This window comes from Parabacteroides sp. AF48-14, from assembly GCF_003477465.1.
Classification (GTDB): domain Bacteria; phylum Bacteroidota; class Bacteroidia; order Bacteroidales; family Tannerellaceae; genus Parabacteroides; species Parabacteroides acidifaciens.
Map to the genome: position 1 here is coordinate 1 of NZ_QUDI01000012.1, position 57,671 is coordinate 57,671.

The 57,671-nt window shown below is 50.4% G+C and carries 37 protein-coding genes and 8 pseudogenes; 12 read left to right on the forward strand and 33 right to left on the reverse strand.

The window, feature by feature from the left end:
* Positions 1–2,857 precede the first annotated feature (2,857 nt).
* The 8 genes and pseudogenes from DW083_RS23555 to DW083_RS07380 form a co-directional block, all read right to left on the reverse strand.
* Positions 2,858–3,856, reverse strand: a complete 999-nt coding sequence (locus DW083_RS23555) for a GLUG motif-containing protein (protein WP_122331944.1) — start codon at positions 3,854–3,856, stop codon at positions 2,858–2,860.
* Entirely contained in the window at positions 3,841–4,296 is a 456-nt protein-coding gene (locus DW083_RS21990) for a hypothetical protein (protein WP_147382109.1), read from the reverse strand. The genes DW083_RS23555 and DW083_RS21990 overlap by 16 nt, the downstream gene beginning before the upstream one ends.
* A gap of 402 nt (positions 4,297–4,698) precedes the next feature.
* Positions 4,699–5,469: a DUF4469 domain-containing protein gene (locus tag DW083_RS07355; RefSeq protein ID WP_122331946.1), complete on the reverse strand. Its 771-nt coding sequence runs from the start codon at positions 5,467–5,469 to the stop codon at positions 4,699–4,701.
* Positions 5,470–5,972: 503 nt separating this feature from the next.
* Positions 5,973–6,745, reverse strand: a pseudogene (locus DW083_RS07360) (prephenate dehydrogenase).
* A 107-nt stretch (positions 6,746–6,852) separates the two neighbouring features.
* Entirely contained in the window at positions 6,853–7,920 is a 1,068-nt protein-coding gene (locus DW083_RS07365; protein WP_199659153.1) for a bifunctional 3-deoxy-7-phosphoheptulonate synthase/chorismate mutase type II, read from the reverse strand.
* 43 nt (positions 7,921–7,963) lie between these two features.
* The gene (locus DW083_RS07370; protein ID WP_122331947.1) at positions 7,964–9,145 is read right to left on the reverse strand and encodes a pyridoxal phosphate-dependent aminotransferase; all 1,182 of its coding nucleotides are present in this window, start codon (positions 9,143–9,145) and stop codon (positions 7,964–7,966) included.
* Entirely contained in the window at positions 9,120–9,965 is an 846-nt protein-coding gene (locus tag DW083_RS07375) for a prephenate dehydratase (RefSeq protein WP_122331948.1), read from the reverse strand. Before DW083_RS07375 ends, DW083_RS07370 begins: the two co-directional genes overlap by 26 nt.
* 372 nt (positions 9,966–10,337) lie before the next feature.
* Positions 10,338–11,264 (reverse strand): hydrogen peroxide-inducible genes activator, encoded by a 927-nt coding sequence (locus DW083_RS07380; protein WP_122331949.1) that lies wholly within the window; start codon positions 11,262–11,264, stop codon positions 10,338–10,340.
* 142 nt (positions 11,265–11,406) lie between these two features.
* On the opposite strand from DW083_RS07380, the gene DW083_RS07385 reads away from it, so the two are divergent.
* From DW083_RS07385 to DW083_RS07400, 4 genes are all read left to right on the forward strand, one after another.
* Positions 11,407–13,857, forward strand: coding sequence for a glycoside hydrolase family 127 protein (locus DW083_RS07385; protein ID WP_122331950.1), 2,451 nt, complete (start codon positions 11,407–11,409; stop codon positions 13,855–13,857).
* Positions 13,858–14,560: 703 nt separating this feature from the next.
* Positions 14,561–16,537 (forward strand): glycoside hydrolase family 127 protein, encoded by a 1,977-nt coding sequence (locus DW083_RS07390; RefSeq protein ID WP_122331951.1) that lies wholly within the window; start codon positions 14,561–14,563, stop codon positions 16,535–16,537.
* A gap of 127 nt (positions 16,538–16,664) precedes the next feature.
* Positions 16,665–17,156, forward strand: a complete 492-nt coding sequence (locus tag DW083_RS07395) for a Dps family protein (protein ID WP_122331952.1) — start codon at positions 16,665–16,667, stop codon at positions 17,154–17,156.
* Between the two features lie 168 nt (positions 17,157–17,324).
* On the forward strand, positions 17,325–18,947 hold the full coding sequence (locus DW083_RS07400) for a DUF6493 family protein (protein ID WP_233551893.1): 1,623 nt from the start codon (positions 17,325–17,327) through the stop codon (positions 18,945–18,947).
* Between the two features lie 14 nt (positions 18,948–18,961).
* On the opposite strand, the gene creD is transcribed toward DW083_RS07400, so the two are convergent.
* The 3 genes from creD to DW083_RS07415 form a co-directional block, all read right to left on the reverse strand.
* Positions 18,962–20,329: a cell envelope integrity protein CreD gene (creD, locus tag DW083_RS07405; protein ID WP_122331954.1), complete on the reverse strand. Its 1,368-nt coding sequence runs from the start codon at positions 20,327–20,329 to the stop codon at positions 18,962–18,964.
* Between the two features lie 61 nt (positions 20,330–20,390).
* Entirely contained in the window at positions 20,391–20,681 is a 291-nt protein-coding gene (locus DW083_RS07410) for a transcriptional regulator (protein WP_115501248.1), read from the reverse strand.
* Positions 20,678–21,295, reverse strand: a complete 618-nt coding sequence (locus tag DW083_RS07415) for a hypothetical protein (protein WP_233551896.1) — start codon at positions 21,293–21,295, stop codon at positions 20,678–20,680. Before DW083_RS07415 ends, DW083_RS07410 begins: the two co-directional genes overlap by 4 nt.
* A 137-nt stretch (positions 21,296–21,432) precedes the next feature.
* Here DW083_RS07415 and DW083_RS07420 point away from each other — a divergent pair, with 137 nt between their 5' ends.
* The 4 genes and pseudogenes from DW083_RS07420 (at position 21,433) to DW083_RS07435 (ending at position 24,956) form a co-directional block, all read left to right on the forward strand.
* On the forward strand, positions 21,433–22,461 hold the full coding sequence (locus DW083_RS07420) for an agmatine deiminase family protein (RefSeq protein ID WP_122331955.1): 1,029 nt from the start codon (positions 21,433–21,435) through the stop codon (positions 22,459–22,461).
* Between the two features lie 36 nt (positions 22,462–22,497).
* Positions 22,498–23,384: pseudogene (locus DW083_RS07425) on the forward strand (carbon-nitrogen hydrolase).
* A complete protein-coding gene (locus tag DW083_RS07430; protein ID WP_122331956.1) occupies positions 23,381–24,382 on the forward strand; it encodes an aminodeoxychorismate synthase component I in 1,002 nt (333 codons plus the stop codon). Before DW083_RS07425 ends, DW083_RS07430 begins: the two are co-directional and overlap by 4 nt.
* A complete protein-coding gene (locus tag DW083_RS07435) occupies positions 24,366–24,956 on the forward strand; it encodes an aminotransferase class IV family protein (protein ID WP_122331957.1) in 591 nt (196 codons plus the stop codon). The genes DW083_RS07430 and DW083_RS07435 overlap by 17 nt, the downstream gene beginning before the upstream one ends.
* Here the strand turns inward: DW083_RS07435 and DW083_RS07440 are convergent.
* From DW083_RS07440 to recQ, 3 genes and pseudogenes are all read right to left on the reverse strand, one after another.
* Positions 24,878–25,612, reverse strand: coding sequence for a murein L,D-transpeptidase catalytic domain family protein (locus DW083_RS07440; RefSeq protein WP_122331958.1), 735 nt, complete (start codon positions 25,610–25,612; stop codon positions 24,878–24,880). The genes DW083_RS07435 and DW083_RS07440 overlap by 79 nt on opposite strands.
* A gap of 34 nt (positions 25,613–25,646) precedes the next feature.
* The gene (locus DW083_RS07445) at positions 25,647–26,672 is read right to left on the reverse strand and encodes a L,D-transpeptidase (RefSeq protein WP_122332001.1); all 1,026 of its coding nucleotides are present in this window, start codon (positions 26,670–26,672) and stop codon (positions 25,647–25,649) included.
* A gap of 67 nt (positions 26,673–26,739) precedes the next feature.
* A pseudogene (gene recQ, locus DW083_RS07450) lies at positions 26,740–28,562 on the reverse strand (DNA helicase RecQ).
* Positions 28,563–28,692: 130 nt separating this feature from the next.
* Here recQ and DW083_RS07455 point away from each other — a divergent pair.
* Positions 28,693–29,952, forward strand: coding sequence for a DEAD/DEAH box helicase (locus DW083_RS07455; protein WP_122332002.1), 1,260 nt, complete (start codon positions 28,693–28,695; stop codon positions 29,950–29,952).
* Positions 29,953–30,025: 73 nt separating this feature from the next.
* Positions 30,026–31,435, forward strand: a complete 1,410-nt coding sequence (locus DW083_RS07460) for a Gfo/Idh/MocA family protein (RefSeq protein ID WP_122331959.1) — start codon at positions 30,026–30,028, stop codon at positions 31,433–31,435.
* Positions 31,436–31,928: 493 nt separating this feature from the next.
* On the opposite strand, the gene DW083_RS07465 is transcribed toward DW083_RS07460, so the two are convergent.
* From DW083_RS07465 to DW083_RS07515, 12 genes and pseudogenes are all read right to left on the reverse strand, one after another.
* Positions 31,929–33,860 (reverse strand): NAD(+) synthase, encoded by a 1,932-nt coding sequence (locus DW083_RS07465; protein WP_122331960.1) that lies wholly within the window; start codon positions 33,858–33,860, stop codon positions 31,929–31,931.
* A gap of 12 nt (positions 33,861–33,872) precedes the next feature.
* On the reverse strand, positions 33,873–34,160 hold the full coding sequence (locus tag DW083_RS07470; RefSeq protein WP_233551898.1) for a type II toxin-antitoxin system RelE/ParE family toxin: 288 nt from the start codon (positions 34,158–34,160) through the stop codon (positions 33,873–33,875).
* Between the two features lie 20 nt (positions 34,161–34,180).
* Positions 34,181–34,441: a hypothetical protein gene (locus DW083_RS07475; RefSeq protein WP_122331961.1), complete on the reverse strand. Its 261-nt coding sequence runs from the start codon at positions 34,439–34,441 to the stop codon at positions 34,181–34,183.
* Between the two features lie 176 nt (positions 34,442–34,617).
* Complete coding sequence (locus DW083_RS07480) at positions 34,618–36,804, reverse strand: glutamine synthetase III (RefSeq protein ID WP_122331962.1); 2,187 nt, start codon at positions 36,802–36,804, stop codon at positions 34,618–34,620.
* Positions 36,805–36,963: 159 nt separating this feature from the next.
* Positions 36,964–37,998, reverse strand: a complete 1,035-nt coding sequence (gene asnA / locus DW083_RS07485; RefSeq protein ID WP_122331963.1) for an aspartate--ammonia ligase — start codon at positions 37,996–37,998, stop codon at positions 36,964–36,966.
* A gap of 108 nt (positions 37,999–38,106) precedes the next feature.
* Positions 38,107–39,374: pseudogene (locus DW083_RS07490) on the reverse strand (ammonium transporter).
* A gap of 113 nt (positions 39,375–39,487) precedes the next feature.
* On the reverse strand, positions 39,488–39,844 hold the full coding sequence (locus DW083_RS07495) for a P-II family nitrogen regulator (protein WP_122331964.1): 357 nt from the start codon (positions 39,842–39,844) through the stop codon (positions 39,488–39,490).
* Between the two features lie 155 nt (positions 39,845–39,999).
* Positions 40,000–40,305, reverse strand: coding sequence for a hypothetical protein (locus DW083_RS22620; protein ID WP_233551899.1), 306 nt, complete (start codon positions 40,303–40,305; stop codon positions 40,000–40,002).
* 134 nt (positions 40,306–40,439) lie between these two features.
* Positions 40,440–40,715 (reverse strand): TorF family putative porin, encoded by a 276-nt coding sequence (locus tag DW083_RS22625; protein WP_233551901.1) that lies wholly within the window; start codon positions 40,713–40,715, stop codon positions 40,440–40,442.
* Between the two features lie 106 nt (positions 40,716–40,821).
* Positions 40,822–42,051: an LL-diaminopimelate aminotransferase gene (locus DW083_RS07505; RefSeq protein ID WP_115499804.1), complete on the reverse strand. Its 1,230-nt coding sequence runs from the start codon at positions 42,049–42,051 to the stop codon at positions 40,822–40,824.
* Between the two features lie 20 nt (positions 42,052–42,071).
* Positions 42,072–42,898 (reverse strand): annotated as a pseudogene (gene dapF / locus DW083_RS07510) (diaminopimelate epimerase).
* 483 nt (positions 42,899–43,381) lie between these two features.
* Positions 43,382–45,022, reverse strand: coding sequence for a family 78 glycoside hydrolase catalytic domain (locus tag DW083_RS07515; RefSeq protein WP_122331965.1), 1,641 nt, complete (start codon positions 45,020–45,022; stop codon positions 43,382–43,384).
* Positions 45,023–45,129: 107 nt separating this feature from the next.
* On the opposite strand from DW083_RS07515, the pseudogene DW083_RS07520 reads away from it, so the two are divergent.
* A pseudogene (locus DW083_RS07520) lies at positions 45,130–45,467 on the forward strand (cupin domain-containing protein).
* Here DW083_RS07520 and DW083_RS07525 read toward each other — a convergent pair.
* The 5 genes from DW083_RS07525 to gltB all read right to left on the reverse strand — a co-directional run bounded on the left by DW083_RS07525 (position 45,439) and on the right by gltB (position 53,986).
* Complete coding sequence (locus tag DW083_RS07525; protein WP_122331966.1) at positions 45,439–45,837, reverse strand: DUF86 domain-containing protein; 399 nt, start codon at positions 45,835–45,837, stop codon at positions 45,439–45,441. The pseudogene DW083_RS07520 and the gene DW083_RS07525 sit on opposite strands and share 29 nt — an antisense overlap.
* Complete coding sequence (locus DW083_RS07530) at positions 45,830–46,123, reverse strand: nucleotidyltransferase family protein (protein ID WP_122331967.1); 294 nt, start codon at positions 46,121–46,123, stop codon at positions 45,830–45,832. The genes DW083_RS07525 and DW083_RS07530 overlap by 8 nt, the downstream gene beginning before the upstream one ends.
* A gap of 83 nt (positions 46,124–46,206) precedes the next feature.
* Positions 46,207–47,871, reverse strand: coding sequence for an asparagine synthase B (gene asnB, locus DW083_RS07535; protein WP_122331968.1), 1,665 nt, complete (start codon positions 47,869–47,871; stop codon positions 46,207–46,209).
* A 33-nt stretch (positions 47,872–47,904) separates the two neighbouring features.
* On the reverse strand, positions 47,905–49,332 hold the full coding sequence (locus tag DW083_RS07540) for a glutamate synthase subunit beta (protein ID WP_122331969.1): 1,428 nt from the start codon (positions 49,330–49,332) through the stop codon (positions 47,905–47,907).
* A gap of 64 nt (positions 49,333–49,396) precedes the next feature.
* Positions 49,397–53,986: a glutamate synthase large subunit gene (gene gltB, locus DW083_RS07545; RefSeq protein WP_199659154.1), complete on the reverse strand. Its 4,590-nt coding sequence runs from the start codon at positions 53,984–53,986 to the stop codon at positions 49,397–49,399.
* A 282-nt stretch (positions 53,987–54,268) separates the two neighbouring features.
* On the opposite strand from gltB, the pseudogene DW083_RS07550 reads away from it, so the two are divergent.
* Positions 54,269–54,526: pseudogene (locus DW083_RS07550) on the forward strand (hypothetical protein); the annotation flags it as partial.
* Here the strand turns inward: DW083_RS07550 and DW083_RS07555 are convergent.
* Positions 54,504–56,048, reverse strand: a complete 1,545-nt coding sequence (locus DW083_RS07555) for a HAMP domain-containing sensor histidine kinase (RefSeq protein ID WP_122331971.1) — start codon at positions 56,046–56,048, stop codon at positions 54,504–54,506. The pseudogene DW083_RS07550 and the gene DW083_RS07555 sit on opposite strands and share 23 nt — an antisense overlap.
* A 142-nt stretch (positions 56,049–56,190) precedes the next feature.
* Positions 56,191–57,209, reverse strand: a pseudogene (locus tag DW083_RS07560) (alpha/beta hydrolase).
* Positions 57,210–57,671: the final 462 nt, after the last annotated feature.

Consider the following 57,671-nt stretch of genomic DNA (forward strand, 5'->3'; position numbering starts at 1 on the left):
CGATCTGTTCCTGTTATATAGTGCATAGTTCTTATTTTTTCTGTCCCTTAAAGATAAGAATTCTATTACTCTTTTACAATTTCTTCTTGGGCTTTTTCACACAGTCTCTGAAACGAACGGCAAAAGAGAGCCTGCGGCAAAGGGCAAAGGGCGAGGCACGCCCTCATTCACCTCGCCACCTTGAACCGGCGGTCACCAACAACCACGATGCAAGGCCCACCCGGCGCCTCCATCACCGTCTCGCCGGCAGGGAGGCGGAGGGAGCGGAGGAGGCTGCCGTCGAAGGCGTAGATGCGCAGGTCGGCGGCTACGGGCGTGCTGATGTGCAGCTGGCCGGAGGCGGTCCACAGGCGGACGGCGTCGGGCGTGACGGCGGCATTGGCGGTCGGGTCGTCGTTGCGGCGGATGCCGGTGACGGTGATGACGACGTCTTCCTGGATGTCGCGCACCACATATCGGCCGTCGCCGGCACGCGGCTCTATCGTCTCGCCCCGGCTGGTGGTGACGACCGGAACGGACTGGTCGTAGTCGGCATCGAGGGCGATCGAGAACGTGAAGTTCGTGCCCTCTTCCACTGTCGTCTCGCCGGTCGCACGGCTAAAGGTCGCGCCTTCCACGGCGGGCAGGGTGACGGTGTAGTAGTTCGGGATGACCACGGGAGGGGGCGGAGGCGTGGACTTCTCGGTGACGGTGAAGAAGCTGGTTAATGTGGTCGTGACAGTGGGGGCCGTGGATTTAAGCGAGGCGTTGCTTAATGTCACCGTTACCATACACCGGTATTTGCCGGCACCGAGGGTATAGCTTGGCTTGGTGTAGTCTAGACCGTCATTCAGCGCAATCCAACCGTCATTCTTCCATTCATACCAAGTGTAAGCCAGAGTTGGGGAGAGAGGGGTCCCTTCCGACGCAAGACTGGCCGTCGCCGTCAGTACTGTCGTACTTCCCACCGGAACTTCGGCATTACCGAATATTTTAGGGGTGATAATGACGTCTCCACCGGTTAATGGTACTGTGGCGGAAGTAATCAGTCCGGTGCGATCTTTGAATGTTCCTCTGTTTATGACGCCCTTCGAGCAGGTAAGCGTACCGGTGTTGCTTGCTCCCGAAAAGCTCAAAGATCCTCCCTCTGCAACAGCAATGGAGTCGAGCGTATTGTCATGATTCAAGGACAAAGTAATCCAACCTTCTACTACCAAGCTATCCGCTTTGATGTTGCTTACCGCTATATTAAAGGAGTTCCCGTTCGTTTTTCCTACTTTGAGTAGCGATACCCGGGGATTTACCAGAATGTTATTATACTCATGTTCCCCGCTGCTGTCTGTATATTTCTTGGTTTCTGTAATGGTTATTATGTCCCCGCTTGGGGCGGGCGCCTTGCTTCCCACGTTATAAAAGTTTGTAGTTCTTCCGGCGGTAGTCGAGAAGACATCTACTATATCCCTACCATCATTCGACGACAACGAAGTCCCGATCAACGGTTCTCCTTTGCCTTCCTGGTAAAGTTTGTATTCGGCATCCGCCGTCACGTAGGCCGCAAAATAGTTAGCCTCGTCGAGATACTTGCCGAACATCTCACGGGTAAACCGGATTTCTTCGCTTCCTTGTTTGGCTACCAGTTCCGTTTTTGGTTTGTTGGTAAAGTCCCATCCAATAGCGGGATCACTTAACCCTAATCCGGTAATATGTCCTGCACACCGCAGTATGCCGCCTTTGTTAATCGAGAAATTAGTATTGCTATTATTAATATCTCCGTATGCATAAACCTTGCCATCCTTGCCAATGGTGAATGTCCCTTCGTTCTCAATCTTGATAGCGTCCTTTCCTGCCCCATACGCTTTCAGCACATCGTTAGCCGTGACCGAACCGCCCGCTAAGACTTTCAGTGCGTAATTATATGTTTCGTTTTCCGTATTATCCACCGTCACCGGCCCGTCCAGCTTTAGCCCACCGCTGACTTCGACGTAGGAGGCTTTGAGGGTGTCGCCCTTCAGCGTCCAGTTTGCGGAGGCGGGGACTTGCAGGCTGTCGACGAAGCTGCCGGAGCGGGCTTTCAGGCAGAGGGGCTTCGTGAGGCCGTCGGCAGAGGTCAGGAGGATGTGGGCGCCGTTAGCGGCCTTATTCTCTATGCTGTAATAAACACTGTCTTTACTGCCTGTGTAATTGAGCGTGACGATCTTCCGGTCGTTGTCGGTTCTGTAGGTATAGCCGCTGTCGGCGGCAGTTGCGGAGATGGACATGGTGGCGAGGTCGATGATATAGGGGTTGTCGGCTGTGCCTTTGTCGCCGGCGCTTGTCATATAGATATATGAGGTGGATATTCTCGTTTCCCGATCTATGAAGTTGAAGGTCCTGACAAAGTTTGCGCTTGGACCTCCCAGCTGTCCTTTCTGAAAGTCCTTGCCGACCCTTACGGTTATGTTGTCGCCGCCGGGGTTGGTGGCGAATTTTATATACGAGTTCTCGCTGCCGCACGGTATTGTGACGTATCCTCCGTCCCAATTGACGGTGATGTTTGACTTCGGGGCAGAGTCCCACTTCCAACTTATAATGCCATACAACTCACCGCTACTCCTACTGGTTTCTCCATAGAACAGGAAGCGGTTCTTCGGGTCGATGTGGCCTGCTGCTTGGGATTCCAGGTGAAGTGCATATTGTCCATTACCACCGCCTTTCACTGTCACCGTTCCTTCGGAGCGCAGGGTGACGTTGGTCGTCTTCCCTTCGGTCTGGCTTGTTGTAATACGGATAGCATACTTGTAGTCAGTGGTAGGCCCTGTCAGCACTGTCCCGTTAGCAAAGCTAAGCACTGCCGCCGTGTCTGTCTTAATGGCAAGCTCTACGTTCGTGCCCGTGCCTTTTACGCGGCCACTGAAGGCGTTTCTTTGTCCGTCTGTCCCATGCTTGTGTTTCCACCCTTCGGTGTTGGAGAAGATGAGGGAGTCGGCGGCGAAGGTCGGGATGTCGTTTTGGATGGAAGGGGTCTGGCCGCTGTTGGCCGTAAGGGTCGAAAGGTCCAACGGGCTGTCGAAGACGGCGGTCTTTGCGGTCGTGCCTTGCAAGTTGCTGGTGAAGCCTTTGAGGATGGGGAGGTTGCCGGTGCTGGATTCCAAACTGCGTCGCCGCCTGTCGGGAAGAGTTCGCTGAGGTCGGTGTCGGTATCGGCGTTGATGCCGTCGAAGTGCTTGCCGATTGAGCTACCACCGACGCCTGTCACCTTGCCGTTCACTCGTATTTTGGTGGAGGCATAGCAGGTGGTGGTGTCGCAAATGGCATCAGAAATATATACATTTCCGCAAACACGGCCTAAGGAGCCTCTGTTTGCAGTGGTTATGTTATCCTTGTTTGCGGCGAGGGCGTGGGAGAAGGTACCTCCGGCAGCTATACCAACCACACCGCCCATGTAGGGATAACCTTGTCCGGTTGCTTCTATCTTTCCTGTGGCATATACGTGACTGATGTTGCCTTGACTTTTACTATACCCGACAAGGCCGCCGGCATAAACAAGTTCGTTGCTGGCAACAGTTCCTTTTACGTTGAGAGTCGCATAGCAGTTTGTGATGCTTCCTTCGTGTTCCATTTTGCCTATAAGGCCACCGAGATATCCAATGCTTGCCTCCGCGTCTATGATGGCGCTATTATTTCCTATGGCAAAACAATTTTGTATGGCGCCTTCATTATAACCGGCTAAGGCTCCGGCATAAACATACTTACCTTTTACCTTTATCCCTGCCGTAGCGACTTGGATTCCCAGGTTGCGGACGTTGCCGGACAGGTAACCGAACAGGCCGGCATATATAGACAAATTAGAGAGTGTCACATCCTCTATCTTTATCTCTATCTTCAGCCCCTGTACCACCTTGTGGTTGCCGTCGAAGGTTCCGTTGAAGGGTAATCATCATTTCCTATCGGCGTCCAGTAGTACCCGGAGAGGTCAATGGTGTCGTTGTTGAGTGAGGTGGACAGTTCGACGGTGCAGTTCGCAAAGCCTTTCTGGTGGGGGTAGAGTTTCTTGTAGCCTGGGTCGTTTGCCTGGTAGACGGAGTCGTTGTTCGTGATGTTTGCGATCCAGGCGAGGCCGAGGGCGGTCTTGACGGTGTAGAGGGTGTCGGTGCGGGTGGCGTCATTGGTGTTGGGGAGGGTTACCTGGACGTCTGTGGGCGTCCCGTCGGTACCGACGGAGACATTGGCAAGTTGGTCTTGCCAATAAGTGTTATTAACCTCGCCTTCCGCCTTGGCGGTTGGGGCAAGGAGGAGGAGGGAGAGGAGGAGGATGAGGGGGAGAGGGGTTGTTTTCATGATGTTGTTTGATTGATTTGTGTTTACACTCCCTCTCCCGCCCAGGGGCGGTACTCCCTCCTATTCATAGAGGGAGAGCTTGGGAATGTGACAGTTAATAATTAAAAGTTTATAGATTTGTGTTTACACTCCCTCCCCCGCCGAGGCGGGTACTCCCTCTGTTTATAGAGGGAGAGTTTAGGAATGTAACAGTTAATAATTAGTTACTATTAATATGTATATGCAAGAATAGCGTGTTTAACATTCTCAAGCTCTCCCTCTGTTTATAGAGGGAGTACCCGCGATAGCGGGGGAGGGAGTTCTTACACTACATGTTCACAGTATCTAACCTTACCGCGTCACCATCGGTTACCTTACCACGTCACAAGCAGTGACCTTACCACGTCACCGATGGTGAGAGGATCAGAGTTCGCCGGGACGCTCATAGCCGGGGACATCGCCTACCTTAATGATTTCAGGATAGTCGTACGAGCGGGGGTCTTTGAGCAACCTGCTGGGATTACTGCCGCCCTGTGTCGTCACCCTAACATACCACTTCCCCTCCGTCACCGCCGCCGGAAGAACAAACTGTAGCTTAGTCGGCGAGTTGGGCGACAAGCTCTTGGGGGCTACAAAGACAGTTGTGGCAGGTTCTTTTTCGCTCGTAAAGAGAATGCCGACGCTCGCATCGTCCCCCTTCACGGCGAGGCGCATACCGCTGATAAGGGCCATGCCGCCGGGGTTGAGGTGGTTGGGCTTGTTCTCCGTCGGGTCTGTGACCGACTGGATGACGGGGCCTGTGGCGCCTGACTGTTCGAAGGCGTGAATGACACAGCTCTCGATGGCACGGCGCGCACCGTCGCCCTGGGTGAGGTTGACGGACACTTTGAGACGGTCGGCGGGGATGTTATGCCCCAGGTCGTTGGCCAGGACGCTGCCCTGGATGCCGATGGAGCTGCGGAAGAAGGGGGTCACGATGTTGTTGCCTTCGGCGGCTGCCCGGGAGCATTCGTCGAGGAAGGTCTTGATGAACGCGGTGCCGTCGACGTTCTTCGTCGCGATCTCGCGGGCGGCTATGCGGGCGACGATGTCGTCCACGCCGAGGGTTGCCGTGACTTGCGCGGTGAGATAGTAGTCGTTCTCGATTTCTCTTGTCAGCTCATTCAGATGAGCGATTGCATTGATAGTGCTCATGATACATTTTGATTTATCGTTAATATTAGAAACTCCGGGACCGTACGTACAGACACAAAAAAGCGTGAGATGCCGTTTACGCTTATCTTACCAATCAGGTCTTCGCATTACCTTTACTGAAGATAAGCAACAGCACTCACGCCATTATCCTATACGTACGGCCATGGGCAGGCAGCCGCCAATATAAACAATGCACGTGAGCGTTTGTTGCTACCATCTCTCCAGTGTAAATCAAATGTGCGAAGTTCGATTGGTAAGAGATGATATCTTAAAACGCTTTCCGAAATCAATATGTACCGGGAGCTGCGGAAGAAGCGCCGGCGCTCCGGGCTTGCAAGTCTTCCGCTGTGCTCGCGGGGCAAAGATAACGAAAGGTCTCAGGTTTACCAACAATCGGGTAGGTATTTGTTTCACCCGACGGGGGCAAAAGTATCACTAACTACCCGAACTGCCATAAAAACCCGTGGGACAATTCGTGGGACAAATGCAGGAAAAGGGGGAATTTACTCTATATTCTGCCGGATCTTGGTCAGGTATTCCTTCATTCCGGCCGAATCTTTGTCTTTGATGATATCTTGCAGGATGTTCAGTTCCTCCTGGATGCGGGCGATCTGTTTCGGCGTGCGGGGGTTGAAGAGGATTTCCGTCAACAGGTAATCGTCTTCCGAGAGCAGGCCGCGCGCGATCTTCATGTGTCGCTTGAAGGTCGTACCCGGGGCGTCCTGATGCTTCATCGTGGCGGCAAAGACCATCGTGGAGGCGAACGGGATGCCGAGCGAGTAGGCGACGACCTTATCGTGCTCCTCGAACGTGTATTCGCAGATGTGCAGGCGCAGGCTGGCGTAAACATCTTTGAAGAAGATTTTTCCCAAGTGGTCGCCTCGGAGATGATGATTGTGTTCTCTTTCTCCAACTGTCCGAGGTTGGCAAACGTCGGGCCGAACATCGGGTGGGTGGAGACGTACGGGAAGCCGCAGGTTTCGTAGAACTCTTTCAGGTAGGTCTTGACGGATGCGATGTCCGAGATGATGCAATAGGGTTGGAGGTAGGGCATGATGCTCTTGAACGCCTCGATCGTATAGCTCAATGTGACGCAGTTAATCACCAGTTCGGGGTTGAAATCGGCCACTTCCTCCGGTTTCTGGAGGCGCAGGGCGTTATAGATGAAACGCATCCGTTTCGGATCGCTCTCCAATACAGCCACCTCGTGTTCAAAGCTCAGCAAGTCGGTGAAGAAAGAACCCATCTTTCCGGCACCTAATATCAGTATCTTCATTATTAATAATTATTTAATGTGCTAATATGCCAATGTGCCAATGGAAATATAAGAATCGCTACATTTAGCAAAGCGCCACATTGGCATATTGGCAAATTGGCACATTATTATTCATTCATTATAATCATCTGCTGGCGGACAGACTCTTCGTGTATCTCTTTCAGCATCTCTTTGACAAAGTCCGGGTTCAGGTCCATCTGTTCGCCCATGTTGGAGCGCTTTTCGAGGATTTCGCTGTAGCGGGGAGATTGCAGGATGGGCATGTTGTGCTCCTTCTTATACACCCCGATTTCGCGGGAGATGCGCATACGTTTGGCAAGCAGTTCGAGCAGCTGTTCGTCGATGCCGTCGATCTGGCGGCGCAGTTCGGCGAGGTTCTCGGTTGTCTGGTTGGAGTCGCGGATGACGAGGAGGTTCAGCACGTAGTCCAGCACATCCGGTGTGATCTGCTGTGAAGCGTCGCTCCATGCACAGTCCGGGTTGCAGTGCGATTCGATGATGAGGCCGTCGAAGCTCAGGTCCATAGCCTGCTGGCAGAGCGGGGCGACCAGCTCGCGCTTTCCGCCGATATGGCTCGGGTCGCAGAAGATCGGCAGTTCCGGCATGCGGCGGCGCAGCTCGATAGGGATATGCCAGAGCGGGAGGTTGCGGTACATCTTCTTGTCGTACGAGCTGAAACCGCGGTGGATGGCTCCCAAGCGGCGGATGCCTGCTCCGTAGAGGCGTTGGAACGCGCCGATCCACAGTTCGAGGTCGGGGTTGACCGGGTTCTTGATCAGGACAGGGACATCCACACCTTTCAGGGCGTCGGCTATTTCCTGTACGGCGAACGGGTTGACAGTCGTACGGGCGCCGATCCACAGGACGTCGATGCCGGCTTTCAGGGCTTCGAAGACGTGGTCTTTCGTGGCCACTTCGGTCGAGACGTACATGCCGGTCTCCTTCTTTACGCGTTTCAGCCATTGCAGGCCTTCTGCACCGATTCCTTCGAATCCGCCCGGTTTGGTACGGGGTTTCCAGATGCCTGCGCGGAACAGCTTGATGCCTTTGTCGGCAATGCCTTTGGCAGTTTCCATTACTTGTTCTTCTGTTTCCGCACTACACGGACCGGCTATTACGACAGGACGTTGCGGGTCTATACCGGGTAACATGATCGATTCTAATTGCATTTCCATATGAATAATGATTTAATTTGTCAATATGCCAATGTGCCAATACTTATAAGTTCTTTATTCTCTCGAGCGCCTCTTTCAGCGTCTCGTTTTTGCAGCAGAGCGAGATGCGGATGTAGCGTTCGCCCTGGCTGCCGAAGATGAATCCCGGGGTGAGGAATACATTCGCCTCGTAGAGTACTTTGTCGGCTATCGCTTCGCTGCCCTTTGCATCGGCGGGTATTTTTCCCCAGAGGAACATGCCGACTTGCTTCTCGTCGTATTCGCATCCTAATGTGTGCATGATCTGTCCGGCGAGGTCGCGGCGGCTGCGGTAGACCTTGTTCATGTTGTCGTACCATTCTTTCGGGGCGGCGAGGGCTTCGACGGCTGCGTGCTGCATGGGCTTGAACTGTCCGGAGTCGATGTTGCTCTTCACCTTCAGTATCCACTGCACGAACTGGGCGTTGGAGGCGAGCATCGCCATACGCCAGCCCGGCATGTTGTGCGCCTTGCTCATGGAGTTCATCTCGATACAGATGTCTTTGGCTCCCGGGACGGCGAGGATGCTCAACGGATGCTCGTTCAGGATGAAGCTGTACGGGTTGTCGTTGCAGATGATGATGCCGTGTTTCTTTCCGAAGGCGACCAGCTTTTCATACAGTTCCATGCTGGCGTTGGCGCCTGTCGGCATGTTCGGGTAGTTGGTCCACATCAGCTTGACGTTCGACAGGTCCAGCTTCTCTAATTCCTCAAAGTCCGGCTGCCAGCCTAACTCTTCTTTCAGCTCGTAGGGGATGAGGTTCGCTTCCACTAACTTGCTCACCGAACTGTAGGTCGGATAGCCCGGATTGGGGACCAGTACGCCGTCGCCGGGGTTCAGGAAGGCCAGCGAGATATGAAGGATTCCTTCTTTGGAGCCGATCAGGGGCTGTATCTCTGTCTTCGCATCGAGGCTGACGTTGTACCATTTATGATACCAGTCGGCGAACGCTTTGCGCAGTTCCGGAATGCCGACGTACGGCTGGTAGCCGTGTTCGTTCGGCTGATGGGCATGTTCACACAAGGTCTCGATGGTCCGTTCCGAAGGAGGGAGGTCGGGACTGCCTACGCCGAGGTTGATGACGTTCTTGCCTGCGGCATTCATTTCGGCTACTTCTTTCAGTTTCCTGGAAAAGTAGTATTCCTGTACGCTACCTACACGGTTAGCGGGTGTAATGTCGTTACACACTTTGTTTTCCTTCTGCATATTCGCCTAATATTTTTAAGTCTTTTGTCAACGGTCTGATAGCATCCAATGCCTGTTTGTAGCGCAGGTAATCCGTAAAGGTCAGATTGATATAAAACAGATATTCCCATTCGCGGCCAATGATCGGCAAGGATTGTATTTTCGATAGATTCATGTCGTAGAAAGAGAGGACGGAAAGAACTTTGGAGAGGCTGCCGGCAGTGTGGGGGAGGGCGAAAACGACGGATGCTTTGTTTCTGTCTTCACCTTTAAGCATCTCGTCCGCCGTCCATCGGTCGGCTATTGCTAAGAAGCGGGTGAAGTTTCGTTTGTTGGTCTCGATCCCTTCGGCAAGGACTTCCATGTTGTAGATCTGGGCGGCCAGTTTCCCGCATATGGCGGCGTGCCCTTTCAGTTGGTTTTCCGAAATCCACCGGGCGCTCATGGCGGTATCTTCCTTCTCGACCACTTTCGCATTGGGCAACGTGTCGAGGAAGTCGGTACATTGCATCAGAGCGATCGGGTGCGAGTTGACCTCTTTGATGTCGTGGATGTTGGTTCCCGGAAGTGCAACCAGTGAATGTGAGATACGCAGTTTGTATTCGCCGATAATCTGCAAGCCGCTTTCGCGAATCAGTTCATGGTTCTGCAGCAGGCTGCCTGCAATCGTATTTTCGATCGCCATCATTCCCAGAACGGAAGGATCTTTCTTAATGGTCGAAATAACTTCTCTGAATGTATTGCAACCGATAATGTCTATTTCTTCACCTTCAAAGTAATTACGGGCGGCTATATCGTGATACGAACCGGCTATTCCCTGGATTGCTACTTTCTTTTTCATCTTCTTTCTGTTTTATAATTTCATCTGTTGAATCTTTGCTATTGTATGGAACAAAAAAAAAGTCCCACCGAAACCGGCAGGACTTTATATTGTTCCATTGATACATATATTTTCTCATCAACGCTCTACATACAAACTCCTGCCTTCACTCTGCTAAAGTAAAAGTAATAAAAGTAATATGTAAAGCTAAATCGATTCATTTTGTCTCTTTGTTTTTAAATACGCAGCAAAAGTAACGCTTTTTTGGAAACTACAAGCGAAAAGTGATATTTTTTTTCGCTGCATCCGAAATATTTATTCTGTCAGGGTTGCCTTCTTAGCTGGATAGACACTTATTGCGTAATTAACGTTACGCAAATAACGTAATGAGTGTCAAACAACTCTTAGCCCTGCTTGCAGGGTACGCATCTCTTTCGGAATGCATTTCTTGATGCTTTCGATCAGGATGCCGGCAATTGTGTGACGGATAAAGTCCTTGCGCGTTACCCAGACGATTTCGCGGGCCGGACGGGGGATTGCGAACGGGCGCAGCAGTTCCTTTTGTTGGTCGCTTAATTGATAGGTCGCTAATTCCGGGATGAATGTAATGCCGTTGCCGCTTTCGACCATGCGCATAAAGGTTTCCAGGCTTCCCAGGCGGTAAGCTGCCTGGCGGAGTTTTACCTTTTCCATCTGGCAGAAGCGCATCAGCTGGTCGCGGAAGCAGTGTCCTTCATCCAGCAGCCAGAGGCGTTCGTCGCTGATGTCGGCGGAGCGGACCATGTCTTTCTTAAAAACGCTCTCATTACGGGCGACATAAGCATAGAACTGCTCATAATATAAAATATCTCCCTGAAGTTGCATCTCTGTAGGCATGTTGGCAATAATAGCCGCATCTATCTCCCCGTTGAGCAAGGCCCTCATGGTCGGAGCCGTCTGCATCTCCAGAATACGGATATCCAGGTCGGGATGTTTCTCCGATATCTGCTGGAAGAAACGGGGAAGCAGGTAAGGGGCGATAGTCGGCAGCACGGCAAGGCGGAATGTGCCTTTTAGGGACTGCTCTTCTTCGTTTACAATATCTTTGATCAATGATGTCTGATAAAGGACGACACGTGCCTGGTCGATTACTTTGCGGCCGGCTGGGGTAGGACAGACCGGCTGGATGTTGCGGTCGAACAGCTTGACTCCCAGCTCGTCTTCCAGTTTCTGTATCATCATGCTTAATGTCGGTTGGGTTACGCGGCAGTGCTCGGCTGCCTTGGCAAAATGACGGTAAGTATCTACGGCCAGAATGTATTCGAGTTGTTGTATATTCATACGCTTTATTTGTTGTTATTGTTTTTGTCGATATAATTTCTACGAAGGTAGAAAAAAATAATGGAATGTGATGTTTTTATAAATGTTGAAAATGTACTTTCTTTGTATGTCAACTAATATATACACCTTAATAATAATATATATGCAGAAAAAGTTTGTGTTAGCCATCGGTGCCGCAGTTGCTTTGAGTGCTTGCCATTCCACTTCATATCATTCAGACAAGGATATCGTCGAAGTCCCTTTTACCGAAGTACACGTGACGGACCATTTCTGGGCGCCCCGCATCGAGGTGAACCGGACTGTTTCCATCCCCTCCGCTTTCAGGCAATGTGAAATAAACGGACGTTTCGATAACTTCGCGTTAGCGGGCGGTCTGATCAAAGGGGAGCATAAAGGCGATTTCCCGTTCGACGATACCGATCCTTATAAGATTATAGAAGGAGCTTCCTATTCGCTTGCCGTTAAATATGACCCGAAACTGGATGCTTATCTGGACAGTGTTATTACGCTGATCGGGGCAGCCCAGGAGCCGGACGGCTACCTGACAACGTGTGTGACGAACAAATGCGAGCGGCTGAACCGTTGGTGGGGATCGAAGCGCTGGGAAAAGCAGAACAGCCACGAACTCTATAACAGCGGTCACCTGTATGAGGCGGCCGTCGCACATTACCAGGCTACCGGTAAGCGCAGTCTGCTCGATATCGCCTTGAAGAATGCCGATTTGGTTTGCAAGGATTTTGGTCCGGGCGAGGGGCAGAAACATGTGCCTTCCGGCCATCCGATTATAGAGATGGGGCTTGCCAAATTGTATAAGGTGACCGGTGAGCAGAAATATCTGGATATGGCGAAATATTTTGTGGAAGAAACCGGGCGCGGTACAGACGGACACCGGTTGAATGCTTACAGTCAGGACCATAAACCGATCCTGCAACAGGAAGAGATTGTCGGACATGCCGTCCGTGCCGGCTATCTGTATTCAGGAGTGGCGGATGTGGCGGCACTGACAAAAGATACGGCCTATTTCAATGCTATTTGCCGGATATGGGATAATATGGCGACGAAAAAACTCTACATAACGGGAGGAATCGGCTCGCGTGCCCAAGGGGAAGGGTTCGGGCCTGAATATGAACTGCATAACCATAGCGCCTATTGCGAGACGTGTGCCTCCATAGCGAATGTATATTGGAACCAGCGCATGTTCCTGGCAACAGGGGATGCCAAGTATATAGATGTATTGGAACGCGCCTTATATAACGGTGTGATATCAGGCGTTTCCTTGAGTGGCGATAAGTTTTTCTATGACAATCCGCTCGAATCGATGGGGCAGCACGAACGGGCGCTCTGGTTCGGGTGTGCCTGCTGTCCGGGTAATGTCACCCGCTTTATGGCTTCTATTCCCAAATATATGTATGCCACTCAGGGCAACAACCTCTATGTGAATTTGTATGCGGGCAGCCGAAGCCGGATAGCTTTGGCAGGTGATACTGTAGCCCTGGTCCAGGATACGGAATATCCCTGGGACGGTACGGTCAAGCTGACCGTCTCGCCGCAAAAGCCTCTCCCTTTTAACCTGAAACTCCGCATTCCGGCCTGGACTGGCGATGAACCGGTTCCCGGCAGCGATCTCTATACGTTTGTAAAAAGAGATAGAAAACCTTGTGCCGTCTTCGTAAATGGAACGCCGCTGAAAGAGAAAGCACATCATGGATATGTGGTGATCGAGCGGCAGTGGAAGCCGGGTGATGTCGTCGAACTCCGTATGCCGATGGAGGTTCGCCGGGTGAAGGCACATGAAAAGGTCCGTGCCGACGAAGGCCTGCTGTCCGTAGAACGCGGACCGATGGTGTATTGCCTGGAAGGGGTCGATATGCCCGACCACCATGTGTTCAATAAGTATCTTCCTGAAAATGCCGCTTTCACATTCCAATATGAGAAAGACAAATTGAACGGCATAGTGGAACTGAGTACAACCGCTAAGGAAATGGAGCGTGATGAAGCGAACGGCACTGTTTCGGAAAAGGATGTTCCTGTAAAAATGATTCCTTATTCAACCTGGAATAATCGTGGGAATGCTGAAATGGCTGTCTGGATTCCAGCTTCGGCCGGATATGCCAGACCGACACCGGAACCTAACATCGCTTCACGTGCGAAATCATATACCGTTGTCAGTGCCCCGATCCAGAAAGACGGTATAGCCCATGAACGCCGTGAATGGTGTTACGGCGTCAATGACCAGTGGAACCCGAAAAGTTCGGACGATATGTCGAAACCTTACTGGTATTTCTGGTTGAAAGAAGGTACGGAAGAATCGATCGAATATGTCTTCGATAAACCCGAGAGTGTCCGGAATGTGCAGGTCTACTGGCTTGACTTCGACCATTATGACGGCAACTTCCGTGTCCCGGCAAGCTGGAAAGTGCAGTATCGGAAGGGGAATAGCTGGAAAGATGTAGAAGCCCAGGGAGAATACGGCTGTAAAAAGGATTGCTATAATTCCGTAGACTTTACCCCGGTTGAGACTACCGGCCTGAAACTGGTTATCCAACTTCAGAAAGGCGAGTCGGGTGGAGTGATTGAATGGAAAGTAAATTAAGAAATGCGATCCCTCCAAACTTTCAATTTTCAACTCTTAACTTTCAACTATCCAGGGGACTTATTGTATAAAACGCATTTTTCAGTTCCAAAAGACATTCAAAACAAAACAAATGTTAATCCGCTTTTTTGACCTCAAAAAGGGGCTTTTTCCTCTTTTTTGAACGTTTTCCGCAATTATGACCGTCCTCTTTGCCATTACGACCGTGCTAATGTGTAGTGCACTCGGCACCTCGCGAAGATTAGGACGTCATAATGGCGATTATGACCGTCCTAATTGAAAAGAGGACCGTTTTCATGGCAAAAAAGCCCCTGAATTTCCTTGCGATATTTGGGACGCCGTCCGTTTTATTTTCAAATAATCGATTCTCCGGGAGTTAAGCTTTATCACATTGTCGGCGTTTCCGTCTTTCGGCAATCAAATTGCACGTTTTTCGGAACGGACTGCGCACCTCGTTTTTCCTATTGTCAGGAAGGGGAGTTTAAACCGTGAAAAGAGTCAATCCAAAATCGATCAGAATTTCGGACGAAATAGAAAAACGGTAAAAAAGGGGGTTATTGTAATTCATTAGGTTTGCAGGAGATTCAAAACTTACCAATTTTGAAACAATGCTGTTCAATAACATACAGGTGTTGAATTGCTTTTTTTGATTAAGTGTGTAATTTTACACTTTAAAGATCGCGTAACTTAATTCTTATATATAATGAAGCAAATCTTATTAGTTGCACTTGCCGGCATAAGTTTGGCAGGCAGTGCACAAACGCATGACGGCGGCTACCCGATAACGCCTGTTCCCTTCACATCCGTAAAAGTAACCGATAGTTTCTGGGGACAAAGACTGAAGGCCAGCCGTGAGGTGACTATCCCGCTTGCATTCAGTAAATGCGAAGAAACGGGGCGTTATGAAAACTTCGTGAAAGCGGCCCATCCTAACAGCGATTATAAGGTCGAAGGGTTCTCGTTCGATGATACGGATGTCTATAAGACGATCGAAGGGGCGAGCTATTCCATGCAGACCTATCCGGATAAGAAACTGGATAAATATATCGACAGCGTACTGACCATTGTGGCTGCCGCGCAGGAACCGGACGGCTATTTATATACGGCCCGCACCATGAACCCGCAGCATCCGCATGAATGGGCAGGCAGCCGGCGATGGGAAAAAGTGGAAGAGCTGAGCCATGAGTTTTACAATTTGGGCCATATGGTGGAAGGGGCTGTAGCACATTACCAGGCAACCGGGAAAAGGAATTTTCTGGATATAGCGATTAAATATGCCGATTGTGTGGAGAAGGCGATAGGCGACAAACCCGGACAGCTCGTTTTGGTGCCCGGTCATCAGATTGCCGAGATGGCGCTTTGTAAACTTTATTTAGCAACAGGACAGCGGAAATATCTCGACCTTGCCAAATTCTTTCTTGACAAGCGTGGCCATACGGCCCGTAAAGATGCTTACAGCCAGGCGCATAAGCCGGTGTTGGAACAGGATGAAGCCGTCGGTCATGCCGTGCGTGCAGCCTATATGTATTCCGGTATGGCAGATGTGGCTGCCCTGACAGGCGATACGGGATATGTCCATGCTATCGACCGCATCTGGGAAAATGTAGCGGCGAAGAAACTTTATCTCACAGGCGGTATCGGGGCAACCAATGAAGGGGAGGCTTTCGGGAAAAACTACGAATTGCCGAACCTGACCGCCTATTGCGAGACTTGTGCCGCAATCGGGAATGTATATTGGAACTACCGCCTGTTCCTGCTTCACGGAGAATCCAAATATTATGATGTTCTCGAGCGTACCTTATATAATGGTTTGATTTCGGGTGTCTCCTTAGATGGTGGTGGTTTCTTCTATCCGAATCCGTTGGAGTCGACCGGCCAGCATCAGCGCCAGCCCTGGTTCGGCTGTGCCTGCTGCCCGTCTAATATCTGCCGTTTTATTCCCTCTTTGCCGGGATATGTATATGCGGTGCATGACAAAGATGTATATGTCAACCTTTTTATGAGCAACACGTCCGACCTGAAGGTGAACGGAAAGAGCCTGCAATTGGCCCAGAGCACCGAATACCCCTGGAACGGCGATATCCGCCTGAATGTAACCCCTAAAGGGAAGCAAGACTTTACGTTGAAAATCCGCATCCCGGGTTGGGTGAGAGGCGAAGTGGTGCCGAGTGACCTGTACACGTTCTCCGACGGTAAGCAGTTGGGCTATTCCATTAAAGTAAATGGCGAAGCGGTAGAGAGCGGATTGGAAAAGGGATATTTCTCTGTTTCACGCCAGTGGAAAAAGGGGGATGTGGTAGAGGTGCATTTTGATATGGAGCCGCATACGGTCAAGGCCAATGCAAAGGTGGAAGCCGACCGGGGGCGTGTAGCCGTAGAGCGTGGGCCGGTCGTCTACTGTGCCGAATGGCCGGACAATGATTTCAGTATCCTGGGTGTATTGGTGAACCGTAAGCCCGAGTTTACGCTTGAACGCAAGCCGGATCTGCTGCATGGAATTAATGAGATCAAGACTTCGGCACAGGCGTTGGACTATGATGCAAGTGGCCGCCTGACTGTTAAAGACGTGACGTTGACATTGATTCCCTATTATGCCTGGGCGCATCGCGGGAAAGGCGAGATGGCGGTCTGGTTGCCCCAAGAAGTGAACGCCGTCCGTACTTCCGTACCGGGAGAGTAAGTTGAGACGGTTTGTATAGATTCTATCTATATGGTATAGAAATTATCTGTTTGACAGCAACTTATGTCTGATGTATCTTTGCAGTACAAGAAAAACAAAAAGTATAACAATTAAAAAGTAAAGCATTATGAAGACATTAGATTATATCCATTTGGACGCAGTTGCAGCAGGTAAAGTAGTGGAAGCATTACAACAGTTATTAGCCGATTATCAGGTATTTTATACAAACCTTCGCGGTTTCCACTGGAACATCAAGGGACACGGTTTCTTTGTTCTCCACAGTAAATTCGAAGAGATGTATAACGATGCTGCCGAAAAGGTCGACGAACTGGCAGAACGCATCCTGATGTTGGGTGGCGTGCCTGTCAACAAGTTCAGCGAATACCTGAAAGTCGCCAAAGTGAAGGAAGTATCGGGCGTATCCTGTGCCGACGAAGCACTGGAAAATATCCTGAACACCTACGGCCAATTCATCGCCGAAGAACGCAAGTTGCTCTCCTTAGCATCCGAATCGGGCGACGAGGCAACAGTAGCGCTGATGAGCGATTACCTGAAAGAACAGGAAAAGCTGGTCTGGATGTTGGTAGCATATTCTTCTTGCGATTGCAAGAAATCATAAGTGTGTAAGTAGTTAATAAATTATTCGTTGCGTTTGGAAAAGGCACCTCGTGAGAGGCGCCTTTTTTTGCGATAAATACGGTCTGTAGAACAATAGTTCGTTTTTTATGTTTATATTTGATATAATATTGACTGTTATATATTTGTACACAGATAAACATATTGTTCTATGGGTATACAGAAAAAACAATTAAACTCTACGATGCCTCTTATACGTGAAGAGATGCGGATACCGGAGGTAGCCAATTTGAAGGGCTTGATTTCTTTGATAAGTCAACCGATAGAGGAGAACGAGAGTTTTCATCTCGATTTGGTGATAGCCTCTTTGGTCCGGATACATCCGTCTGTGAAACCGAAGGATGCCACCCGTATGATACCTGCTTTCGAGCAGGCCCGGTTGATTATGAAAGACCAGGTGGAAGGAGTGGGAGACCTGGATGTCCTTCTTGCTTCTTTTCTAATCGATTATGCCGGAGTGCTATTCCAGGAATATGAAGGCTGCACGCCGGAGTTTTATGAGTTCTATGTGAATAATCTGCAGGTGGACAGTGGCATAAAAAGTAAAAAAGCACAGCAGTCCTATCGGGATTATAAACCCTATTGGGAACTTGCCAAGCGTATCACAAAACAAATCAGGGAAAAGAATACTTTACCGCTCTTATCCACGCCTACGCACCGACCGGCATGGATTGATCCGGTAGTCCTCGTATTACGCCTGCAGGAGTATCAGAATGCGAAAGCCAAACCGGATAATCTGGATTTTCAGATCGCCTTGTCCCGTGTGGCGCTGGACCGGACGAAAGATGCGCTCCGGCTGGCGGATAAAGAGTTGACAGGCGAATATCGCGAATTGCTTCTTTTCCTGTTCGATCCGAAAGCCCGCCCGAAGGGACGCTTTACGCAACAGGCTTTGTGGATGACTGCGGGTTTGGTGAAAAGCCCGGAAACCGTTTATGAAGAATTTGCCGGTTTCCCTTATTCCGCCGTCAATCGCGCTTACCTGACAGGCGATATTCCCTGTGATGTGTTTGTTTTTGAGAAGCCTTTCGGCAAGGTGGACCGTATCTTGCAACTGCTTCCTCCGTCGGACAAGAATGTCCAGATACAAAGACGTTTTGGCGGTTATGCGCTGTATGTGACGTATCGTCCTTGCTCGCGTATCCCGCTATTGGTCGAAACGTTTTGGAAAATGTCTTTGCGCGAAAAGGACTGGAAGCGGATATTGTTGCTATCCCCGAATGCTCCGCAGGTCTTGCTGGCCCTGTTAGTGCGTGACCGTGTGCGGGATGCTTACTGGAATGACACGGAATTGAGCCAGCTTAACTTGGTGACGCTCGATACGTTGCGTGAGTTGGATTTCCGGTGGGGGAAGATGGCGAAGACTTATCTGGCGATCTGCCTGTTGAGTGTCAATAAGACGGTCCGTACGAATGCGGCCGAGCTATGGGCGGAATTTGTGAAGAAAGGGAAGATGGACAGTTTTGCCGTCGGACAGATCCTGGGTGAGATCCAATCGCATGAATGGTCGCCTATACAACGGTTTGCAGGCTTGGTGACTGAAGATATGATGAATATCTCGCCCCGGCATAACCACGAACTGGAATTGCTGTTGCTCTCTTTCCTGTCCGGTTTGCCTGAAACTCCGGTGAAAGACTTGAAACGATTGTTGGAAGCTTTCACCGAAGTCCTTGCTGTCAACCAGTCAAAAGTGATGGATGCATCTTTGCTTTCCTTACTTCGGAAATGGGGAGAAAACAGCAAGTTGCAGGAAATTATAGAGAAAATACTGTAAAGGTGTATTTCTCATTACTCGGTTGGCTGACTGGCTGTTTCCGGTTTTGTGCCGTGCTCTTCCTCTGTATCTTCTTGTTTGTACCAATTTATTTTGCGGGAGAAGTACATGATGATTCCTAAAATGATGAATAGCCCGATACTTCCGATCAGCAAAGCGACATCCTCCAGTTGCAGGATTACAAACAGGAATAAGTACAGAATACAAAGGAACAAGGCAAGTGCGCCGGTTTGCGTCTTGTTCTTAAAGATACTGTGTGTATAAGCGGTTATCAATCCGATTGTGGCAACACTGGCAATCAGGTAGGCAACCGCAAAATTTATCTGTTCTGAAATAGACAATAACAAACTGTAGAACAGGATTAGAGCGATGCCGACTAATAGATACTGGATCGGGTGGATGCGTGTCCGGGTAAGTATCTCTACAAAGAAAAAGACAACGAAAGTGAGGGCAATGAACATGAGGGCATATTTGGCTGAACGCATGTTCTGCTGGTAATGATCGACCGGGTCGACCAGGCTGACACCGAATGTGGAGTCATAGAAGGACTCAACTTGATTATCGGACCACATATCCGGGATATTACGATTGAAGCGGAGTATGCTCCATGAGGCTTCGAATCCCTTTTCCGTAATCGTATGTTCCGGACTGAAGTTCCCGATGAAACCCGGTGAACTCCATGCGCCGGCAACCTGTACCTTGCTGGTTTTGCCAATGGGGATAAAGTTGATGTTACTGCTTCCGTTTAGTTTCAGTTTGTAGTTGAAGTTTAAGGGCTGACCTGTTTCCGGTGCCAGAGAGTCGCCTATGCCGACAGTCAGAATCTTGCCTGACAGTTCATCGCTGTTGCCTGTCGCTTCTGCTGTGTATGAATGGCCGTTCAGGTTGAATTCTATATTATCGGTTATACCTCTCAGGTCTGACAAGCCGATCGTGACATACGCGTTGTTCCAGTGGATAACGCTGTTTTCAATCTGTAAGGAGGTGGCTTTGTCAAACTGTCCTTCTACGTCTATCTCGCTCTTATACAAGATTGTTTTATAGATTCCGTAATGTCTTTCTTCCGGGAACAGGCGGGTATTGATGTTCAGTTCTTCCGGTGTGATGCTCAGCGTATGCAGGCGTTTGGTGATTTTGTTATCAGAATCCGTGTACGTGGTTGTATAGGGGACACAGAGGATAGGGCCGCAAACCGTTTGCGCATTGCTCCATTTTGCGTTTATTTTCTCTATTGTTTCTACGCTTCTGTTTTTCCGTTCCTGGATCAAATCCTGGATCATCAATCCCGGAATTAGCAAGAGGATTGTTAGTACGGCAATAATCAGAGCCTTAAAGGTGATAGTCTGGCTCGTTTTTTCTGTTCTTTTCGGTGTTGTTGTCATAAGATTATCTGTTTATGTGTATGAAAGTACTTTGTATCTCAAAGTGGATGGGCAAAAAAAATTATCGGATCAACTCTTCCAATGCGTTCAAATGTTCTTTGAAAGCTTTTTGTCCTTCTTCCGTAATGGTATAGGTCGTGTTGGGCTTGCGACCTATAAATTGTTTGGTGGATTGGATATACCCTAATCCTTCTAACGCTTTCAGGTGGCTTGCCAGGTTGCCGTCAGTCAGGTCCATCAACTGCTTCATCGTGTTGAAGTCAGCTGAATCATTGACTGAGAGGATAGACATAATGCCTAACCTGATGCGGCTTTCAAAAGCTTTATTTAATTTGGATATTATGTTTTTCATCCTTTATTCAAATCATATTTGATATACATGAGTGAACCGTAGGCTATATGGAAAAAACCGAACCCGAAGATCCAGAACCAGAAAGCATGTGTTGGCCAGATAACCGCTGCGATTCCCAAAACGATCTCTCCCAAGCTCAGGTAATGAATTTCGTCGTATGTATATTTTGATACACAGAACAAAGCCAGTCCATAGAAAACAAGTGTCATGGCCAATGCCATCGTAATATCGTTTTGTAGCAGGAAGACAAGGGAGAAAATACCACCGGTGACAAGTGGGACTCCTAAATTGTAGAGCGTTTTGCGGATCAGGGCAGCCGATGGCTTACTGTTGCTTTTTCGTGCTTTCCTCCACGAGAAATACATGCCTGCACTTATCGAAATCAGTAAGACGATGCAGGCATCCGCCAGTAAAAGGAGCAGTGTATGCACTGTGTTTTCGTTAGTGCTTGCTAAGGTATTGCCGGGTGTCAGGATATAAAAATCGGCTACAAAGGCTCCGATAATAGCTGCAACTCCGGCAGTTATGCCTGATAATCCACTTAATGATAGGAACTTGGAGGATCTTTCCATCATTTCCCGTATGGCTTTTATGTCTTCTAATTGTTTGTTCATATCTATTCGCTGCTGTGAAAAGTACTTTGTGCTGCAAAGTTAAATAGGTTTCTTAATATTCCAAATATTCCGACCTGTTTTTTTACGACTTAAAATGCTTACATTTGCACAAAGAAGAAAAGTTATACTGAATACAGATGGAAGATAAAATAGTATTACCGGCGGAGTGGTATCCGCAAAGTGCCGTACAGTTGACATGGCCGCACGAAGATACGGACTGGGCTCCGATATTGGACGAGGTGGTGCCTTGCTTTGTCTCGATTGCCAAAGAGGTGATCAAACGTGAGAAGTTGCTGATTGTCTGCCCGGATGAACAGGCGGTACGCGGACAGTTGGGCGATGTGGACTATAGTCGGATTATTTTCCGGGAGATGGAAACAAACGATACCTGGGCGCGTGATCATGGCGGTATTTCCGTATTCGACCAGGGGGAACCTCTTGTGTACGATTTCGTGTTTAACGGTTGGGGAATGAAGTTCGCGGCAAATCTGGATAACCTGATAACCCGTAACCTGTTTGCGCAGGGAACTTTTGCCGATGGTGTCCTGTCTGTCAATATGCAGCCGTTTGTGTTGGAGGGTGGCAGTATAGAGTCGGACGGCAGGGGTACATTGCTGACGACCGTAGAGTGTCTTTCTTCGGTGAACCGGAATGAATATTTGCAGAAGGAGGAACTGGAAGCCTATTTGAAAGACGTGTTCGGGTTTGAGCGTATTTTATGGCTGCAAAACGGTTATCTGGCCGGTGACGATACGGACAGCCATGTCGACACGTTGGCCCGGTTCTGTAGTGAAGATACGATTGCATACGTGCAATGTACGGATGAGTCGGATGAGCATTTTGAAGAACTCCGGGCGATGGAACAGGAATTGCAGGCTTTCCGGCAGGCGGACGGTAAACCTTACCGGCTGATCCCGCTACCGATGGCGGACCCGGTGGAATGGGAAGGAGAGCGTCTTCCGGCCACTTATGCAAACTTTCTGATCATCAATGGGGCGGTGTTGCTGCCTTATTATGATTCGCCGAAAGACGAATTGGCAAAAGCTGCTTTGCAGCAAGCATTCCCGGATCGTGAAATCATTGGGATCAATTGCTTGCCGTTGATTAAGCAGCACGGTTCTTTGCATTGTGTGACGATGCAGTATCCGGAAGGGGTTGTCTGTTGAAAATTAAGAATTAAGAATTAAGAGTTAAAAGATAAGATGGGAGATACGTTAAAGGTTGGATTGGTGCAGCAGGCGAATACGGGGGACCGCACTGCTAATATTGAGAAGCTGAAACGGAATATCCGGGCTTGTGCTTCGCAAGGGGCGGGGCTGGTTGTTTTGCAGGAGTTGCATAACGGGCTTTATTTTTGCCAGACGGAAGATACGGCGGTGTTCGATCAGGCGGAACCGATACCCGGTCCTTCAACCGAGATATTCGGGGCATTGGCGAAGGAATTAGGGATTGTGCTGGTACTTTCTTTGTTTGAGAAACGGGCGTCCGGATTGTATCACAATACGGCTGTGGTGATCGAGAAGGATGGCACTATTGCCGGGAAATACCGTAAGATGCATATTCCGGATGATCCGGCTTATTATGAGAAGTTCTATTTTACTCCCGGTGATCTGGCTTCGAGCCGATCCAGACTTCGGTTGGCAAATTGGGCGTATTGGTTTGCTGGGACCAGTGGTATCCGGAGGCTGCCCGCCTGATGGCGATGAAAGGAGCGGAGCTGTTGATCTATCCGACAGCTATCGGTTGGGAGAGTAGTGATACGGAGGAAGAAAAGCAACGTCAGTTAGGGGCTTGGGTGACCGTGCAACGCGGTCATGCTGTGGCAAACGGGCTTCCGGTTATTACGGTGAACCGTGTCGGACATGAGCCGGACCCTTCCGGCCAGACGAATGGTATCCGGTTCTGGGGGAATAGCTTCGTGGCGGGTCCGCAAGGCGAATTACTAACTGAATTATCTAATAACGATGAAGAAATACGGGTCGTCGAGATTGATAAAACACGTAGTGAGAACGTGCGCCGTTGGTGGCCTTTCTTCCGTGATCGTCGTATCGATGCCTTTGGAGGCTTGACCGAACGTTTTCTGATATGAAATTTTGTAATCGTACAGAGGCCGTCTGCCGTATGAACCTGTTGGGTGCGGAAAGGCGGCCTTTCCTGTTTGTGGTCGATTATAAGCAGGATTGTGTTTTTGTAGAGGAGACAGACCGGGTCGATCCGGCTGAATTGCTCTATAACCTGGATGGTTTGACGAATGTGGAAGAGGGAATGTGCGCCGGCTTTACGGGAAATGGCAGTCCGGTAGTCCAATGGGAAACATTTCCCATATCGCTGGAGGCTTATGCCGATTCTTTCCGGAAAGTGGTCAGCCATATCCGGGCCGGAAACTCTTATCTGACAAACCTCACCTGCCTGACGCCTGTCCGGAGTAATTTGAGTCTGCTGGAGGTTTTCTATCGTTCGGAGGCACGATATAAGTTGTGGATGAAAGATCGTTTCGTAGTCTTCTCTCCCGAAATATTTGTGAAGATACAAGATGGGTTTATCTACTCTTATCCGATGAAAGGGACGATTGACGCTACCTTACCGGATGCCCGCAGGCGGATACTGGATGATCCGAAGGAAACGGCCGAACATGCCACTATTGTCGATCTGATCCGGAATGACCTGAGCAGGGTTGCTACGGAGGTGGAGGTTACCCGCTATCGTTATATAGACGAATTGCAAACACATCGAGGGGCCTTGTTGCAGGTCAGTTCCGAGATTCGCGGACGTCTTGCGACAGACTGGCAGGCGGGAGTGGGGGAATTGCTTTTTCACCTTCTTCCGGCAGGTTCTATAACCGGGGCGCCGAAGAAAAAGACGATGGAAATTATTGCGGAGGCGGAGACCTATGAAAGAGGTTTCTATACCGGCGTGATGGGCTATTTTGATGGAAGCAGCTTGAATAGTGCTGTTATGATCCGCTTTTTGGAACAACTGGCGGATGGTAGCCTGGTCTTTAAGAGCGGTGGCGGCATTACTGCCAAGAGCGATTTGTCGAGCGAGTATAATGAAATGAAACAGAAGGTATATGTTCCCATTTATTGAAACAATCCGTATAGAGGACGGGCGGATTCACAACTTGTCCTATCATAACAAGCGTATGAATGAGACGCGTCGGGAAGTGTTGTTGCAAGCGGGAGGGCTCGATCTGGCGGACTATATTCAGCCGGATACTTTCCGGGAGCGGACAAAATGCCGGGTGGAGTATGTAGATGACATCCTGAAGGTGGAGTATGCGGCTTATCACCTGCGTCCTGTTTCATCTTTGCGGTTAGTTGTTTGCGATGATGCAGACTATTCTTATAAAAGTACGGATCGGGAGCTATTGGACCGCTTGTTTGCGCTTCGTAAGACGCAAGATGATGTCCTGATTGTGCGGAAAGGACTGTTGACCGATACTTCTATCTGTAATGTTGCGCTTTGGGACGGCGCGCAGTGGGTTACTCCCGCCATGCCGTTGTTGGTCGGAACGAAAAGAGCCTCTTTGTTGGACAGGGGAGAGATTGTCCGGGAAGATATCCGTCCGGATGATTTGGCGCGTTATTCCCGTATCCGGTTGTTTAATGCAATGATTGAATTTGGAGAAATAGAGTTTTCGGTGGATAAGATTGTGCTGTGACTCAGGTAATGCTTATCGTTGGCATAAATATAGAGTAAAGTCCCGTTCTTAATGGTATTGATGATCGGTTTAGTCAGTGACGGAGGCAGGGCGGGACAGCCGAAACTTCTTCCCAGGCGACCGGCGGATGCTGCAACAGACGGATTGCAATAACTGGCACCGTGCATCACGATCGCCCGCTCTTTTGCCCGGTCATTGAAGCCTTTTTCCAAACCGTTCAGAATGAGGGAATATCCGTTTTTACCCTGATAAGTGTTTTCTGTAACGAAAAAACCTAACGAGCTTTTATAGGAACCCACTTCATTGGAAAAGGAAGTGGCATAATTACCGCCGCTGTTTTTCCCATGTGAGACAAGGGATGAGAACAGTAGCTTTTTATGGCGGATATCCAGTACGTAAAGCCGTTCTTCTGTCGACGGCTTGCTGAAGTCGATGAGGGTAATGATATCTTTGTTCCGTCGCTCGATTGCTTTTGCCCCGGTTAGTGCATATTCGAAAGCCTTATAATTGACCACGTTTTCGAGTTGCATATCTGTGTATAGCTGCTGGCAATCCGATAATGGTATTGCCGGTACAGAGGGAGACGTACTTCTGGTTGCCGTATAGTTGGCAGGAAGAAATAGAAAAATCAGATATAGACAAACGCGTGATAACATAAAGATTAAGTAATGTCGCACAAAGATAAGACTTTTAATCAAAAACGAAAACAATAGTCTCATTTACAGGTGCCCAATCATAAACAAACTTGGCATGTGAAGTCGCATTCCGGACACACATATGGGAGCGTGGAGTCGTTCCGAGTGTCGGGCTGTATTCGATCAGCGACTTTCGCGGTGCGTTTACCGGAACCCCGTGAATATAGCCTCCGTTTGTAAAACGGCTGGCATATGGGGCGAATCCTCCTGTTTCCTTGCTTCCGTCAACCAGGTAAATCATCCTTGCTTTCTTTTCCTGGACAACAAACATGCCTAACGGCGTCTCTTGCGCATAGGGAGGGTGGTGCTGGCCGGTTGTGGCGGGATTCATGCTTCTGACCAGCCATTTGGAACCGATATGTTCAAGAGTTGCAATGTTTTGGTTGGTCACATCGACGAATATGGCTTTATTAAAAGTGACCGTATCGGCTATCGGCTTGACGTATTTCTTCGGAATCAGCCATTCCCCGTCCGTATAGATCGTTTGGATACGGGATAGGCGATCGCCTTCCTCCAATAGCTTGACGAGATCGCCGTCACGGCCATAACGTTCTGCAGTCAGTGTATCTTCCGGCAGGTAGAGCGGAACAGACTGGTAACGCTCGATGCCCAACGTGTCGGAAACCCGTTTATAGGCATCCCTGTGAAACTTCCGGACTAACGGGGCTTCCCCGTTCTTGTTCCTGTAGTTTTGGAGGATCGCCCAGCGTGCAGGTTTCTGTTGGATAGAATCGAGCAACCGTAGACGTTCCTTTATCTTACCCCATTGGAATACACGTGTCGTATCTTTGTAGGGATAAGTATCGGCTAATGTATGCTGGTCATAAAGCAATTCCTTTTCGATAACAATCTCTATAGGAACGAGAATCGTGTCTTTATCGGGGGTGGTAGCTGTCACCAGTGTATCTTGTTTCTGGGAATCGGCGTTTTGCGACTCTCCTGATTTAGTCGTGCAAAAACTGAGTGTGGAAAGGCAAAGTATCAAAAGTATGGGAACCGGCTCATCGTATCTATTCTTTATTTTATCTGTCGTGTAAATATATAATAAAAACAAAAGAATAGAGGGATTGTTTTTCTTTTTTTATTCATTACTTCGGCAGACGCAGTACAAAACGGATCAAGGCGACGAATACTTTTCCGTATTTGTCTAACTTCAGCTCTCCGACACCGCGTATCTCGCTGAACTCATCGAGTGTAACCGGCCTCTTTTGAACCATATCATCCAGTGCGTCATCCGAAAAGATGAGGTGGGCGGGGATATGCTCGCGTTCGGAAATCTGTTTGCGGAGCTGTTGCAAGGAGTCGAGCAGCGTATCTTCGACAGAAGCAGACTGAAGCGGACGGATCGGCCGGTATTTGTAGCCACCTTTCCGGGTGGGGAGGGCAAAGTCTTTTGTCTTCTGATAGACGGTCAGCAAGGCTTGCTGTTCACCGAAAAGTATCTTACGCCCTAAGGGTGTGACTTTCAGATGTCCGGCAGACATATAATCGATCTCGATATAGCCGAGCTGGAGCATCTGGTAAAGATATTCTTTCCATTCTTTATAAGAAAGGTCCTTGCCTACGCCGTAGGTCTTTAGTTTGTCGTATCCTTTTTCTGTCAGTTCCTCCTTTTCTGCACCGCGTAATATATCGATCAGCAGGTGCATGTTGGCTGTCTGTCCGGTACGGAAAATCCCGCTCAAAGCTTTTTGGACCAGGACGCTTCCGTCAAAGCGCTGGGGCGGGTTCTTGCATACGTCGCAGTTACCGCAGTCTTTGTCTGTCTCTTCCCCGAAATAGCTGAGTAAGATACGCCGGCGGCAAATATCCGCTTCGCAGTAACGGCGCATACGGTTCAGTTTCTGCAGGCTGACATCCTTCTGTCCGCTCTCTTCTGCAAAGCGGCGGAGGAGCAGGATGTCCGAGACGGAGTAGAAGAGGAGCGTATCGCTTTTCATCCCGTCCCGTCCGGCACGCCCTATCTCCTGGTAGTAGTTTTCGATACTTCCCGGCATATTATAATGAATCACCCAGCGGACATTGCTTTTGTCTATACCCATGCCGAAAGCGACTGTTGCGCAGACCACGTTGACACGGTCGTTGATGAAATCGTCCTGTGCCTTTTCACGTTGCATCGGACTAAGCCCGGCGTGGTAGCTACCGCCTGGATACTGTATTCGGACAGTTCTTCCACCAATGATTCCGTCCCATTGCGGCTCATGCAGTAAATGATACCGCTCTGCCTGTGGTGCTTGTTTATGAAATGGACGATAGCTGCAATCTTTTCTTTTTTGCTCAGTCCGCGGCGGATGGTCAGCGAGAGGTTCGGGCGGTCGAACGATGAAATGAATGTTTGCGGATCGCGCAGTTTCAACTGGTTGATGATATCCGTACGGGTGATCTTGTCTGCCGTAGCCGTCAGGGCTATTAGCGGGACTTTCGGAAAGTTATCTTTCAATACGGATAGTTGGGTATATTCCGGCCGGAAGTCATGTCCCCAATGCGAGATGCAATGGGCCTCGTCGATGGCAATCAGCGATATGTCGATGCGAGGCAGGAGCCAGTGCAGTTCGCTCATGATGCCTTCGGGTGATATGTAAAGCAGTTTTACTTTTCCCTGTATGCAGAGTTGCCGTACGCGGTGTCGTTCTTCCTCCGGCATCATGCTGTTGAGCGTTGCAGCCGGAATACCGTTTGCAATCAGCCCTTCCACCTGGTCTTTCATCAAAGCGATGAGGGGAGATACTACCACGGCTGTTCCCGGCAGATAGATGGCCGGCAGTTGGAAACAGATCGACTTGCCGCCACCTGTAGGCATCAGGACCAGCGAATCTTCTTTTTGCAAGATGCGCTGTATGATTTCGGCCTGTAAGGGACGGAAAGAAGTGTATCCGAAAAACCGTTTGAGTAGTAACAATAATTCTCTCATAAGAAGCAAAAAGGAACTGAATGTTTGATAAAAGCACGCAAATATAGGAAATAATTGCCGAGATGCCGGATTTTTGTTTATCTTTGTCCTCATTATTTATTTAACGAGCCGCGACGGCTCATCCTTTTATATGACATTTGAACAATTAGAATTAATCGAGCCGATACGAAAGGCTCTTGTAAAAGAACAGTACACAACTCCCACTCCTATACAAGCCGAAGCCATTCCCGTCGTGTTGGATGGATCAGATCTATTAGGTTGCGCGCAAACCGGAACAGGTAAAACTGCCGCTTTCTCCATTCCCATTATCCAGAAGATAGAAGAACAGGGCAAGAATGGCCGCAGACCGGGTATTAAAGCCTTGATCCTGACCCCGACGCGTGAACTGGCAATCCAGATCGGCGAAAGTTTTACCGCTTACGGACGTTATACGCACGTGCGGCATACGGTTATCTTCGGTGGCGTAGGCCAGAAACCTCAGACCGATGCCTTGGAACGGGGTGTGGATGTATTGATTGCAACGCCCGGCCGTTTGCTGGACCTGATCAACCAAGGTTTTATCCGCCTGAATACATTGGAGTATTTCGTTTTGGATGAGGCGGACCGGATGCTCGACATGGGTTTTATCCATGACATCAAACGTATCCTGCCGCTGTTGCCTAAAAAGCGCCAGTCTTTGTTTTTCTCCGCGACCATGCCGCCGGAGATCGAACGCCTGGCCGGGACGATCCTGCATGAACCGGAAAAGGTGGAGGTGACGCCTGCTTCTTCTACAGTCGATACGATAGACCAGTCTGTCTATTTTGTGGAAAAAGCGGATAAGATAAACTTGCTGACGAATCTGTTGGGTGACCGCTCGCTGGAATCCGTATTGGTCTTCACCCGTACGAAGCATGGGGCGGATAAAGTGGCACGTGTCTTGAACAAGGCCGGAATAGGAGCGGAAGCCATTCATGGAAACAAGGGACAGAACGCCCGTCAACGGGCATTGAGTAACTTCAAAGATCATACGACACGCGTGTTGATCGCTACCGATATTGCTGCACGCGGTATCGATGTGGATCACCTTTCGCATGTGGTCAACTATGACCTGCCGAACGTTCCGGAGACATACGTGCACCGCATCGGTCGTACAGGCCGTGCAGGTCGCAGCGGAGTTGCTTTCTCCTTCTGCGATGCGGAGGAAGTACCGTATCTGAAAGATATCCAAAAACTGATCGGAAAAGCCGTTCCGGTTGCCGGAGGGCACGAGTTCGAGACGGCCGAAGTAAAGGAAGCGGTAGCCGAAAAGAAACAGGCACTGAAGGAAGAATCGAAACGCCGGAACATGTTTGGCAGCAAACGCGACGGTAGTTTCTGGAGAAATAAGAAAAGAGCGGCAGCAAAATAAAGGGCTATCTTCTTTGAAATATTCACGGAATATTATAAATTTGCCCACTTAACATAAAATTCTAAATTGAAAAATGGAAAACACTCGTCGTTCATTCCTGAAAAAGATGACCGCTGCCGGAATCGGTACAGCAGGTCTTGCCTTGAGCGGTAACGCCGCCGCTACAGTAGCAACAGAAGCAAGTGCTCAAAAGAAGAAACCGGTTGGCAAAGATGATGGCAAACTGCGTTTCGGCTTTATCGGTACGGGTTCACGTTGCCACGAACACATCAACAACGTATTGTCTATCCCCGGTAACAAGATCGTAGCGATCTGTGATATCCAGGCTGGTCCTATCCAGCGCACGTTGGATCATATCGCTAAATTCAATGTTCCGGCTCCGAAAGTATATACCGGTAGCGAACGTGAATTTGAAAAGATGTTGAATAACGAAGAATTTGACTGCGTTATCATTGCCAGCCCGTGGGAGTGGCACGTACCGATGTCGGTTGCTGCCATGAAAGCAGGCGTTCCTTATGTCGGCGTTGAAGTTTCAGCTGCTAATACGCTGGAAGAATGTTGGGATCTGGTAAACGTTTCGGAAGCTACCGGAAGCCATTTGAACATCATGGAAAATGTTTGTTATCGTCGTGACTGTATGGCTGCGTTGAATATGGTCCGTCAGGGCTTGTTCGGTGAAATCCTGCATGGAGAATGCGGTTACGAACATGACTTGCGCGAAGTGAAGTTCAACGATGGAAAGCATTATAACTATGTACCGGGAAGCGGTGACCTGCGTATGGGCCCGACAGCTTTTGCCGAAGCTCAGTGGCGTACGAACCATTCCGTACGTCGTAACGGTGATATCTATCCGACTCACGGTATCGGCCCGGTTGCAAACTGTTTGGATATCAACCGCGGTAACCGTTTCCTGTCTTTGTCGGCTATGGCAACACAGTCACGCGGCCTGCATAAGTTTATCGTAGACAATGGCGGTGAAAACCATCCGTTGGCAAAGGTTCGTTTCAACTTGGGTGATATCGTAACTTCCATGATCAAATGTGCAAACGGACAGACAATCATCGTTACTCACGATACAAACTCTCCCCGTCCTTATTCATTGGGCTTCCGTATCCAGGGTACCGAAGGTTTGTGGATGAACGATGGCGACCATGTATATGTTCAGGGTAAATCCAAACCTCACCGTTGGGACGATTCGGAAGAATGGTTCAAGAAATACGACCATACTTTGTGGTCTAAACATGAAGCGGAAGCTGCACAGGCTGGACACGGCGGTATGGACTATGTGATGATGTTCGACCTGATCAACGCCATCCATAATAAGAAACCGGCTCCTATGGACTGCTACGATGCTGCTGCATGGAGTGCTATTTCCGGTTTGTCTGAAATGTCTATCGCTCGTGGCGGTGCATTGGTTGACTTCCCCGACTTCACTCGCGGACAGTGGATTCACCGTCAACCGGCATTTGCTTTGTCTGAATAAGAAAGATCGAAGAAATATATGCGAAAAGGCTATCGGGGTTCCGGTAGCCTTTTTCTGTAAAAAAGAGTCGGCATCTCTTTGGAAAGCGGTCGGCATCGCTTTCCAAAAAGGTGCCGACCTTTTTTTCAAAAGGTTATACCCTTTTCCCGAACAGGTTATACCCTATTTGCTGCTACCCTATAGCCTGTCACCATACACCCTTAAGGGTATATTTTTATGACTTAAGGCTATATTTTATGGGACGGGAGCGAAACAATTGTCAATTGACAATTGATTACTCACAAACTGTTCAACCTGTCACTTTTTTCTTTGCGTACATTGATTTACAAGCTGTATAAAGGGTGAAAGGTTTGGGCGCAAAGGTTCATGAACCTTTCATGAATCTTAAATAGCAACCCCTTCATTCGTACACCTTTTGAAAACTAATGTTTGTAGAGGAAAAGTGAACGGTTGAAGGGTTTTTGCCATATGAAATAAAAAATGCTGTTTTGTTTTACAATGGAAGACTTTCTATCTCCTCCAGCCAAAGCCTTGATACCGCGTCGCTCGGCATACGCCAGTCTCCACGCGGTGACAGGCTGACGGAACCCACTTTCGGTCCGTCGGGCAGGCAGCTGCGTTTGAACTGTTGCTGGAAGAAGCGGCGGAAGAAGGTGTATAGCCATTTCTTGATTGTCGCATTGTCATACACCCCGGCGAAGGCAATCTGTGCCAGGAAATAAATCTTGGACGGGTGCGAGCCGAAGCGGAGGAAGTGATAGAGGAAGAAGTCGTGCAATTCGTATGGGCCGACCAGGTCTTCTGTCTTTTGTTTGATATTACCGTTTTCGTCTGCCGGGATCAGTTCAGGACTGATAGGCGTATCGACGATGTCCAGCAGGGTGAGGCGGGAAGCCTCGTCCACGCGGTTGTTGGCAACCCATTCGACCAGATATCTGACCAGCGTTTTGGGAATGCTGCCGTTTACGCCGTACATCGACATGTGGTCACCGTTGTAGGTAGCCCAGCCGAGTGCCAGTTCGGAAAGGTCGCCGGTTCCGATGACAAGGCCGTTTTCCTGATTGGCGACGTCCATGAGGATTTGGGTCCGTTCGCGTGCCTGGCTGTTCTCGTATGTTACGTCGTGAACAGACGGGTCGTGATTGATGTCCTTGAAATGTTGCAGGCAGGCTTCCTTGATTGAGATTTCTTTCAGGGTTACACCGAGGGAGCGGATCAGGTTGACGGCATTGTTGTAGGTACGTCCGGTTGTGCCGAAGCCGGGCATGGTGATACCGATGATCTGTTCGCGCGGCATCTTCAGCGCATCGAATGTCATGACGGTGACAAGCAGTGCCAGTGTTGAGTCCAGACCGCCGGAGATGCCGACGACGGCTGTTTGTGCGTGCGCATGAAGGATACGTTTTGCCAGTCCGGCTACCTGTATCTGGAAAATCTCTTCGCAACGTTCTTTCAGAGCATCTCCGGAAGGCGTGAACGGATGCGGATCGACTGGGCGGGTCAGGCAGAATCCGTCCGAAACCCGCACCTCGAAATTGACGGTCTGTGTCTCCCGTTTCAGCAGGCCGGCGGCTCCGCGCATAAAGCTGTTATTCACCATCCGGTCGTTTTGCAGCGTCTCGATGTCGATCTCGCTGACGACAAGTTGTTCTTCCATTGTGAAGCGGGGCGATTTGGCAAGCAGGTTGCCGTTCTCCGCAATGATACCGTTTCCGGCAAAGACCAGGTCGGTACTCGACTCGCCGAAGCCGGAAGAAGCATAGACATAGCCCGCTATGCACCGAGCGGATTGCTGGCAGATCAGCGAACGGAGGTAGTTATGCTTGCCGATCAGCTCGTTGCTTGCCGATATATTGAAGATGATATTGGCTCCTTTCATGGCCAGCAGTGAGCTGGGGGGGACGGGGACCCAGAGGTCTTCGCATATCTCGATGCCGACTGATATGTGTCCCGAATTGAACAACAGATAGTTGTCGAGCGGATATTCCTGTCCGCAGATATTGATCGTCGGCTTTTGCAGTTCGAGGGCGGAAGTGAACCAACGCTGTTCCTGGAACTCTTTGTAGTTGGACAGATGCGTTTTAGGAACGACGCCCAATATTTTGCCTCCCTGGAAAGCGACGGCTGTGTTGAAAAGCCTGTTTTCCGTCCGGAGCGGAATACCGACGATGGTCAGGATGTCCAGGTCTGCCGTATCATTGACCAGTTTGAGCAAAGCCTTTTCAGCATTGTCCAGCAGTGTTTGCTGGGCAAAGAGGTCGAGGCAGGTATAAGCGGTGACAGCCAGCTCCGGAAAAGCCATTATCTGTACGCCTTTTTCCGATGCCTGACGCATCAGCCCTTCTATCTTTTCTATATTATAAAAACAATCCGCAACCTGTACATGTGGCACAGCGGCGGCAACTTTTACAAATCCGTAGTTCATATTCGTTTCTATTTATCTTATAGCGTGTTTGAGTTTATCCGGGTCCTGGCGGCAATCGAAGATACAGGCGACAACAACTGTCTTGTTCTGTATGTAGTATATAATTTTATAGTGAGAACTGATTATATAACGATACTCCTTGCTTTTTGTCGCCAACAGCGGTTCGACAGTTCCGATTTGGGGCATAAGAAGTAATCGTTGTGCTTCCCGCTGGATGGAGGTTACGATGTTCCTTGCAACTTGTGCAGACGCCTCTTTTCTATAGTATCGGATTATGGCTTTTATTTCTTCTTTGGCCATTTTAGACCAGATTAGGCGCGTCATCGAAACCATGTCTCTATTTCCTTAGAAAGTTCTTCATCTGTAATATATTCACCCCTTTCAACCTGAGCCGTAGCTTCCCTGACCTTCGCAATCATCTCTTCCTTAGAATGGACGACACAAGGGCGCGGGGTCTCTTTTTTCGGCATTATGCGCTTGGCATATTTCTTAATCTTTTCCAATACTTCCATATCCTCGATCTCATCCAGATAATCGCGGATAAAGTTCTGTTTCCATTGTTGTAGTTCCATTGCTGTCATAGTAGGACTCCTTTCTTGTATATGATGCTCCAAAGGTATGCATTTTGACTGGTATAAAAAAGAAGAGGAGCGATACTTCACAGCATACTCCCCTTGCAAACACAAAACAATCAACAAAAAACTACTGTCTGAATAATAAAAAGAGGGGCGGAGATATGGTACCGCCCCTTATCGACTTATCTGATAAATAATAGTTCTCTGTATTTCGGCAATGTCCAGATCTGATCGTCTACAACCAGTTCCAGCTTGTCGATATGGTAGCGGATAGCCTCCAGCATCGGAACGATATTGTCGTGGTAGGCGATCGCCTTTTCGCGTTCGTTCTCGATCTTGTTGGCAACCTTGCGGGCTTCGATCATCTCGTCTACCTTCTCTTTGATAAAGTTAGTCCGGTGGGCGATGTCTTCGATGATCTCCAGGTTACGGGAAGAAAGAACGGCGGCCTTGTCGGCAGGGAAAAGGTCTTTCATCTTGTAAACATTGTCGATCAGGGAAGTCTGATAGGTCGTAGCGGTCGGGATGATATGGTTCATCGCGATATCGCCCAGGACACGCGCTTCGATCTGGATCTTCTTCGTATAGGTTTCCCACTTCACTTCGTTGCGGGCTTCCAGCTCCTTGCGGGTCATGACGCCTGTTGATTCGAACATCTTGATGCTGCTTTCCTTCAGGTAGTTGTCGAAGATAACCGGCACGCTTGTCTCGCAATCCAGGCCGCGGCGGGCAGCTTCGGCTTTCCATTCGTCGCTGTAACCGTTGCCGTCGAAATGGATGGCTTTGCAAGTCTTGATGTCCTTGCGGATCACTTCGAGGATGGCGGCGAATGTCTCCTTGCCGTCGGCGATTTTAGCGTCCACTTCAGCCTTGAATATCTTCAACTGTTCGGCTACGGCGGCGTTCAGGACAAGCATGGCGGATGCACAGTTGGCTTCCGAACCTACAGCGCGGAACTCGAAACGGTTTCCGGTGAAGGCGAAGGGAGAGGTACGGTTACGGTCCGTATTGTCGATGAACAATTCGGGGATACGGGCGACATCCAGCTTCAGGCCTTGTTTGCCTGCCAGCATCAGGTTCTCCGGTTCGCTCTTCTCGAGATGTTCCAGCACTTCGGATATCTGTGCACCGAGGAAGCTGGATATAATTGCGGGAGGCGCCTCGTTCGCTCCCAGACGGTGGGCGTTGGTCGCACTCGAGATGCTGGCTTTCAGCAATCCGTTGTGGCGGTAAACAGCCATGAGGACATTCACGATAAAAGTGATGAAACGGAGGTTGTCTTCCGGAGTCTTGCCCGGCGCCATCAGCAGAATGCCGGTGTCGGTACCCAACGACCAGTTGTTGTGCTTACCCGAACCGTTCACACCCTTGAAAGGTTTTTCATGCAGCAGGACACGGAAACCGTGTTTGCGGCTTATCTTGCGCATCAGAGCCATTACCAGCAGGTTATGGTCGTTTGCTAAGTTACATTCCTCATAGATAGGAGCCAATTCGAACTGGTTCGGAGCCACCTCGTTGTGACGTGTCTTCAATGGAATACCTAACTTGAGAGCTTCTATTTCCAGGTCCTTCATGAACTCCATGACGCGGGTCGGGATCGCACCGAAGTAGTGGTCTTCCAACTGCTGGTTCTTCGAACTCTCGTGTCCCATCAGCGTACGGCCTGTCAGTAACAGATCGGGACGGGCGGCGTACAAGCCTTCGTCTACCAGGAAGTATTCCTGTTCCCAACCTAAGTAGGAATAGACCTTCTTTACATCCGGATTGAAGTAGTGGCAGACTTCCGTGGCTGCTTTATTGACCGCTTCGAGTGATTTCAGCAATGGCACTTTATAGTCCAGCGACTCGCCGGTATAGGCGATAAAGATAGTCGGAATACAAAGCGTGTCGCCTACGATGAAAGCAGGAGAAGAAGGGTCCCAGGCCGAGTAGCCGCGTGCTTCGAACGTGTTACGGATACCACCGTTCGGGAAACTGGATGCATCCGGTTCCTGCTGAACCAACAGCTTGCCGGAGAACTCTTCGACCATGCCGCCTTTGCCGTCGTGTTCAACGAAAGCGTCGTGCTTTTCGGCTGTGCCCTCGGTCAGCGGGTGGAACCAGTGGGTATAGTGGGTTGCACCCATTTCGATCGCCCACTTCTTCATGCCGGCTGCTACGGCATCGGCTGTTTCGCGGTCCAGCGGCGCACCGTTGTCAATACAGTCCGTGATCCGTTCGTATGCTTTCTCGGGAAGATATTTGAACATCTTCGCACGGTTGAATACGTTCTGCCCGAAATAGTCGGACGGACGTTCGGCTGGCGCCGGTACTTCTGCAGCCCGTTTCTTGAAGGCTGACTCTACAACTCTGAATCTTAACTTTGACATAATACTTGATTTTATAGTAATTGTTTATTCATTATTTATCCGGTGGTAACTTTTCCCCTCTAGAGAGGGGGCAGGGGGTGTGTCATGGTTCATGTCTGTAACTGGCTTTAACACACCCCTTAATCCCCTCTCGAGAGGGGAATGGGTTACCCTTTGCTGCTATAATAATATGATGTTGTTCCGTTTGCATTCCTCCATCTGTTCCTCCGGCCAGATGGAAGCCTGTACTTCGCCGATATGGGCTTTGCGGAGGAAGAACATGCAGAGGCGGCTTTGTCCGATACCTCCGCCGATAGAGAGCGGCAGGCGGTCTTCGAGCAACGCTTTGTGGAACTCCAGCTCCTTGCGTTCGGGACAGCCGCAGATGTCGAGCTGGCGTACCAGCGCATCCTTGTCTACACGGATTCCCATCGACGAAAGCTCGAAGGCGCATTGTAGCACGTCGTTCCAGAGGATGATATCCCCGTTCAGTCCGTTGAAGCCGTCTGAGTTGACGCTGCTCCAGTCGTCATAGTCCGGGGCGCGTCCGTCGTGTTTCTCGCCGTTGGCCAGTTCGCCGCCGATACCGATGATGAAGATTGCACCGAACTTCTCGGCTGCCTTCGTCTCGCGTTCACGCGGGCTGATGCCGGGATACATGCTGAGCAGTTCCTCGGCGTGGATGAACGTGATGTCGTCGGGCAGGGTAGGCGTGATGTGAGGATAATAGTCATAGACCATCACCTCGATTTCTTTCAGTAGGGAGTAGATGCTGCGCACCGTTTTCTTCAGGTAATCCAGATTGCGGTCTGCCGGGCGTATGGTCCGTTCCCAGTCCCATTGGTCTACATAGAGAGAGTGAAGGTTGTCCAGGTCTTCGTCGCCCCGGATGGCATTCATGTCGGTGTACAGTCCGTAGCCGGCCGGGATGCGGTAGGAGGCGAGCTTCATTCGTTTCCATTTGGCGAGCGAGTGGACCACTTCGGCCATGCGGTCGCCCATACAATGAATCGGGAACCGGACGGGACGTTCGACGCCGTTCAGGTCGTCATTGATACCTGTGCCCGAGAGGACGAACAGGGGAGCCGTCACGCGGCGCAGGTTAAGCGCCTTCGTCAGCTTCTCCTGGAAGGTTGTTTTCAACATGCGTATAGCCTGTTCCGTTGTCTCAGGCGTCAGCGTTTGCTTGTAATCTTTAGGAATGATAAGTGACATAATCTTTATAGTTTTAAATGTTGATTGTAATCTTATTTTTTCACCGACTGTGAACTTACCGGTTCACAGTCGGTGAACTTATAACCTCTTAATTCCAGAGCTATATTCTTAGCTATTGTAAGCCGTTTCACCATGTTCGTAAATATCCAGACCTTCTTCTTCGACACGTGCCGGAACACGGAGTCCGTGTACCATATCAAGTCCTTTGAACACTACAAAGCCCATTCCGGCAGCCCAGCAGCCTACCACGACGGCACCGAACAGCTGCGCCAGCAGGAAGTTCGCACTGCCACTGTAGAAAAGCCCTTCTTCCGTAGCTAAAAAGCCTGTCAATATGGTTCCGAGGCATCCGCAGACACCGTGTACGGAGGATGCGCCGACAGGGTCGTCGATCTTCAGCACATGGTCGATAAAGTCGACAGCGAATATCATCACCGTCCCGCAGATAGCTCCGATAATGGCAGCTCCCATCGGCGACACCAGGTCGCAACCGGCCGTGATGCCTACCAGGCCCGCCAGTACGCCGTTGAGCGTCAGTGAAAGGGACGGTTTCTTATACTTGAACCAGGCGACCAGCAACGAGAATATACCTCCGGCGCAAGCTGCCAGGTTGGTCGTCAGGAAGACGTGGGAGATCGCCGTACGGTTCCCTTCGCCCGACGCTGCCAACTGTGAGCCGGGGTTGAAACCAAACCAGCCGAACCAGAGGATGAAGACACCCAGACTGGCAAGCGCCAGGTTATGTCCCGGTATGGCACGCGACTTCTTGTCTTTGCCGTATTTCCCGATACGCGGGCCGAGGATGGCCGCACCCACCAGGCGATCCAGCCGCCTACGGAGTGTACGATGGTCGAGCCGGCAAAGTCGTGGAACGTCGTCCCGAATGTATTCATCATAAACGAGCCTTCTTCGCCGTTCATCAACCAGCCGCCGCCCCAGGTCCAATGCCCGCTGACGGGGTAAATGATCACACTGATCAGGATCGTATAGGCCAGGTACATGGAGAACTTCGTCCGCTCGGCCATGGCACCCGAAACGATTGTCGAAGCTGTTGCGCAGAACACCGTCTGGAACACCAGGAACCCTGCGACGGGGAGCTCCGTATCATAAAAGCTGAAGTTGAACAGGTGGGGCATCCCGATGAATCCTCCCGTTCCGAACATGAAGCCGAAACCTACGGCCCAGAAGAGCAATGAACCCATCATAAAGTCGAGCAGGTTCTTCATCATAATATTAGCCGTATTCTTCGTACGGGTGAAACCGGCTTCCACAAGGGCGAATCCCGGCTGCATGAAAAACACTAACATGGCTGCAAGCAGCATCCACACGGTATCGAGCGATAGGGCTAAATCTGTAATCGTATATGTTGTATCCATTGTAAATAATAGTTTAATTGATTAATATGCCAATGTGCCAATGGAGATAGAGTTTGTTACCGTTAATTGGCACATTTAGCGAAGCGCCACATTGTCTATTGGCACATTATTATTTATTTCTCCTGTTCGGCATTGTAGAGCGCGATGTCGCCCCGCTCGCCTGTACGGATGCGGATAGAATCCTCCACCGGGATGACGAAGATGCGTCCGTCGCCGATCTCGCCCGTCTGGGCCGCCTTGATAATGGCTTTGACGGTCTTCTCGACATTCTTGTCGCGCACTACGATAGAGATGAGTATGCGTTCGATGTAGCTCGTGTCATAGACGACGCCACGATAGATACGCCCCTGGCGCGCTTTGCCGACGCCTCTCACGTCGTAGTATGAGAACCATTCTATATCTGCTTCGAGAAGCGCTTCTTTCACTTCTTCAAACTTGGTCTTGCGAATTATTGCTTCAATCTTTTTCATAACCTAATGTTTTATTAGAGAAAAGGAGTATAGAAAGCCTGCCTTTGTAGCAAGGAATGGTTGCGGTATAACATTCTATAAAATCAATAAACAGGCGGGGCTTTCTATAAGCTCCTTCTCTTTTTGTGATAACCAATATGTCTGTTTTTGTTTCCTTACAGGGATATCCCGAATACCAGGAATACGTTGTCATGTTCCGGGGCTGCAATCACCTGGGTGAATACCGGTAGCGAGAATGATTCTGACAACTTGATCTCTTTGCTTGCTTTAAGGGAGATGCTGTTCAGACCGAAACCGTCGCTATACTGGCTTTTGTAGGGCGAGATACCGACACTGGGCTGGAAACTGATGCCCCAGACATTGACGTCGTACGCTGCTTCGAAGTACGAAGAGTAGTAACGGTCGCCATTCTCGGGGTTCTTGTCGCCGCCTGCGAACATCGTGCTCCAGGTCAGGCTCAAGGGGAATTTCTCGCCGAAGTTGTATCCGATTGTCCCTTCAAAATAGTGGTCCGTGCTGTAACGTCCGTAGCGGGCGCCTTCGCCTGACCACCAGTAGTCGGTGACTGCTATACTGAATCCTCCGATTCCGTATCCTATGTGAGGTCGAATTCCTTTGCTTTCGTCTCATCCGAAGATGAGGAGAAATCCGTGGAGCCCCACGCCGTGAGAGATAACCCCGCATACGACATGCTGAGGCTGGGCTGGATGGCGGGTCCTGTCTGATACATTCCCCTCCATACATAGCTGCTGACGAGGTCGGCAGCCGGCGCAATTTCAAACTTCTTCTCTTCCTGTGCAAAGACTGAGAAAGACATAAGTAGAGCCGTAGCGGACAAAACTGTCCGCTTGAAAGTAATTGTTTTCATCATGTTCTTCCTGTGTGATAACCGTTAAACACTTTGCCTCTGCTTCCTTGCTATCAGGATATGTCAGGGGGAGGTTTGCGCAGTTTCCCCCTTTGCATCGACAGTTAATTTAGAGCAACCACTTCTTCAGCCTGGCCATGGCCTCCAACGTGTCGTCTCTGTCTCCGAAAGCGGTGAGGCGGAGATAACCCTCACCACTGGGCCCGAACCCCACTCCGGGGGTCCCTACTATATACGTTTCATAAAGTAGCTTGTCAAAGAACTTCCAGGATGTCAGGCCGGCTGGTGTCTTCAGCCAGATGTAAGGGGCGTTCTCGCCGCCGTACACCCTGAGGCCGCAACTCTGGAGGCTTTCTCTCATAATCCGGGCGTTGGTCATATAGTAATCGATTGTTTTCTTCACCTGCTCTTTCCCTTCCGGGGTGTAGATGGCTTCCGCACCGCGTTGGGTGATGTAGCTCGTGCCGTTGAACTTCGTGCACTGGCGGCGGTTCCACATCCGGTTTAACGGAACCCGTTCGCCTGCCAGCGTGAAGGCGTTCAACTCTTTCGGTACGACCGTGTAGCCGCAACGGACACCGGTGAAGCCGGCTGTCTTCGAGAAGCTGCGGAATTCGATCGCCACCTTCTTGGCCCCTTTGATCTCGTAGATCGAGTGGGGGATATCAGGGTCCTGTATGTAGGCTTCGTAAGCCGAGTCGTACATAATCAGGCAATCGTTGGCAAGCGCATAGTTGACCCATTTCTTCAGCTCCTCTTTCGAGAGCGTCGTCCCCGTCGGGTTGTTCGGGTAACAGAGGTAGATGATGTCTACGCGGCGGCTGGGCAGTTCGGGGATGAAGTTGTTGGCTTCCGTACAGGGGATGTACACCACGTCGCTCCATTTTCCGTCTTCCAGTACGCCGGTCCGTCCGCTCATCACGTTCGAGTCGATGTAGGCCGGGTAGACCGGGTCTGTCACTCCGATGCTGTTGTCGTGGCGCAGCATGTCGCCTATGTTTCCGCAGTCGCTTTTGGCGCCGTCGCTGACGAACACTTCGCTGGGTTCGAGGAAGACGCCGCGGCTGGCGTAATCGTTCTTGATGATGGCATCTATCAGAAACGGATAACCCTGTTCAGGTCCGTATCCGTGAAATGTATCCTTGCCCGCCATATCTTCGACTGCCTTGTGCATCGCTTCGATAACGGCAGGGGCTAATGGTTGTGTCACATCGCCGATCCCCATGCGGATAATCTTTTCTTTCGGATGTGTCACTTTGAAACTGTTTACCTTCTTTGCAATGTCAGAGAACAGGTAGTTGTTTTGCAGTTTCAGGAAATGTTCATTAATCAGTGCCATACTAAATTGATTGTTTGTGTTTATATTTCCAATTCGCCCTCGAATACCTTTACCGCTCCGCCGGTCATGTAGACCTTGCCGGAGCCTTCGTCCCACCGGATGGTAAGAGGGCCTCCATCCATGACGACTTTTGTTGTTCGTTCGGTCCTGCCGTGCACCATGCAGGCCACGGCTGTTGCGCATGCTCCGGTCCCGCAAGCCTGGGTAATTCCGGAACCCCGTTCCCATACCCGCATCCTCACTTCGGCCGGACTTAATATCTGAACAAACTCAACGTTGGTACGGTTCGGGAATAACGGATGATTCTCCAGCAGAGGTCCGACTGCCGGAAGATCTATCTGGGTGATATCGTCTACAAAGATGACAAGATGCGGGTTGCCCATCGAAACGACCGTTCCGGTGTAGAATTTACCTCCGGCCTCTATCTCGAGGGCTGTTTCGCCAATAGCGGGGGCGCCCATGTCGACGGTGACTTCGGTCACTTCTTCGTGTGAACCGCCTGCTGTCTTTTGGGTAGTCAGCTGCAATTCCTTGATGCCGGATAAAGTCTCTAAGGTGACGGTTTTCTTATCTGTCAGTCCCTTTTCATAGACATATTTGCCGATGCAACGGGATGCATTTCCACACATCAGGCTTCCGAGCCGTCTGCATTAAAGATGCGCATACTGAAATCGGCAATTTCCGAGGCTCCGATCAGAACTAATCCGTCCGAACCGATCCCGGTGTGCGGAGCGCTCCACTTAATGGCGAGTTCTTCCGGATTCTCGATCGGGAAAGCCATTGAGTTTACGTATATGTAGTCGTTTCCGGCTCCGTGCATCTTGGTGAACTTGATTAATTCTGTCATTTTACCGCTTTTCTTTTGTTTATTGTATCTTTTTGTTTTGTTACTGTGCAAATATACGACGTTTTGATATATTATATCTATAAAGTATGTCCGGATGTATAAAAAATATGTTACAGGTGACAGATTAATCTTGGATAGATATGTTTTGGTTATAATTCGTAATGATAATACCTGGTTTATATTAGAATTGTAAGTTTGTCCTTCTTAAAAAGGTGTCCCAGGCCGGGACGACCGCTTTCAAGATGTAAAGTAGTCGTCCCAACCTGGGACAGTCGCTTTTAAGGTTTGAAGTTGCCGTCCCAACTTGGGACGGTCGCTTTTAAGGTATAAAGTAGTCGTCCCGGCTTGGGACGGTCGCTTTTGAGGTGTAAAGCTGTCGTCCCGGCTTGGGACGGTCGCTTTTGAGGTTTGAAGTAGTCGGCGCAGCTTGCGCCGGTCACTTTCGAGGTGTAAAGTTGTCGGCGCAGCTTGCGCCGGTCATTTTTACTTCTGGAATATCTCCGGATATTTATTGATGAAGTAGACCGGCGTGCAACTCCACGCATGGCAATAGCTGTTGATGACAAAGAAGCCGTAGGGCGAAAGGTAGTCGTTGTTCGGGTCATATACTTCCCAGAAAGTATCGGCGCCGCGTTTGACCATGCTTCCCCAATAGCCGGTAATCAGGTTGCGGGCCTCCTGCGGCATACCGCATTGCAGGAGGGCTTCTATGACATAATGATAGGCGTAGGGGCAGCCGGGATAGCAGGCGTCGGGCATCGACATGACAGTTGCCATCGCTTTGGCTCCCTCTTTCTTGCTCAGGGTGTTCGACAGGATCATCCACACTTGCGACAGGTAGGACACTTGCCGGTCTTTACCGCTGACCATCACGCCGAGCGTCTTGTCGTAGAAGTGCCGGCGGGCGGCTTTCTGCATCTTACCGGCTATTGTCAACCATTCGCCGGCTTCCTTCTCCTTTCCCAATCGTTTTGCCAACTCATAGCTATGTTGCAGGGCAAAGATCGTTAATCCTTGCATGGATGCCTGGCGGTCGTAGCCGTCTTTCCAGTCGAACACCAGCCAGTACTGCGGTTGCTTGTCCATGTCGTAAATCCAATCCGGTGAAAACTGGCGGAGCGCCAATTTGATCTGGCGGACAGCGACGGGCCAGAGGTCTGCGGCCGTTTCCGTATCTCCCGTCTCTTTCAGGTATTCCAACAGGGCTACATTATATATAAGGCAATAATCCAGCGTATGAGTGCCGTATTGCGGATGGGGCTGCGGTTTCTCCAACAGCGTTGCGTGCAGCAAACCTTCGTCGTTGGCAAAGGCGGCAAGCAGATACAGGCAATGCTTCGTCAGTTCGTGGTTCTTGAATGTATAGGCATTGGCCAACGCTTCCAGGTAGAGGTCGCCGATCCAGAGGCGGCGGTCGCGTTTCGGCCCGTCCTCATAAACGGTCTGCATACATTCCTTCAAGGTGTTCAGCCCTACTTTATAAATATCCTGTATGAGCGGTTCCGTTGTGGAGGCCAAAGCGGGCGCTTCGTTGGTGACCGACGTCTGCGCCTTAAAGGTCAGCTTGTCAAATACGAAGTCGAAGCTGCCGGATATGCCTAACAGTTCGATTTTCAGATACCGGCCTGACAGGCGGCGTGGGATTGTCATTTCGTGAGGCACACTCGTGATCGTTACGATTTCATCCTGTACCCAGGAGCGCGCCAACCCGCCTTTGTAGGGTTCGAGCGGGGTATTCAATTCTCCCGGTACTTCGGCAAACGTGAATTTCAACCGGACAGGGGCATCGGCGGCAACCAGTCCGAAAGGCTTGATGGAGAAGGTCAGAAATCCGGTGTAATGGTTCCCGAAGTCCAACGTGATACTCGGATGTTTCTTAAAGGGTTCGTTGAACAGGATGTCCGTACTTCCGGCATCTTCCATCCGCCAGCCCTGGAAGGCTTTTGCATCCTGCACGGAACGGACAGTTCTTGCGGGTGAAATCGTTTGATAGCTTAGCTCAGGCCTGCAGGCTTCTGCTTTCCGGAGCCATTCTTTACTGTTGCTGAAGTACGCACTTTGCGCCAGGCTGGTCGATCCCAGCGTGAGGAGGGCAAGCCCTGCGATTAAAAAAAATCTCTTCATTTTTGTATGGTCTAAATATATTAGTATGCGATTTCTATTCCATGTGCATGAAATGCATCAAATGTAGTAAAAAACGGTTATTTTTGCTTCAGATAAATTGCAAAATCATGAAATACGAAAGCAACAATTTTCAGTTTGAGGCAGAGATGCCTTGGGAACCGGCCGGCGAAGGCGTCGTCCGGCAAATTATGGCGCATAACGACGATCTGATGATGGTCAAAGTGAAATTTGAAACAGGAGCAGTCGCATGCCGCACACACATCCGCATTCACAGGCCACTTATGTGGCGAGCGGTGTCTTTGAGTTTACAACGGATGGTGAGACAAAGACCGTCCGTCCCGGTGACGGTGTATATATGAAGCCCGGCATCTTGCATGGCTGCAAATGCCTGGAAGCTGGTGTGGTGATCGATACGTTTAGTCCGGTGAGGGAAGATTTTCTTTGATGTCTTTTTCCATAAGCCTGACAACCTCGAGTAAAAGGGGGATGTTTTCGTGAATCGTTTTGAGAATAACGTCTGCGTCAATCTCAAAATAATGATGAACGATTATGTCCCTCATACCCATAACTTCCCGCCATGAGATTTGCGGGTAATTGATCAATAGCTTTTTATCGGTTATTTTGTCAAGATTCTTGATGCTTTCACCTACAGCAATTAGTTTCATACAGACACCATCAAGCAACGACATTCCTTGAGGTGAATCTAAAAAGTCATTTACTGTGTGGATGTTTTCGCAGCGTTGACAAATTGTTTCGAGCGATTGGGCGATGAGGGATAATAAATGACTTATTTTATGTCTTGTATCGTCATACATAAAGTGCCTCCTTCTCTATATCATGCCGCAGATATTCATCCATTCGATCGCGTAGGCGGACAAGATCAACGGGGCTACCGAGTAATGCCTCAAGCTCGTATTTAATTCTTGCGAATGTAAATAAATTGGGAGCGGGGGCTTCAAAGCAGATATCAACGTCGCTATTTTCTGTTTGCTCACCACGTGCCACACTTCCGAAAATGCCCATTCGTGTGATACCGTATTGCCCGGCATGCGTATTCATATATTGTCGTAGCAATTGCAGATATTCAGCTGTCGATTTCATATTGTTACTTTTTTAGTATATCGCAAAGATATATATAAAAAAAGAATGGACAACTTTTAGCCATCCATTCTCTTTTTAATAAATCAATACGCCGCCTCGTGTACCCCCTTTATCGCGCGGCCGCTGGGTTCGTTTTTGTTTTGGAAGGCGGCGTCCCAGGCGAGGGCTTCGGCGGTGGAGCAGGCGACGCTCGGTACGCTCGGCACGCTGCGGGCGGCGCTTTCGCTGGGGAAATGCTCTTCGAAGATCGTGCGGTAGTAGTATTCCTCCTTGTTTTGCGGCGGGTTGATGGGGAAACGTTTGGCGGCGTTTGCCATTTCTTCGTCGCTGACGGCTTCGGAGGTGATCTTTTTCAGCGTGTCGATCCAGTTGTAGCCGACACCGTCGGAGAACTGTTCCTTCTGCCGCCAGGCGATTTCCGGGGGAAGCATATCGGCGAAGGCTTCACGGAGGATCTTCTTCTCGATTACGTTGCCCGGACACATCTTGGCATCAGGGTTCAGTCGCATGGCGACATCTAAGAACTCTTTGTCCAGGAAAGGAACACGGCCTTCCACTCCCCATGCACACAAGCTCTTGTTGGCCCGTAGACAATCATACATATAGAGTTTGCTTAGCTTGCGGACGGTTTCTTCGTGGAAGGTCTTGGCATCCGGAGCCTTGTGGAAGTAGAGGTAACCACCGAATACTTCGTCGGCCCCTTCACCGCTCAACACCATTTTGATACCCATCGATTTGATGACACGCGATATCAGGTACATCGGCGTAGAGGCGCGGACAGTCGTCACGTCGTAAGTTTCGATATAGTAGATCACGTCGCGGATCGCGTCGAGGCCTTCCTCAATCGTATAGTTTATCTCGTGGTGGACAGTGCCGATATAATCAGCCACTTTCTTGGCTGCCACCAGATCAGGCGCTCCCTTGAGACCGATAGCGAAGGAGTGCAGTTGAGGCCACCACGCATCTGCTTTCCCTCCGGTCTCGATGCGCTTGGCTGCATATTTTTTTGCTATAGCTGAAGTAATGGACGAATCCAACCCGCCGGAAAGGAGGACGCCGTAGGGGACGTCACTCATCAGCTGTCGTTGTACGGCGGCTTCGAGGGCGTCGTGCAACTCCTGTACGCTGGCGGGATTGTCCTTGATGTTGTTATACTCTAACCAGTCTCGGACATACCAGCGGGTGAAGTCTTTGTCACGGCTGTAGAAGTAATGTCCCGGAGGAAACTGATCGTATGTCGTGGCAAACCCTTCGAGCCCTTTCAGTTCGGAGGAGACAAGCAGATGCCCTTCATCGTCGTGGCCGATATATAAGGGGATGACGCCGATCGGGTCGCGGGCGATCAGGTAGCAGTCGTTCTCTTCGTCGTAGAGGGCGAAGCCGAAGATGCCGCTCAGCATTTCCACGCACTTCACGCCATGCTTGCGGTAGAGGGCGAGAATCACTTCGCAGTCGCTTCCCGTCTGGAATTCATATTCGTCTTTCAGTTGTTCGCGGAGTTCGCGATGATTGTATATTTCTCCGTTTACGGTCAGGATCAATTTGCCGTCTTTGCTCTTCAGCGGCTGTCCGCCGGATGCGGGATCGACGATCGACAGGCGTTCGTGGGCAAGGATTGCGGTCCGGCCCTGATAGATACCGCTCCAGTCGGGACCGCGATGACGGATGCGTTTACTCATTTTCAGGGCTTGCTGGCGGAGCTGGTCGGCGCCGCTGCGGATGTTGAAGATTGCTGTAATGCCACACATGGTAATTGAAAATTGATAATTGAAAATTGAAAGTTAATTATCTCTTAAATAGTTGTTGATTGCTTTTGCGGCTTGACGGCCGGAGGCCATGGCGCGGACGACGAGGCTGGCACCGCTGACGGCGTCGCCACAGGCGAATATGTTTGTGCCGGCAACGCGGTTTGTAGCAGGGTCGACTGCGATGTTCTTGCGACCATCGACGGCGAGGGAAAGTTCCTTTATGAGCCCTTCCTGTTCGGGATGGACGAAGCCCATGGCGAGGAAGACCTGGTCGGCTTCGATTACCTCCGTACGGCCGGTCTTGCGCATTTCCGGGCGGCCGCCGTCCTTGGCTGGCAGCCATTCCACTTCTTCCACCTCTACGCCTTTCAGGATGTTCTTGTCGCCGATGAAGCGGACGGAGGCGAGGTTCCAACGGCGCGTGCAACCCTCTTCGTGGCTGCTGCTTGTCTTCAGTACCTGCGGATACATGGGCCAGGGCGTCTCCGGATTGTGTCCGACGGGAGGCTGGGGCATGATCTCGATCTGCGTCACGCTGGCCGCACCGTGGCGGTTGGCTGTCCCGACACAGTCGCTACCCGTATCGCCGCCACCGATCACGAGGACTTTCTTGCCTTTGCAATTGATGACGCTCTTCGGCGGGATCGCGATGCCTTCCAACAGGCGGTTCTGCTGTGACAACAGTTCGAGGGCGAAATGGACGCCCTTCAGGTTACGCCCTTCGATCGGCAGGTCGCGGGGCACTTCGGCTCCGATGGCGACGCAGACGGCATCGAACGTCGCGGCTATCTCTTTGGCCGACACTTCACTGCCGACCAGCGTATTGACTTTGAAGACGACCCCTTCCTGTTCCATCAGGCGGATGCGGCGGTCGATGATGTTCTTCCCCAACTTGAAGTTCGGAATACCGAAGCGGAGCAGGCCACCCGGTAACTCGTATTTCTCGAAGACCGTCACTTCATAGCCGCGTCGGTTCAATTGGTTAGCTGCCGCCAGTCCGGCAGGGCCGCTGCCGATCACCGCCACCCGCTTGCCGTTGCGGACGGGCTGTACGGGGCGGATGAATCCTTCGCGGAAAGCGACTTCCACGATAGCGGCTTCGTTCTCGCGGATCGTGACAGGTTCGTCGCACGAGAGTTTCAGCACGCAGCTTTTCTCGCAAAGGGCGGGACAGATACGTCCGGTAAACTCGGGGAAGTCGCACGTCTGTTCGAGTACGCGGTAGGCTTCGCGCCATTTTCCTCGGTACAGCAGGTCTTGCCATTCCGGCTGCTTGTTGCCTAACGGGCAGGCCCAGTGGCAGAAAGGTACGCCGCAATCCATACAGCGCGAAGCCTGTGTGCGGCGGTCGCTGCTGTTCAGCGTTTGTTCTACTTCGCTATAATCGTCGATGCGTTCGTGAACGGGACGATAGCCGGCTTCTTGCCGGTGTATGGTGAGGAATGCTTTTGGATTTCCCATTGTTGTTGTCTTTGTTTAATGAATTATCTTGTATATATCTCTCGAGGACTGTCCTCGCCGGATGTCAATAATCGCGCTGCATCTCTTCGATCTTCTGTTGCAGCTTCTTCATCTGTTCCTCCTGCAATACTTTCTTGTATTCGATCGGTACGACCTGGATGAATTCGTCGACGTATTTATCCCAGTTATCCAGCATTTTGCCTGCCAGGTGGCTGCCTGTGAAGTGGTAATGCTTGCGGATCAGTTCGTGCAACTCCTTACGTGTGGTACTGTCTTCGATCAGCGAGAGTTCGACCATTTCCATGTTACAGTAATAGTCGAAGTCGCCTTTACGGTTCCAGACGTAGGCCACACCGCCACTCATACCGGCGGCAAAGTTGCGCCCTGTTTCGCCGAGGACGACCACGCGACCGCCCGTCATGTACTCGCAACAGTGGTCGCCAACCCCTTCGACGACAGCGATCGCGCCGGAGTTACGCACGCAGAAGCGTTCACCCACGCATCCGTTGATATAGACTTCGCCGCTTGTCGCCCCGTACATCCCGGTGTTTCCGGCGATCGTATTGTTCTCGGCTATGAAAGTCGAACGGACCGGAGGCATCACACTGATACGTCCCCCGCTCAAGCCTTTGCCTAAGTAGTCGTTCGCTTCCCCTTCGAGGCGGAAGTTGACACCGTGCGCAAGGAAGGCGCCGAAACTCTGTCCGGCTGATCCTTTGAACTTAATGTTGAGCGTATGTTCCGGGAGTCCGGCGTTTCCATAGCGTTTGGCTATTTCGCCGGAGAGCATGGCGCCTACCGAGCGGTCGGTGTTGGCTATGGCATAATCCAGGGAAATCTCGTGTTGATGCTCGATAGCAGGCATGGCGTGCCGGATGATGTCGCGATCCTTCACGTTGTCGATCAGGTGTACCTGCGCCGTCGTGTGGCGGATCGCGTTCGCGGCGGCCTGCTGTGGCATATAGAGCAGTTTCGAGAAATCCAACAGTGCGTATTTACCGGACGCAGATGACACAGATGACGCAGACGGACGCAGATTATTATTTGAAGACAAAAAGTCTGCGTTCGTCTGCGTGCTCTGCGTCCCTTTTCTCTCAAGCAAGTCCGTGCGTCCAATGATGTCGTCGAGCTTCGTGAAGCCCATTTCGGCCAGGTATTCCCGGACCTCTTCGGCGAGGAAGGTGAAGAAGTTCACGAGGTATTCATAGCGGCCGTGGAAACGTTTGCGCAGTTCCTCGTTTTGCGTGGCGACACCTACCGGGCAGGTATTCATGTGGCATTTGCGCATCATGACGCAACCCAGTACGATCAGGGCGGAGGTGGCGAAGCCGTATTCTTCGGCTCCGAGCATGGCCATGAGGACGATGTCGCGGCCCGTCTTCAACTGTCCGTCGGTTTGCAGGCGGACCTGTCCGCGGAGGTTGTTGATGACAAGCGTCTGCTGTGTCTCGCTCAGTCCCAGTTCGGGCGGCAGTCCGGCATAGCGGATCGAGCTCATGGGCGATGCCCCCGTTCCGCCTTCCGCACCGGAGATGATGATACGGTCTGCCTTTGCCTTTGCCACACCGGCGGCGATCGTGCCGACGCCGCTCTCGGATACTAACTTGACGCTTATCTCGGCATGCGGGTTAACGTTCTTCAGGTCGAAGATGAGTTGTGCCAGGTCCTCGATCGAGTAAATATCGTGATGGGGAGGAGGCGAGATCAGGGAGATGCCCGGAATGGAATGGCGTGTCTTTGCGATGACGTCGTTCACCTTGAAGCCCGGCAGCTGTCCGCCTTCACCCGGCTTGGCGCCCTGGGCAACCTTGATCTGTATTTCGTCGGCATTCACCAGGTATTCGGCTGTCACGCCAAAACGTCCCGAAGCCACCTGCTTGATGGCGGAGCGGAGCGAGAGGCCGTCTTCGCGGGGGGCGAAACGGGCGGCGTCTTCACCACCTTCCCCGGTGTTGCTGCGGCCGTGTATCTTATTCATCGCCATTGCCATCGTCTCGTGCGCCTCCTTGCTGATAGAGCCGAAGCTCATGGCGCCTGTGACGAAACGCTTCATGATTTCGCTGGCCGGTTCCACCTGGTCGAGAGGAATGGACTTGCCCCGGCGGAAAGTCAGGAAGTCGCGGAGGAAGATCGGGGCTTCCTTGTCGTCAATCAGGTGTGTGTATTCTTTAAACTTCTTGTAGCTGCCCAGGCGGGTGGAGAGTTGGAGGGCGGAGATGGTCTCCGGGTTCCAGGCGTGCTTCTCGCCGTCTTTGCGGTAGCTGTAGATACCTTTGTGTTCGAGTATCGTGTCCACCGTGTCGCCGAAGGCCTGATGGTGCAGGGCGATCGCGTCGGCGGCGATTTCCTGCAGGCGGATACCGCCTACGCTGCTGGCCGTCCCGCCGAAGTAGGTGTTCACTAACTCGTTAGAGAGGCCGATCGCTTCGAACAGTTTGGCTCCGCGATAGCTGCGGATCGTGCTGATACCCATTTTGCTGATCACTTTGAACAGGCCTTTGCAGAGCGCTTTGATATAGTTCTTGCGGGCCATTTCATAGTTGAGCTGTATCTCCTGCCGGTCGACCATGTCTTTTAGGATGGCGAACGACATATAGGGGTTGATCGCACTTGCCCCGTAGCCTAACAGCAGGGCGGCGTGCATCACCTCGCGCATCTCGCCGGTCTCTACGACAAGAGCCGTCTGGACGCGCTTCTGGACGGATATTAGGTGGTGGTGTACGGCGCTGACGGCCAAGAGCGAGGGAATGGGCGCATGTGTCGCATCCACATTCTTGTCGCTCAGGATGATGTAGTTTACGCCGTCAGTGACCGACTGTTCGGCCTGTTTACAGAGTTGGTCCAGGGCGGCTTTCAATCCTTCACTGCCCTGCGCTGTTTCGAACAGCATCGGGAGCTTGACGGACTTGAAGCCTTTATAGCGGATATTGCAAAGAATATCCAATTGTGTGTTTGTCAGTATCGGATGGGGGAGGCAGACCATTTTGCAATGGGCCTCGTCCGGAGTCAGGATATTGCTTCCTACGGCGCCGATATATTCCGTCAGGCTCATCACCAACTCTTCGCGGAGCGGGTCGATCGGCGGGTTCGTCACCTGTGCGAACTGCTGGCGGAAGTAGTTGAAGAGGATCTGCGGGCGGTCGGAGAGGACAGCCAACGGCGTGTCGTTACCCATCGAGCCGACCGGTTCGGCACTGCCTGTACACATCGGGGTGATGATCCGCTCGATGTCCTCGCGGCTGTAGCCGAACGTGCGTAGCATCTTGTCGTATTCCGGAACCGTATGCGGCACGCGGCGGCCGGACTTCAGTTCATCCAGTTCCACGCGGTTGTTTGCTAACCAGACGCGGTAAGGCTGTGCGTCGGCGAGTTGCTTTTTCAATTCGCCGTCATAATAGATCTTGCCCTCTTCGGTGTCGACCAGCAGGATCTTACCCGGTTGCAGGCGTCCTTTTTCCTGTATCTCTCCCGGTTCGAAGTCCATGACACCCACTTCGGATGCTACGACCATCATGCCGTTCTTGGTAATCAGGTAGCGTGCGGGGCGCAGGCCGTTACGGTCGAGCATTCCGCCGGCATACCGTCCGTCACTGAAAAGCAGGGCGGCGGGACCGTCCCAGGGTTCCATCAGGATAGAATGGTATTCGTAGAAGGCTTTCAGGTCTTCCGATATCGGGTTCTTCTCGTTGAAGCTCTCTGGAACCAGCATTGCCATCGCATGCGGCAGGCTCATACCGGAAGCCACGAAAAATTCCAGCACATTGTCCAATGAGGCACTGTCGCTCATGCCAGGCTGGATGATCGGGCGTATCTCGTCGATATTCGGGATGCGGGGGGAAGAAAGAACGCTTTCCCGCGCTTCCATCCAACCTCTGTTACCGCGTATCGTGTTGATCTCTCCATTGTGTGCCAACAACCGGAACGGCTGTGCGAGGCTCCACGTCGGGAATGTATTCGTGCTGAAGCGGGAGTGTACCAGTGCCAGTCCGCTTGTCAGGTAATGATTGGTCAGGTCCGGGAAGTAGTGACGCAGTTGCATCGACTCCAGCATACCTTTATATATAATGCTTTTTGTGGAGAGTGATGCTACATAGAAATCCTTCTTACCGGGGATGTCGGAATCCGCCACCCGTTTCTCGATCCGTTTGCGGATGATGTAGAGTTTAAGTTCCAATGCTTCCTGGTCGTCGCATCCGGTGATGAACACCTGTTTGATGTCCGGCTCCGTCTCCTGTGCATCTTTTCCCAGGATGTCCGTGTTGACGGGAACTTTGCGGAGGTGCATCAAGGTAAGTCCTTCCTTCTCGATCTCCTCGATCATGATACTCAGGATCGAAGACCGCTGTGCTTCGTCTTTCGGAAAGAAGACCAGTCCTGTTCCGTACTTGCCCTTTTCGGGTACGGGAATACCTTGTAATAAGATAAATTCGTGAGGGATTTGCAGCAGAATACCTGCACCGTCACCGGTCTTGTTATCTGCACCCTCTGCACCGCGGTGCCGCATGTTTTCTAATACCTTAAGGGCAGACTCGATAATGTCATGCGATTTACCACCGTGGATATTAACGACCAGCCCTACGCCGCAAGCGTCATGTTCGTTGGCAGGGTCGTATAATCCTTGCTTGTTGTTCAAATGGCTTCTTTCTTTCATCATTTGTTGACCTTATGTTTGTGTAATACTTGTTTTGTCTGTCAAAATGTTTGACAAAGATAGGTGTTTGTTTCAAAATGTAATACGCGTAAGTAAGTTTTAAGAAAGTCTTTTTGGATTGGAAAGCTGTCTGCTTTCTGATTGAAAGTAAATTTTGCGTTTAGGTGATAAATTGTAACAGTATTCTTGTTATTTTCTTTAAAAGTGAAAGATGTGTTAGGCTGTTTATTCTGTTTTTCGTATATTTGGGGAAACTAATCAATCTATCAGCATTATGGATATACTTCCTTGTTCGGTTCCGGTTGCTGTGCTGTCGTCACACAAGCGGTTATTGAAAATGCAAGAGGAGGCAGGCGTACCTTTATCGGCTTCTTCGATCCCTCCGTACGTCCCTATTTTGAACCGGATATTCTCAGTTTTATGATACCGATGTCCCGGTTCCGGAAAATGTATGATACGATGAGGAGTAGTTGCCTGTTCGATACGCATGCCTGGAAAAAAATAAAAGAAAGAATGGATTCTACACCTGTAACACCAGAATAAAACGGCATCCCTTTTTATATTCGGCATCTATGGAAAGCGTGCCGTTCATCTTGCCGGCAATCAGGGAGCAGAGTGGCAGTCCTAATCCGTCACCGTCAGCCAGGTCTTTGATTTCAGAGAAAGGCTTGAAGAGGCTTTCCTGTTTTTCGGCAGGGATGCCCGGGCCGTTATCGGTGACGATGAACTGGCAGATATGCGCTCCTTTTTTCTTAAATTCGAGCTTGATTTTACCTGATGTCGTGTAGATAGCCGCGTTTTTCAAGAGATGAAGCAGGATACGTTCCAACTGTTCGGCATTGGTTTTTATTTCGATCTGAGGAATATCCGTTACGACTTCTACTTCAGGGCGTATATCTTCTTTTACCTTTTCCATCACCTTCTTGCAGAAAGTGCTGACACTGAAAGATTGTACCTCGTATGTTTCCAGCATCGAGTTTTCGAGGGCGGAAAGTTCCTGTATATGGACCCCGAACTGTTTCAGGGCGTCGATACGGGTCTGTATGGCTTTTGCCTGTCCGGAGTCGGCTGGCTGTAATCCGGCTACGGATTCGTTCATTTTATTTAGCGTCGGTGCCATCTGGGCCGAGATGCTTTGGATAAATCCGGTCTGCTGTTCGCTGTGCTCGGTGATCGTATGGATAATCTTTTTGAGTTTCCTGTTGAGGATGACGAAACGCAAAACCAGGAATGCCAGGAATGCCAGTGCCGCAATCAGAATGGCTGCGAGTGTACAAAGTCCGGCAATTATATATTGTTTACTGGCTAACTTGCCGTCTTTTTCCTGTATGGTTTGCAGGCTGTCGTCGTATTTCTGTTGCAGGGCGCCCAATTCGTCTTCGGCAGTAAGCGCTTTTACCGAGTCGGTCCATACCATATATTTTTCGTATGTCTGCTCCATCAGCGGGATGTTGTTGCTTTTGCGTGCAATCGAGATCAGGTTTTTATAGCATTCGCTGACTTTTCCGTATTCCTTCTTCTCCCGGTACTGGCTGATGAGTTTATTGAATGCGGCGTCCCCCTCGGCGTTCTGCCCGAAGGTATAATAATAGTCCGCTTTTGTGTACAACAGGTTTTCGGACAGCCCGGGGCTGCCGGATTCACTGGTCAAGTTGTCCAACGTGTTTAACTGGAGTTGTGCTTGCGCCGCATTTCTCAGCTTGATATACATTTGCAGGCGTTCTTTTGTGATCAGGAAGCGCAGGTCATAGAGCTTTTTTTGTCCGGCCTGCTCTTCGTTTGCCACTATCTGGCTCATCTGCCGGCAAAGATCGAATGCTTCCTGATAGTAGTTTTCCCTGTAATAGAGGGAAGCGGCTTGTGTCCCGCATTCGACTGCTTGTGTGTACTTGCCTTCATTTGCCAACCCTTTATAGGCTTGGATAAAAAGATAGCGGGCTTTCGTATAGTCCTTCTTTTCCAGACTACTTTGTGCTTGTTGCATCCATTCTTCCGCTTTGTTTTGTGCCTGAGGGGTAGCACAAAAACTGATCATGAGGGTGATAATAATGTATGAAATTCTCATAAGTGAAATTTTAACGTTAGGCAAATATATACATTCTTTGATTATAAAGGCATGAAAAGCAAATGATTTTTGAAATATAAAAGCAAAGCCCCGCAGCGTATTTACTGCGGGGCTCGATGTGTTTTGTTCAGAAGTTCAGGATTTATTTTTCTTTCAGGGCTTTCTTGAAGAACCCGTCTATCTTGTCGAAAGGTATCACATCGAGGTTGTCGTACAGATCGACGTGATTGGCTCCGGGGATAATCAGAAGCTCTTTATTGTCGCCCGTCAATCGTTTGTAGGCATCTTCGCTGAAATAGCGAGAATGGGCTTCGGCTCCGTGTATCATCAGGACAGCGCTGCGTATTTCACTGATATAGGAGAGGAGCGGCATATTGATGAACGCTAAGGAACTGATATTGCTGATTCCTTTGTTGGAGTTGGGCGAACGACGATGATAGCCTCTTGCAGTTTTATAATAGTCGTGGTATTGACGGACAAAGAGCGGGGCATCTTCGGGAACAGGATCGACCACACCGCCGTTGAGCTCGTAACTGTCGTTGCGATAATCTTCGGTGCGCTGGGCATTGAGCTGTTCGCGCAGCTTGTATCGGTCGTCTGCACTCATGGCATCGAAATATCCGTTGGCATTCACGCGGCTCATGTCGTACATGGTGGATGTTACCGTAGCTTGATGCGCGGGTCGTTGGCCGCAGCATTGAGAGCGAATCCTCCCCATCCGCAGATACCAAGGATGCCGATATGCTGTGGATCTACATCATTGCGGGTAATCAGGTAATCGACTGCCGCACTGAAATCTTCCGTGCTGATTTCGGGTGAGGTCAGGTAACGGGGTGTACCGCCGCTCTCTCCATAGAACGAAGGGTCGAATGCAAGGGTCAGAAAACCACGCTCGGCAAGGGTTTGGGCGTAGCGGCCCGACACCTGCTCTTTTACTGCTCCGTAAGGGCCGCTGACTGCGATGGCCGCCAGATGTCCTTGCGTATTTTTCGGTTTATACAGGTCTGCGGCAAGCGTAATGCCGTAGCGGTTGTGAAACGTAATTTTCGAATGTTCCACTTTGTCACTCTGCGGGAATGTCTTGTCCCATTTCTGCGTTAATTCCAATGTATCCATATCTGTTGATTTTATGTTATGTACCGTAATTATTCCCGACGCCATGACATTCGTAAACGTCAGGAACATCAGAATAGCGATTGTTTGTATCTTCCTCATGTCGTTTATTCTTTAATTAATGATGTGAACAAAGGTAGTGCAGCTCAACTGTTCCGGCGTTAGACAAATTACGGATTGAACTACCAATTTTACAGATTTTCAACGCACGACGGTGTCGATTTTGTATTCATAATACGATGGATAAATTGTCAAGATATACAATAACCCCCTTTTGAGGCCGTTTTTCTATTTCATCCGAAATCTTGATCGATTTTGAACTGACTTTTTTCACGGTTTTAACCCTTCCGGTTGACACTCTATAAAAAGAGGTGCCGAGCTCATTCCAAAAAGCGTACAATTTGATTACCGGAAACCGGAAAGACCGACAAAGTGATAAAGCTTAACTCCCGGAGAATCGAATATTTGAAAATAAAACGGACGGCGTTCCAAATATCGCAAGGAAATTCA

Coding starts and splice junctions, on each gene's coding strand:
- DW083_RS07530 (WP_122331967.1), bottom strand. CDS start 46,123: ATGAAATCGACAGCTGAATATCTGCAATTGCTACGACAATATATGAAT.
- DW083_RS07465 (WP_122331960.1), bottom strand. CDS start 33,860: ATGAACTACGGATTTGTAAAAGTTGCCGCCGCTGTGCCACATGTACAG.
- DW083_RS07460 (WP_122331959.1), top strand. CDS start 30,026: ATGGAAAACACTCGTCGTTCATTCCTGAAAAAGATGACCGCTGCCGGA.
- DW083_RS07375 (WP_122331948.1), bottom strand. CDS start 9,965: ATGAAAAAGAAAGTAGCAATCCAGGGAATAGCCGGTTCGTATCACGAT.
- DW083_RS07355 (WP_122331946.1), bottom strand. CDS start 5,469: ATGAGCACTATCAATGCAATCGCTCATCTGAATGAGCTGACAAGAGAA.
- DW083_RS07440 (WP_122331958.1), bottom strand. CDS start 25,612: ATGTTATCACGCGTTTGTCTATATCTGATTTTTCTATTTCTTCCTGCC.
- DW083_RS07400 (WP_233551893.1), top strand. CDS start 17,325: ATGGGTATACAGAAAAAACAATTAAACTCTACGATGCCTCTTATACGT.
- DW083_RS07555 (WP_122331971.1), bottom strand. CDS start 56,048: ATGAGAATTTCATACATTATTATCACCCTCATGATCAGTTTTTGTGCT.
- DW083_RS07430 (WP_122331956.1), top strand. CDS start 23,381: ATGAAATTTTGTAATCGTACAGAGGCCGTCTGCCGTATGAACCTGTTG.
- DW083_RS21990 (WP_147382109.1), bottom strand. CDS start 4,296: ATGAAAACAACCCCTCTCCCCCTCATCCTCCTCCTCTCCCTCCTCCTC.
- DW083_RS07455 (WP_122332002.1), top strand. CDS start 28,693: ATGACATTTGAACAATTAGAATTAATCGAGCCGATACGAAAGGCTCTT.
- DW083_RS07525 (WP_122331966.1), bottom strand. CDS start 45,837: ATGTATGACGATACAAGACATAAAATAAGTCATTTATTATCCCTCATC.
- DW083_RS07480 (WP_122331962.1), bottom strand. CDS start 36,804: ATGTCAAAGTTAAGATTCAGAGTTGTAGAGTCAGCCTTCAAGAAACGG.
- DW083_RS07470 (WP_233551898.1), bottom strand. CDS start 34,160: ATGGCCAAAGAAGAAATAAAAGCCATAATCCGATACTATAGAAAAGAG.
- DW083_RS07395 (WP_122331952.1), top strand. CDS start 16,665: ATGAAGACATTAGATTATATCCATTTGGACGCAGTTGCAGCAGGTAAA.
- DW083_RS07505 (WP_115499804.1), bottom strand. CDS start 42,051: ATGGCACTGATTAATGAACATTTCCTGAAACTGCAAAACAACTACCTG.
- asnA (WP_122331963.1), bottom strand. CDS start 37,998: ATGTCACTTATCATTCCTAAAGATTACAAGCAAACGCTGACGCCTGAG.
- DW083_RS07385 (WP_122331950.1), top strand. CDS start 11,407: ATGCAGAAAAAGTTTGTGTTAGCCATCGGTGCCGCAGTTGCTTTGAGT.
- creD (WP_122331954.1), bottom strand. CDS start 20,329: ATGACAACAACACCGAAAAGAACAGAAAAAACGAGCCAGACTATCACC.
- DW083_RS07515 (WP_122331965.1), bottom strand. CDS start 45,022: ATGAAGAGATTTTTTTTAATCGCAGGGCTTGCCCTCCTCACGCTGGGA.
- DW083_RS07380 (WP_122331949.1), bottom strand. CDS start 11,264: ATGAATATACAACAACTCGAATACATTCTGGCCGTAGATACTTACCGT.
- DW083_RS07410 (WP_115501248.1), bottom strand. CDS start 20,681: ATGAAAAACATAATATCCAAATTAAATAAAGCTTTTGAAAGCCGCATC.
- gltB (WP_199659154.1), bottom strand. CDS start 53,986: ATGATGAAAGAAAGAAGCCATTTGAACAACAAGCAAGGATTATACGAC.
- DW083_RS07370 (WP_122331947.1), bottom strand. CDS start 9,145: ATGCAGAAGGAAAACAAAGTGTGTAACGACATTACACCCGCTAACCGT.
- asnB (WP_122331968.1), bottom strand. CDS start 47,871: ATGTGTGGCATTACAGCAATCTTCAACATCCGCAGCGGCGCCGACCAG.
- DW083_RS07390 (WP_122331951.1), top strand. CDS start 14,561: ATGAAGCAAATCTTATTAGTTGCACTTGCCGGCATAAGTTTGGCAGGC.
- DW083_RS07435 (WP_122331957.1), top strand. CDS start 24,366: ATGTTCCCATTTATTGAAACAATCCGTATAGAGGACGGGCGGATTCAC.
- DW083_RS07420 (WP_122331955.1), top strand. CDS start 21,433: ATGGAAGATAAAATAGTATTACCGGCGGAGTGGTATCCGCAAAGTGCC.
- DW083_RS22625 (WP_233551901.1), bottom strand. CDS start 40,715: ATGATGAAAACAATTACTTTCAAGCGGACAGTTTTGTCCGCTACGGCT.
- DW083_RS07475 (WP_122331961.1), bottom strand. CDS start 34,441: ATGACAGCAATGGAACTACAACAATGGAAACAGAACTTTATCCGCGAT.
- DW083_RS07415 (WP_233551896.1), bottom strand. CDS start 21,295: ATGAACAAACAATTAGAAGACATAAAAGCCATACGGGAAATGATGGAA.
- DW083_RS07365 (WP_199659153.1), bottom strand. CDS start 7,920: ATGGAAATGCAATTAGAATCGATCATGTTACCCGGTATAGACCCGCAA.
- DW083_RS07540 (WP_122331969.1), bottom strand. CDS start 49,332: ATGGGAAATCCAAAAGCATTCCTCACCATACACCGGCAAGAAGCCGGC.
- DW083_RS07495 (WP_122331964.1), bottom strand. CDS start 39,844: ATGAAAAAGATTGAAGCAATAATTCGCAAGACCAAGTTTGAAGAAGTG.